The 57,671-nt window shown below is 43.6% G+C and carries 43 protein-coding genes (1 of these 43 cut by a window edge); 22 read left to right on the top strand and 21 right to left on the bottom strand.

Features of this window, described 5'->3' with window-relative positions:
- Positions 1-75: 75 nt before the first annotated feature.
- Genes FEM55_RS22120 through FEM55_RS22130 form a run of 3 tightly spaced genes read right to left on the bottom strand, consistent with a single transcriptional unit; the run spans position 76 to position 2,953 of the window.
- On the bottom strand, positions 76-1,380 hold the full coding sequence (locus FEM55_RS22120; protein WP_138283502.1) for a hypothetical protein: 1,305 nt from the start codon (positions 1,378-1,380) through the stop codon (positions 76-78).
- Positions 1,355-1,951: an RNA polymerase sigma factor gene (locus tag FEM55_RS22125; protein ID WP_138283503.1), complete on the bottom strand. Its 597-nt coding sequence runs from the start codon at positions 1,949-1,951 to the stop codon at positions 1,355-1,357. Before FEM55_RS22125 ends, FEM55_RS22120 begins: the two co-directional genes overlap by 26 nt.
- 57 nt (positions 1,952-2,008) lie before the next feature.
- On the bottom strand, positions 2,009-2,953 hold the full coding sequence (locus FEM55_RS22130) for a hypothetical protein (protein ID WP_138283504.1): 945 nt from the start codon (positions 2,951-2,953) through the stop codon (positions 2,009-2,011).
- Between the two features lie 784 nt (positions 2,954-3,737).
- On the opposite strand from FEM55_RS22130, the gene FEM55_RS22135 reads away from it, so the two are divergent.
- The gene (locus tag FEM55_RS22135) at positions 3,738-4,082 is read left to right on the top strand and encodes a winged helix-turn-helix domain-containing protein (RefSeq protein ID WP_138283505.1); all 345 of its coding nucleotides are present in this window, start codon (positions 3,738-3,740) and stop codon (positions 4,080-4,082) included.
- 200 nt (positions 4,083-4,282) lie between these two features.
- Here FEM55_RS22135 and map read toward each other — a convergent pair whose 3' ends face one another.
- Complete coding sequence (map, locus tag FEM55_RS22140) at positions 4,283-5,047, bottom strand: type I methionyl aminopeptidase (RefSeq protein WP_138283683.1); 765 nt, start codon at positions 5,045-5,047, stop codon at positions 4,283-4,285.
- Between the two features lie 288 nt (positions 5,048-5,335).
- On the bottom strand, positions 5,336-6,337 hold the full coding sequence (locus tag FEM55_RS22145) for a TolB family protein (RefSeq protein ID WP_138283506.1): 1,002 nt from the start codon (positions 6,335-6,337) through the stop codon (positions 5,336-5,338).
- 447 nt (positions 6,338-6,784) lie between these two features.
- Between FEM55_RS22145 and FEM55_RS22150 the strand changes: the two genes are divergently transcribed.
- The 4 genes from FEM55_RS22150 to FEM55_RS22165 all read left to right on the top strand — a co-directional run bounded on the left by FEM55_RS22150 (position 6,785) and on the right by FEM55_RS22165 (position 13,012).
- Positions 6,785-7,978 (top strand): CehA/McbA family metallohydrolase domain-containing protein, encoded by a 1,194-nt coding sequence (locus tag FEM55_RS22150; protein WP_138283507.1) that lies wholly within the window; start codon positions 6,785-6,787, stop codon positions 7,976-7,978.
- Positions 7,979-7,988: 10 nt separating this feature from the next.
- The gene (locus FEM55_RS22155) at positions 7,989-9,545 is read left to right on the top strand and encodes an ArnT family glycosyltransferase (RefSeq protein ID WP_138283508.1); all 1,557 of its coding nucleotides are present in this window, start codon (positions 7,989-7,991) and stop codon (positions 9,543-9,545) included.
- Between the two features lie 242 nt (positions 9,546-9,787).
- The gene (locus FEM55_RS22160; RefSeq protein WP_138283509.1) at positions 9,788-10,522 is read left to right on the top strand and encodes a class I SAM-dependent methyltransferase; all 735 of its coding nucleotides are present in this window, start codon (positions 9,788-9,790) and stop codon (positions 10,520-10,522) included.
- 258 nt (positions 10,523-10,780) lie between these two features.
- Positions 10,781-13,012 carry a CBM96 family carbohydrate-binding protein gene (locus FEM55_RS22165; RefSeq protein ID WP_138283510.1) on the top strand — a complete coding sequence of 744 codons (2,232 nt, stop codon included), beginning with the start codon at positions 10,781-10,783 and terminating at the stop codon, positions 13,010-13,012.
- Between the two features lie 164 nt (positions 13,013-13,176).
- Here the strand turns inward: FEM55_RS22165 and FEM55_RS22170 are convergent, their stop codons facing one another.
- Positions 13,177-13,560 carry a hypothetical protein gene (locus FEM55_RS22170; RefSeq protein WP_138283511.1) on the bottom strand — a complete coding sequence of 128 codons (384 nt, stop codon included), beginning with the start codon at positions 13,558-13,560 and terminating at the stop codon, positions 13,177-13,179.
- Positions 13,561-13,908: 348 nt separating this feature from the next.
- Here FEM55_RS22170 and FEM55_RS22175 point away from each other — a divergent pair, with 348 nt between their 5' ends.
- Positions 13,909-14,634, top strand: coding sequence for an NUDIX hydrolase (locus tag FEM55_RS22175; RefSeq protein ID WP_138283512.1), 726 nt, complete (start codon positions 13,909-13,911; stop codon positions 14,632-14,634).
- A 137-nt stretch (positions 14,635-14,771) separates the two neighbouring features.
- Here FEM55_RS22175 and FEM55_RS22180 read toward each other — a convergent pair whose 3' ends face one another.
- The 6 genes from FEM55_RS22180 to FEM55_RS22205 all read right to left on the bottom strand — a co-directional run bounded on the left by FEM55_RS22180 (position 14,772) and on the right by FEM55_RS22205 (position 23,709).
- A complete protein-coding gene (locus tag FEM55_RS22180) occupies positions 14,772-16,208 on the bottom strand; it encodes a TolC family protein (protein WP_138283684.1) in 1,437 nt (478 codons plus the stop codon).
- A complete protein-coding gene (locus tag FEM55_RS22185; RefSeq protein ID WP_138283513.1) occupies positions 16,198-19,404 on the bottom strand; it encodes an efflux RND transporter permease subunit in 3,207 nt (1,068 codons plus the stop codon). The genes FEM55_RS22180 and FEM55_RS22185 overlap by 11 nt, the downstream gene beginning before the upstream one ends.
- Before the next feature lie 25 nt (positions 19,405-19,429).
- On the bottom strand, positions 19,430-20,512 hold the full coding sequence (locus FEM55_RS22190; protein ID WP_138283514.1) for an efflux RND transporter periplasmic adaptor subunit: 1,083 nt from the start codon (positions 20,510-20,512) through the stop codon (positions 19,430-19,432).
- Positions 20,513-20,627: 115 nt separating this feature from the next.
- Complete coding sequence (locus FEM55_RS22195) at positions 20,628-21,005, bottom strand: hypothetical protein (protein WP_138283515.1); 378 nt, start codon at positions 21,003-21,005, stop codon at positions 20,628-20,630.
- Between the two features lie 688 nt (positions 21,006-21,693).
- On the bottom strand, positions 21,694-22,572 hold the full coding sequence (locus tag FEM55_RS22200) for a CE1 family esterase (protein ID WP_138283516.1): 879 nt from the start codon (positions 22,570-22,572) through the stop codon (positions 21,694-21,696).
- Between the two features lie 234 nt (positions 22,573-22,806).
- The gene (locus FEM55_RS22205) at positions 22,807-23,709 is read right to left on the bottom strand and encodes a manganese catalase family protein (RefSeq protein ID WP_138283517.1); all 903 of its coding nucleotides are present in this window, start codon (positions 23,707-23,709) and stop codon (positions 22,807-22,809) included.
- Positions 23,710-24,288: 579 nt separating this feature from the next.
- Here FEM55_RS22205 and FEM55_RS22210 point away from each other — a divergent pair.
- The 3 genes from FEM55_RS22210 (at position 24,289) to FEM55_RS22220 (ending at position 26,537) form a co-directional block, all read left to right on the top strand.
- Complete coding sequence (locus tag FEM55_RS22210) at positions 24,289-24,723, top strand: GNAT family N-acetyltransferase (RefSeq protein ID WP_138283518.1); 435 nt, start codon at positions 24,289-24,291, stop codon at positions 24,721-24,723.
- 367 nt (positions 24,724-25,090) lie between these two features.
- A complete protein-coding gene (locus tag FEM55_RS22215; RefSeq protein WP_138283519.1) occupies positions 25,091-25,807 on the top strand; it encodes a hypothetical protein in 717 nt (238 codons plus the stop codon).
- A 10-nt stretch (positions 25,808-25,817) separates the two neighbouring features.
- The gene (locus FEM55_RS22220; RefSeq protein ID WP_138283520.1) at positions 25,818-26,537 is read left to right on the top strand and encodes a hypothetical protein; all 720 of its coding nucleotides are present in this window, start codon (positions 25,818-25,820) and stop codon (positions 26,535-26,537) included.
- A gap of 39 nt (positions 26,538-26,576) precedes the next feature.
- Here the strand turns inward: FEM55_RS22220 and FEM55_RS22225 are convergent, their stop codons facing one another.
- Entirely contained in the window at positions 26,577-27,887 is a 1,311-nt protein-coding gene (locus FEM55_RS22225; RefSeq protein ID WP_138283521.1) for a T9SS type A sorting domain-containing protein, read from the bottom strand.
- Positions 27,888-28,323: 436 nt separating this feature from the next.
- Complete coding sequence (locus FEM55_RS22230) at positions 28,324-29,505, bottom strand: acyltransferase family protein (RefSeq protein WP_138283522.1); 1,182 nt, start codon at positions 29,503-29,505, stop codon at positions 28,324-28,326.
- Positions 29,506-30,047: 542 nt separating this feature from the next.
- Here FEM55_RS22230 and FEM55_RS25045 point away from each other — a divergent pair.
- From FEM55_RS25045 to FEM55_RS22245, 4 genes are all read left to right on the top strand, one after another.
- The gene (locus FEM55_RS25045; protein WP_171036635.1) at positions 30,048-30,191 is read left to right on the top strand and encodes a hypothetical protein; all 144 of its coding nucleotides are present in this window, start codon (positions 30,048-30,050) and stop codon (positions 30,189-30,191) included.
- A 104-nt stretch (positions 30,192-30,295) separates the two neighbouring features.
- Positions 30,296-32,698, top strand: a complete 2,403-nt coding sequence (locus FEM55_RS22235) for a TonB-dependent receptor (protein ID WP_138283523.1) — start codon at positions 30,296-30,298, stop codon at positions 32,696-32,698.
- 830 nt (positions 32,699-33,528) lie between these two features.
- Entirely contained in the window at positions 33,529-35,766 is a 2,238-nt protein-coding gene (locus FEM55_RS22240; RefSeq protein ID WP_138283524.1) for a phage head spike fiber domain-containing protein, read from the top strand.
- 11 nt (positions 35,767-35,777) lie between these two features.
- The gene (locus FEM55_RS22245) at positions 35,778-36,398 is read left to right on the top strand and encodes a T9SS type A sorting domain-containing protein (RefSeq protein WP_138283525.1); all 621 of its coding nucleotides are present in this window, start codon (positions 35,778-35,780) and stop codon (positions 36,396-36,398) included.
- Here the strand turns inward: FEM55_RS22245 and FEM55_RS25530 are convergent.
- Complete coding sequence (locus FEM55_RS25530; protein ID WP_510185827.1) at positions 36,336-37,064, bottom strand: T9SS type A sorting domain-containing protein; 729 nt, start codon at positions 37,062-37,064, stop codon at positions 36,336-36,338. The two genes, FEM55_RS22245 and FEM55_RS25530, sit on opposite strands and share 63 nt — an antisense overlap.
- Positions 37,065-37,125: 61 nt before the next feature.
- On the opposite strand from FEM55_RS25530, the gene FEM55_RS22250 reads away from it, so the two are divergent.
- The 3 genes from FEM55_RS22250 (at position 37,126) to FEM55_RS22260 (ending at position 39,298) form a co-directional block, all read left to right on the top strand.
- A complete protein-coding gene (locus tag FEM55_RS22250) occupies positions 37,126-38,037 on the top strand; it encodes a YsnF/AvaK domain-containing protein (RefSeq protein WP_138283526.1) in 912 nt (303 codons plus the stop codon).
- Between the two features lie 86 nt (positions 38,038-38,123).
- Positions 38,124-38,744 (top strand): OmpA family protein, encoded by a 621-nt coding sequence (locus FEM55_RS22255; RefSeq protein ID WP_138283527.1) that lies wholly within the window; start codon positions 38,124-38,126, stop codon positions 38,742-38,744.
- Between the two features lie 50 nt (positions 38,745-38,794).
- Positions 38,795-39,298 carry a PRC-barrel domain-containing protein gene (locus tag FEM55_RS22260; protein WP_138283528.1) on the top strand — a complete coding sequence of 168 codons (504 nt, stop codon included), beginning with the start codon at positions 38,795-38,797 and terminating at the stop codon, positions 39,296-39,298.
- A 175-nt stretch (positions 39,299-39,473) separates the two neighbouring features.
- On the opposite strand, the gene FEM55_RS22265 is transcribed toward FEM55_RS22260, so the two are convergent.
- From FEM55_RS22265 to FEM55_RS22275, 3 genes are all read right to left on the bottom strand, one after another.
- Positions 39,474-41,090, bottom strand: coding sequence for a M81 family metallopeptidase (locus FEM55_RS22265; RefSeq protein WP_138283529.1), 1,617 nt, complete (start codon positions 41,088-41,090; stop codon positions 39,474-39,476).
- Positions 41,091-41,335: 245 nt separating this feature from the next.
- Complete coding sequence (locus FEM55_RS22270) at positions 41,336-41,740, bottom strand: response regulator (protein WP_138283530.1); 405 nt, start codon at positions 41,738-41,740, stop codon at positions 41,336-41,338.
- Between the two features lie 17 nt (positions 41,741-41,757).
- Positions 41,758-44,493: a sensor histidine kinase gene (locus FEM55_RS22275; protein ID WP_171036636.1), complete on the bottom strand. Its 2,736-nt coding sequence runs from the start codon at positions 44,491-44,493 to the stop codon at positions 41,758-41,760.
- A 162-nt stretch (positions 44,494-44,655) separates the two neighbouring features.
- Here FEM55_RS22275 and FEM55_RS22280 point away from each other — a divergent pair, with 162 nt between their 5' ends.
- Positions 44,656-44,916, top strand: a complete 261-nt coding sequence (locus FEM55_RS22280; protein ID WP_138283532.1) for a DUF3072 domain-containing protein — start codon at positions 44,656-44,658, stop codon at positions 44,914-44,916.
- 152 nt (positions 44,917-45,068) lie between these two features.
- Here the strand turns inward: FEM55_RS22280 and FEM55_RS22285 are convergent, their stop codons facing one another.
- Entirely contained in the window at positions 45,069-45,461 is a 393-nt protein-coding gene (locus tag FEM55_RS22285) for a LytR/AlgR family response regulator transcription factor (protein WP_229209377.1), read from the bottom strand.
- A gap of 12 nt (positions 45,462-45,473) precedes the next feature.
- Positions 45,474-46,469, bottom strand: a complete 996-nt coding sequence (locus tag FEM55_RS22290) for a ligand-binding sensor domain-containing protein (RefSeq protein WP_138283533.1) — start codon at positions 46,467-46,469, stop codon at positions 45,474-45,476.
- Between the two features lie 607 nt (positions 46,470-47,076).
- On the opposite strand from FEM55_RS22290, the gene FEM55_RS22295 reads away from it, so the two are divergent.
- Positions 47,077-47,472, top strand: a complete 396-nt coding sequence (locus FEM55_RS22295) for a response regulator (RefSeq protein WP_138283534.1) — start codon at positions 47,077-47,079, stop codon at positions 47,470-47,472.
- Between the two features lie 23 nt (positions 47,473-47,495).
- On the opposite strand, the gene ypfJ is transcribed toward FEM55_RS22295, so the two are convergent.
- Complete coding sequence (ypfJ, locus tag FEM55_RS22300; RefSeq protein WP_138283535.1) at positions 47,496-48,344, bottom strand: KPN_02809 family neutral zinc metallopeptidase; 849 nt, start codon at positions 48,342-48,344, stop codon at positions 47,496-47,498.
- A gap of 342 nt (positions 48,345-48,686) precedes the next feature.
- On the opposite strand from ypfJ, the gene FEM55_RS22305 reads away from it, so the two are divergent.
- The 4 genes from FEM55_RS22305 to FEM55_RS22320 all read left to right on the top strand — a co-directional run.
- A complete protein-coding gene (locus FEM55_RS22305; RefSeq protein ID WP_138283536.1) occupies positions 48,687-50,579 on the top strand; it encodes a hypothetical protein in 1,893 nt (630 codons plus the stop codon).
- Between the two features lie 25 nt (positions 50,580-50,604).
- Complete coding sequence (locus tag FEM55_RS22310) at positions 50,605-51,624, top strand: T9SS type A sorting domain-containing protein (protein WP_138283537.1); 1,020 nt, start codon at positions 50,605-50,607, stop codon at positions 51,622-51,624.
- 132 nt (positions 51,625-51,756) lie between these two features.
- Positions 51,757-53,391, top strand: coding sequence for a hypothetical protein (locus tag FEM55_RS22315; protein WP_138283538.1), 1,635 nt, complete (start codon positions 51,757-51,759; stop codon positions 53,389-53,391).
- Positions 53,392-54,352: 961 nt separating this feature from the next.
- Positions 54,353-57,671: the 5' portion of a malectin domain-containing carbohydrate-binding protein gene (locus FEM55_RS22320; RefSeq protein ID WP_171036637.1), read on the top strand. The gene runs 509 nt beyond the window's last position; 3,319 of the gene's 3,828 nt are visible here — the first part of the coding sequence; it begins with the start codon at positions 54,353-54,355; the stop codon falls past the right edge of the window.

Consider the following 57,671-nt stretch of genomic DNA (forward strand, 5'->3'; position numbering starts at 1 on the left):
ACTTTATATGTCGGCTAACGAACCGTCCTTTCATCAGCAGTTTGAGAACAGGCCCTCAGGTATTCTGGTTCCGCATCATTTTATCCTCACATTAACCGAAATACCAATCTGGTATGGTCTGAACTTCCAGGTTTGTCCGGCCACTTTGCGTTCCACAAAGCTGTACTGGAAATACGGGCCAATTTCAAAACGGCTTTTGCCGGACTGACAAACCTGTTTGTAAAAGCCGAGATTACCCCATAACAGGTTCTGCTTACCGGTTATCATGCGGGCATAATCCATTCCCAGACTGACACTGTAATTTTTTAGAATATGCTGTGGAAGTACAAAACGCTGCCGAAGCCCGATACCCAGCAAGTGAGAACGGTCATCTTCCACCTGTTTTTCCCCGATCCGCAACATGCTGTACTGATGCTCACCAATACGCGTGGCAATTACCTGATTCGTCCCGATTTCATATTCATTCCAGTTTCTGAAATATTGATAACTAAGCAAAAGCTGAGTACGTTTTTTTTCAAGACCGGCTGTCAGCTTGTATGACAATGACCTGGAAGACAGTAACGGAGCAAACTGAAAATTCTGAACGCGGTCGGAAGCCGAATTATTCAGACTCACAAGCTGGAAAGTCTGAAGGACGGCGGCAGAAAAAACGCCATGCACCCCGTATAAAATTCCTGGCTTCTTACTGGCCTTCCTATTCGTATTTTCAAAAATAGGTGGAAGTGTGAAAGTCTCTGAAGTAATACCGAGTTTGACCGAATCAACAGGCGATAAAAATGTCAGATCCGTTGGCTGCTCAATTGGTCCGGTCACTGGTTTGTTGTCCATTTCAGTATTTGGCTCTTTGGTTCGGACGGCGGTAAAATCTTTCATTTTGTACCGGGAAAATACTTCCGGTTCAGAGAAAGAAGAGCTTTTTGAAGATGTCAGCAATCGGTTCCGGCTGCTTATGCGGTCAAGTGCTTTTTCAGGCCTTTGCTTTTGAAGCACCGGTTTCTTTTTCAGTTTCCCAGAAATGCCTTTTGGAACAGCCTGTATTTCAAAACTTCTCCGCTCCGTTTCTTTGCCTGCATTTTCGCCTTTTTTTAAAGCCGGATCAGGCTGGCGGTTCTGATCATGTACAGTCCTGTTCTGGCCTGAAACGGGAAAAGGGACTTTGTCATACCCCTTTTGGTTCCAATACCTGCCGCCAGCTAGAAAAGCAACGATCAGAAACAGCGCAGCTCCTGCGAATGTCCAGTAAAGCTTTTTATCCGATTTATCCAGAGCTGCAAAAACATTCGCACGCACCTGATCTTTCACCGGTGCATTGAAGTTCTCAAACTTTGCCTGTAACTTCTTTCGCAGCTCTTTATCAGCTTCTTCTTCCGGTAACTTCATAAGATTCGACTCCTAATTCCTGTAACTTCTTTATCAGTAATGTGCGTCCGCGTTGCAGCTGGGATTTGGAAGTCCCCTCCGCAACCGACAGCATCTGGGCAATTTCTCCATGCGAATACCCGTCAATCAAATGCATGTTAATAACCGTCCGGTAACCATCCGGCAGGCTGCTGATAACAGCCAGCAAGCGGTCTGTATCCAGCTGCTCAATGATCCTGAATGAATTGTTCACGTCCGTTTCCACCTCTGAAATTTCAATGGACGAATGCAGCAATTCTTTTTTGGTGGTTCTGTGATAATAGTTGATAGCCGTTCTGATCACGGCCGACTTGACCCAGCTATCGACTGATTCGGGTTGTTTGATCTGCCGAATGTTTTTGAAAATCCTGATAAATGCTTCCTGCAGAATGTCGTCGGCTTCGGCTTCTGTTTTAGCATACCTGAGACAAACCCCTTTCAAGCTGTTTTTGTACCGGTCATAGAACACTGTCTGTGCCCGCCGCTCTTCCCGCTGGCATCCTTCGACCAGCTGTGTCAGGGAGGCATAATCACGGCATGTAAAAAATCTCATCAGAAGTGCATTTAATTCCCGGTCGGCTGACTCTTCATTCGGTTATAAAATGTCCTTCTAATAGAGTACAAAATAGTCCCGGGACAGCGGGCTTCCATTTTGATCAAAGGTAATGTACCAGACCTGGTTCCTGGCAATTGATCCGTCTTGCTTCTGAATCCCGACTACATAGCTCTTCACTCCATCCAGTTCATTTCTGATTATCCCTGATAAATTGCCCAAAAAGCCAAAACCCTTGTATTCGTCCCTGCTGTCAAGATAAGTCTTTATATTTGACGGCAACTCACCCGCATTTCCCAGATCAACCGGCTGGTCCGAGCCAGCTAAAAGCTTGCAATCCTGATCAAACAGAAGCTGGAAATCAATGTTGTTTTTACGGAGGTAAAGCTGGTAAGACTTCTCAGAACGGGCACTAATCGAGATGATTGCCCGGGAAAACTGAAATTTCTTGTCCTGAACATATTGCTGTAATGCTTCCGGCAAATCGCTCAATCCGGCAGCCGGGAATCTGGCATGAACCGATGCCATTTCGAGGGTGTACGTAGTTGCTTGACCGCGGAGAGCAGTAGCCCGCCATTTCAACAGGTAGGAACTGCCTTTCCACAGATAGTCGGCCAGATACGTTTTTTCAAAGTCAGCGTTATCAAACAAATGATACTCCTGTTCCCTGAAATCAGAGAACGTGCCACCTGCAATGACGCTCGTGTTCAGAAGATTTTTCAGGCTGTCGGGTACGACTGTTCCCGCAAGCCGGTATGCGACCAGAATATGATCCGGGCTTAGCATGGAGCTGTACCTTTTTGCCCCGGATTCAAGCTCCACGTTCCAAATTTTATTGTTCAGGATTTCGGTGAAGATCATATTCCGGGGATTCTCGTATGTATTTTCAACCAGTTGCATCACCTGCGCAGGAACCTGAGGGTTGTCGGGTACGGGATCTGAAACTTGGTTACAACTACATAAAGCAGCTGCCGCTATCATTAAAAAAAATAAAGCTTTCATAGGTTAAAAGCACTTTTGATTGGATCCGGACCAACCCGGTTTTCTTATACTTTACAAGGAGCCCGCCATGCGCCATTGCTCCGGACTATGAAATACATTTTATACGGATACATGCTTTATAATTAAATAGTATAATTTCAAGATCCTGTGTGTATTCCCGGCGATACGATCATTGCAGCGCCAGCCGGCCAACGTACTGCATCCGGAACCTGCTATGCATTCATGTGCTTAGACAGGATAAATAAAACGGGGGTTGCATCTACTTTAAAAAACTTAATCTTACGCTTGAAAGAATTGGGATTCAACAATTGCACCGCTGCCCATTGATGCCGGACTGTACGGGTAAATTCATTTTATTCCAGTACATTACTTCTGCAGAACGCCTTCCGGCTGCTGATATCAACTTCTGATTGCTGACCGGAATATACCCGCATGAAAACTCCTGGCATAGACGATTGAAATTGTCTCCTGTTGCGGTAGCAAACGAAAAGTGAGTAACATCATAATCTTTTGAGTGAGTAGCTGATAACGGACGTGGATCTCTGCACGATTGAACGGATTTCACACCCGGATAGCCGTCAGTTTCTCCATCTGTTGTGCCTCAGCATACGGTGGTACCGGGAAAAGAGCAGGTCGGAAAGTTTAAACAACAGTATTCTTAGCCTGCTTCCACTGAAAACAGTTCTGACAAACGGCAGATTATTCTTTTCCCGTGTTGTCTGCATCTGAAACCTTAGCTTTGCAGATCAGGACTATGCCTGCAGTAAGATCATAAGAATAAAAAATGGATAAGAAAACTGAGATACGGATACGCCACTGGGTTTTTGTAGATGACACAAAGTTCTTCGGGCCGGGACGCTACGAACTGCTGGAACACATTGCCGAAACCGGTTCCATTTCCAAGGCTGCAGGTGCCATGAAGCTTTCCTACAAAAAAGCCTGGGCGATGGTCGATGCCATGAATGCATTAGGAAGCAGTCCTTATGTGATTACGCAAAAAGGCGGGTCGCATGGTGGCGGTGCTGTTCTGACAGAGACAGGAAAGCGGGTCATGGAAGCCTACAAAAGTTTAAATGAAAAACTGCTTGAAGTTGTCAAAGCAGAAAAAGAACTCCTGCAGGTAATCTGATTTTCCGGAAAAACAGATGAAGGGACTCTTTATGTTTGCCAGGTTTTGAAAAGCGAAGTGCTTCCTGAACTTGGCAAATGATCAGTTCAGGAAGGCAATATTTATGAAGCAGGATTACTCCTGTAAATGCCTGGACGTAAGAATGCCGATTGAAACCGCAATTGAAATTCGGAATGAATAAATCTTGCTGTGTGAGATTATTAGTTAAAAATTCCGTTCATTTCCGTCAGTATCAGCGGCGCATTGTCGGTTACCACTATTGTATGTTCGTGCTGAGCCATAAACCCGCCTTTATTTCCTACCATTGTCCATCCGTCGCTGAGCTGGGCTGCATAAGATGATGTGGTGGAAATGAAAGTCTCGATAGCAACAACGGAATTCTTTTTGAACCGTCTGTGGTCGGATTTGTTTCTGAAGTTCATCAATTCATCCGGCTGCTCATGAAGTCCTCTGCCAATACCATGGTCTGCAAGGTTTCTGATGACTTTAAAGCCATGCTTTTTAGCCTCTGATTCCATCAGATAACCGATATCGGCTATTTTAACACCTCCTTTTATTTGGCTGATAGTCTTGATCAGGATTTCCCTGGATGCATTAACAAGCTTCTGATGATGATGAATATCCTGCCCAAGGACAAACGAGCCGCCATTATCCGCCCAGAATCCGTTCAGTTCTGCTGAAACATCAATATTGACAAGATCTCCTTCCATCAATTTTCTTTTATCCGAAGGAATTCCATGGCAAAATTCATTATTCACACTGATGCAGGTCCATCCGGGAAATCCGTATGTTGAATGAGGAGCTGACTTTGCACCAAATTCGGTCAGTATTTTTGCGCCAAACTCGTCGAGTTCTTTTGTCGTCATTCCAGGCTGCGCATAGGCTGTCATTTTCTTCAATGTATATGCTACCGCCTCGCTTGCTTTTTGCATTCCTGATAAGTCGGACTCTTTGGTAATGGACATAAACCGGGTCGTAATGTTGAACAGCTGAACATCTTTAACGTCAAAGTACCTGAAAAGAACAGATACCGGACAAAAATGCTTTGATTTTGCAAAAATACACTTTTTTCTCTTTTGCCAGCTTCCGAATCCCTGGTCACCATGTGTTACAAAACAGATGGAAAGAAAGCCGAATTCAAAATAGAAATCCTGAACACGAAGCATTTTGATCCTACTGACAAATGATTGGAACAGAAATGCACAAGAATTCCTGCGATGCTATTCAGACGAAAAAAAAGGAATTCTGAATGGCTAATACCATTTTTTCATCAACCCCGTCATATAAAGGTCATAGCCTCCCTTTCCGCCGGGCCTGTCTGACGAGAAAATCATCAAATGATAATTGAAGTTATCCATTGTTGGTAAAATAGGCCGGTATTCATTGTAGGAAGTATTGATCCGCTTTCCGGCATTCACAGGCGCGCCCCATTTTCCGTTTTGAAAAGTTGCATAATAAATGTCGTGACCACCTTCGCCGCCGGGCCTGTCCGACACAAACACCATTGTTCCATCATGAAAGGAAGGGCACTTATCATCGTACGGACTTGACAACTCTTCCACTTTACGCAGTTTGTAGGATTTGGGATGAAGAAGACTTTCAGGTGTGACTTGCTCACTTTCTGCTCTTGGAATGCTGAGCTCGTAAATGTCGAAGTTGCCTTCACGGTTTGAGCTGAAATATATTTTGTCTCCGAGATAGGAAAAGCTGGGATAACCGTCATCTTTGGAAGAATTCAGAATGTCAAAATCATAAGGTCCTTCCATGCCATTGCTGCTGTTCCGCAAGTATTTGATCTGCATGTCACCTTTGGAATCATCGGCATAAAACAGAAAGAAATTCCTTTCCGTTGTAATACCCTGAATATCCCGGTCAAAAAGCAAAGTCTTGGGCCCGTATACGTTGAAATTGCCGTTTGCTCGGTTGATCATGCCTTCCAAGCCACCGTAGTCGGCAAATACGGCATCCTGCCATCCGCCGGACCTGTACATTTCTATGCCCAGTTGTTTGTCGTATTTAAACACCGCCCGGAAGTGCACAAGGTTAAAAACGTCTTTCCTGTCTCTCTTTGAGGAAAATGTCAGGTAAGTTTGGCCGGATTTGTTATCGGGCAAGTCCGAATTGTAATCATCGAACTCCGAATTGAACTCATTCAGGCTGACTACTTCTTCCAGAAAGTCACCATCTCTTCTTCTGCCTACCTCAAATGGCCAGCAGCTCTGAAGCACCAATGCCAGGAATACAAATTTCCTCATTTCAGATCTTTTTTTCAGAAGACTCCGGAATTGGTTATTTGGTTGCTACAAGAAAAACTTATTTCATTTTTAATAAGCCAATTTAAGAATTTCTTCAACTTAGCCTGCAAACAAAATATTTAAAAGCAGTTACAATTACTTCAAACTAATACATTTTCCGGAGCTGCAATCCTAACAATTTATGACTTGCATGCCATATACAATCCGTATGGTAAGTGAAAGCACCCTCAGGATAAAAGTTGACCGTTCCTTCTGGTTTAAAATCTAATTTCAAGTCGGCTTTGTAATCGTAGGCAGTTCCGAATGTGATTGAATAATTGATCTTTCTTAACTGTTTCTGCCATTATTTTTTGGCTCCTCAAAGCTGACAGGAGATGCTGCGAAATGTTTGAGATCACCTATTAAGCAACTACTTCTGCAATATTAGATAACCATCTATACCACACTATGAAACAACTTCGCATTGCACTGATGGTGCTTTGTACCTGCATTGTCGGGCTTATGGTACAACAATATTTCTTCTGCCCGCGCTATCAGTTTAATACTGCTACGCCATTCCAGGGCACTATCATTCGTAATCCTTATGAGCTAATGAATTCCAAAAACTGGATTAAATGTAATTTTCACGCACATTCCAAATCATGGGGAGGTATCACAAACGGGCATGGTACCGCCCGGGACGTACACCAGGCTTACGAGAAGCTCCATTACGGTATGCATTGCGTATCCAATTACCATGATATTGATTCTTCAAATATCGATTCGGTTAATTATTTGTCAGCCTACGAACACGGCTATAATATCCAGAAAACGCATCAACTCGTGTTGGGAAGCCGCCATGTAGTATGGCTCGACTATATTTTCCCTCAAACAACTCATAACAAACAACATTTAATACAACGTCTTCGTGAGGCAAATACGGTAACTATCCTGAATCATCCGGCTTTGCGCAAGGGCTACACGCCCGAAGACCTGACGCTGCTCACCGGTTACGACTGCATGGAAGTACTTAATCCATCGGCAACTTCTACGGCTGAATGGGATGCAGCATTATCGGCTGGCCGGACAGCCTTCATTGCAGGTGATGACGACATTCATGATGTCATTGCGAAAAAAAGGCTTGGTACCCGGTGTACGTTTGTGAATGTTACTGCCAATTCCGGAGATGCTGTCATGCAGGCATTGAAAACAGGCAACAGCTATGGTGTTATCATCAGCGAAACACAGCATTATGACTCCATACCTCAGCTCCGCAGCCTTACTGTAAATCACGATAGCATTCAAATTGAAATGAGTGCTCCTGCTCAATGCGCCAGCCTTACAGGACAAAATGGAAATGTACTACATACTATTGAAAACACGAATAGAATAAGTTATCGGATAAAACCGCAAGACCATTATGCACGTGCAACTTTTAAATACAGTAATGGTACAACAATTTTTCTCAATCCTGTTTACTACTCCTCGCCTATAGGCGCAATGATTCCGCCTTTTCACAGGAAAGTAAATGAAACTACTTTTTTCAGAATACTGGGAGTTTGTGCAATGGTGTTATGGATCATATTGTGCAAATGGTGGCTATCGCCCAAACCTCCCCGGCATAAAGGCTGGGTAAAACATACCATGATGATCACGTTCTGAAAAACAGCATATGGCTTTACTTAGCTTCTCAAAAAGACCATTGTTGCAATTAATTCTGGCGACTACAGTTATTCGTTGCCTTGTTGCTCACCTGATCAATCTTGGCAATGATGAAGTTTACTATTTTACGTACGCTGTACTTCCAGATTGGAATCATTTCGACCACCCACCTCTCATCGGCATTTTTATTCGCATTTTCACCATTAACCTGAATGCCATCAATGAACTGATGATCAGACTGCCGGGCATTGTCGGCGCTGCCATTAACACATGGCTTATCGCGCAATGTGGTCACCATATCAAAAATGTACGAACCGGCATTATTGCTGCGATCTTGTATAATACATCCATTTACACAAGCATAATAGCTGGTATTTTCATCCTTCCGGATTCTGTTCAGCTCGTCTTCTGGCTGGCGGCTTTGTATTCGATGCTGAGGTGCACAGGCACAGATAAGGCCGCGGTTTCCCAAAAACATCTTTTACTGATTGGACTTTGGACAGGACTTGCCATAATGAGCAAGGTACACGGAGCATTTCTGTGGATTGGATTCCTTGCATTTCTTGCAGCACGAAAACAGGAATCGCTCAGAAATCCGTATTTATATGCATCTCTGTTCCTGACGCTCCTTCTTATTTCACCAATTCTTTTCTGGAACATCAACAATGACTTTATTACATTGCGATTTCATAGTGAGCGGGTTGTTATTACTGATCATGGAATCAATTTTAAATCTTTCTTCCGCACAACCATCGGACAAATCCTGTACGCCAATCCCGTACATATTGTCCTCTTCGTCATGGCAGGCAAAGCAATTGCCCGCAAACAGACTTTTCTGACTGCACCTTATATGGGCCTGCTGCTATGGTCCGGCATTCCAATTATTATATGCACGATCGTGCTATCGCTTTTTCGCGATACACTTCCGCATTGGAGCGGCCCGGGCTTTATAGCCTTTATGTTAATGGCTGCCGCTTGGCTGGAAGAACGAGCTGCTATGCCCTTTTATCACCGGCTGATTAATAGCTGCATAGGTTTCATGGTTTTTGTTTTTATTGCCGGACCGTTGCTTGTTCGCTGTTATCCCGGCACGATGAGCCCTAGAAAATTTCCTCAAACCGGCTCAGGTGATGCCACACTGGATATTTACGGTTGGGATCAGCTTTTGCCTGCATTTGAAAAAATCAGGAATGATGACATTCGACGAGTAACAATGAGTCCGCAGGCTCCCTTGCTGGTCCACAAATGGTTTCCTGGTGCACATATTTACTATTATGTTGCTTATCCTCTTCAAATGCGGCTTGTAGGTGGCGGTAATATCCATGACTTGCATCAGTTTTGCTGGCTTAATCGGTCTTATGGCCATGTTGCCACTGGCACTAACGCTTGGCTTATTGTTCCTTCCAACTATTTTACAGATCCTGTCAAGCAATATGCAGGCCAATTTAAATCTATTGAAAAAGCAGGTACCATTACGCAGCGGCGAGGCGGCCGAATTGCACGCTACTGGTTTGTATACCGTCTCAAACATGCAACACAGCGCATAGGCTGTAATATAAGCATCTAGTTATGCATGAGGCATTAGCAAATAATTTTGGAAGCGAACTAATATATTCAGGATTGACAAACTATTAACTTAGAATGGAAATTTACTTTCACCACCCTTGAAATCAGTATATTTCTACCCGCAAGTTCTTACGTATTCAGGTTTTTGGCGGATATTAAATGAATAGTTCGCTGCTTAATAGCACATCTGAAAATGATTTGCTTATTTTACTGATTTTGAAACAATAATCCGTTTTGTCCTACATGCAGCTATCAGACAATATCAAAGATTCATATTCCAGTCAATATGATGAAAATTCAGTAAAATGGCGTAATACCGGAGCTCGTTACAAAGCACTCAATATTGTAGCGCTTTCCAAATCAATCCGTTTTAAAAATGTCCTTGAAGTTGGCGCGGGTGAGGGAAGTATCCTGAACTGGCTGTCGCAATGGAACTTTTGTGAAGACCTGAACTGCATTGAGATTTCTGAAAGTGGCATCGAGCTGATCAAATCCAAGAATATCAAAAATCTTAAAGACGTACTTTTATTTGACGGATACCAGATTCCATATCCGGATAATCACTTCGACCTTGTCATCTGCTCGCATGTTCTGGAGCATGTCGAACATGAAAGAATGTTGTTGAGAGAAATCAAGCGTGTGTCCAAATATCAGATTTTTGAAGTACCCATTGATTTTTCATTTTATGTGGACCGGAAACTCAATCACTTTCTGGCATATGGCCATATCAATATCTATACGCCATCGCTGTTCCGGTTCTTGCTGAAATCTGAAAACTTTGAGGTACAGAACGATATAAATTATCTGTATGATGATGAGGTTCTGGAACTCTTATACAAAAAGAAGAATTCGGCCTTTTATATGACAAAAATCAAATATGCTGTTTTGAGCATGATCCCTTATTTAAGAGGAATCAAACCCAGTTCCTATGCCGTGCTGACCCGTAAAACAGACAAAAACCTTTCTATTTTCAAGTAAATTTCCCTGACTGCCTGAGTTCTGATTTTTCAGGGTAGCGTACAAGTCCTTCATAACACACATCTTGCCTGAACATAGTAAATTCCCTGAGCCGGATTGTCCATTATAAAGCATTGCAAAGGGCTTAACGTGTAGTTTCAAGACGATTTCAGTATAATTCCGTATTTCAAAAATGTTGAATGCTGAATGTTTAATTCTTCCATATTAAATGTTCAGAAGCAGGCTATTGATTATGCTACTACTTAAACTCAATTTCATATGAAGAAAATTGCTCTACTCTTTTTTATCTGTTTCTTTGCTAAACACGCCAACGCCCAGTCTTGTCAGGCTCCTTCCTTTACCAGCCAGCAACAAATTGATGATTTTAAAATACAAAATCCGGCTTGCAAGATAATTTCAGGAAATGTATTAATTAGCGGCATTGACATTACAAATCTGAACGGCCTTTCAGAAATCACTGCTATTCACGGAAATCTTACGATTGCAAATAATGAATTTCTTGCCAATCTGATTGGATTAGGATCACTTGCAAGCGTAGAAGGCCGGTTAACTATTTCTGATAATCCTTCCTTGCGAGATGTAAATGGCCTGGAATCCCTCCGACTCTTAGAGAACGGGATTAATGTTGTAAGTAATCAGGTATTGACAAACTTTTCCGGCTTAAAGTCAATTTCCAATGTTGGGCCTTATCTCCGGATTGTTTACAATCCTTCTTTAACAAGCATTGACGCATTCAGTAAAATCACGACGGTTACCGATTTTTTGTCCGTGGGAGGAAATGACATGCTGGAAAGCTTGTCCGGACTGGAAAACATAACGGTAGCAAGAGAGGTTTCCATTTCATTGAACAATAGGCTCCGGAATCTCAACGGACTGCGATCCCTGACAAAAACCACCGGTTATTTATACATTGGCAGCAATCCCATGTTGACCGATTTACAGGGATTGAATAATCTGAAATCCGTTTCCAATTACTTTGAAATAAACAGTAATAATGGACTTACTTCTTTAAACGGATTGGATAACCTTACTACTGCTGATGCCCTGGTCATTCACGATTCGAAGAACTTGTCTGCTTGTTCCGTCAAGGCAATCTGCTCCATTCTCAGCAACAATCCAGAGGGTATCGGCGTATATTCCAATGCATCCGGCTGTAATTCAACTGAAGAAGTAGCATATTATTGCTCTACGCCGACAGCTCCGGTCCGGATCAATGCAGGCGGAGGCACTTTTACTACTGCTACAAAAAAGGTGTTCAGCGCAGATCAGTACTATGCAGGCATTGACCGCATCAGTACCGCTGTAAGCGGTGACATTCTCAACACATCCAATGACCCGCTTTACCAGACGGCACGCTGTTCGCCTGCTTTCAGCTACAACATTCCGGTTGCGAACGGCGAAGTAAGCGTATACCTGCACTTTGCCGAGACTTATTATGGCGCTCCGGGCAAGAAAGGCGGAGCAGGCAGCAGACTATTTCACGTCAACATGGAAGGTGTCCGCAAACTGACCAATTATGATATTTTTGCCAAAGCCGGCGGAGCCATGCGCGCCACGGCAGAAACTTTTACAGTTAATGTAACAGACGGTATGCTCAATATTGATTTTCTTACCGGAGCAGCGGATCTTCCAAGAGTCTCAGCCATTGAAGTGATTAAGACAGGCCTCACTTTGCAACCCAATGCGGATGCTTACATCCGTGACGGCATTTACAACAATACCAATTACGGCTCTGAAAGTAATCTGGACATCAAGAATACAGTCGGTGAACTTTCGCCAAAGCGTTCATCGTATCTCCGATTTCAGCTGCCGGCAAATACGGGTATAACTTCTGCCAAATTGCGTGTTTATGGCCATAATCATGAAAATAACAAGGACATTTCTGTACATGCGTACGGAGTAGATGACGATAGCTGGACAGAGTATGGCATTGTCAGAAGCAATGCCCCGGTGGTATCAACGCTTTCACTGGGTTATGTTGCTGTCAACAGTGTTTACAAATATTATGAAATAGATGTCAGCAGTTATGTAAAAGCACAGCAGCAGGCGGGTGATGCGCAAGTAAGTTTTCTCTTGGCCGACCCGAACAACCGCAATACAAGAGTTGTGTTTAACAGCAAGGAAAACGTCTCCTTTCCGCCTCAGCTGTTCGTTCAGACTACTCCTGTTGTGAACAGCAATACCCGGTTAAATCAGGAAATAATAACTTTACAACCGGAAATACAGGATGATCAGGAATCCACTGTTTATCCGAACCCGGTAAAGAAACAGTTTACAGTAGGAATTTCCATAAAGCACGCCGGCCGGATTTCCCTGGAACTGATTAATGAGTCCGGAAAAGGTTACGCGATTCCAGCTGCTGAAAATGCCAGAGCAGGAGAAAAAACCGATGTCGATATTTCCGGTCTTTCCCTGCATACAGGCATTTATCTTCTGAAAATAAACTCGGATGCCACTACGGAAATTATTAAAGTACTGGTTGAGGAATAAAGGGAAAAAGGAGGAAGGGGAAAAGGGAGGAAGGATCAAAAATCCATCAATAAGAAAGCCGCTTATCTTTTACAGATAGCGGCTTTCCTGTTGATTCAATGCAGACAGGTTACAGATTTTACCTCGTCCAAAACCTTCCTCCCTCCTCCCCTGATCCTTCCAAACTACTCCTTCACTCTCACTGCGCTGGCATCAAACATGCCGCTCATAACGGAGCCTTTCAGATGCGTGTCATCTACTTTTGCAAGGTCCAGGCTTACGTCGGTTCCTTGTGCGGTAAAATAAATCGTTATCTTATTTCCTTCTTCTACAATGCTTGTGATCGGTAATGCTTCCGGATTCTGGCCTGTCGGATCTTTGAGCTCGCCGGTGAGCTTGCCGTCTTTTCTGACAAGGTCCGTAACCAGTTTGGAATCTCCGTTTGGTGTTCCAACGACTGAAACTTCCCATTTTCCTGCAAAGAAATCGTTTGAGGCGGCTGTTTGGGAGTAGCTTTTGAAGACTACTGCCGTGAACAAAAAGATAAAAAGGATACTGGCTTTTTTCATTGTTATGGTTGGTTAAATTGAAATGCTTCTTTCGGACTTATTTATATGCATGAATTGTTTTGCCAGCTATCATCCGGAAAATATCTTTCTGATTGCAAACGCCTTATATTATCGGTTTTCAGCAAGCCGTCTGTTATTGGCTGAACAAAGCTATTACTAATTTTAGTATTGTCTATAATTTAGACAATAAATATTTTTATACTTTACATTCGCATTGTTCCATTGTCAGCAAAAGCGATGCAGCCGGTCAGGATGAATGCTGCAATTTTGACTTCCGGTACAGTTTTATCACCATGGCTGACGAGGAAGAAAAATATTTGAACTAAATTCATTCTTTAAATTTGTCCTATGCATCATCCCAGTGAACAGAACTACATTCAGCAGCTTTCCATTGATTGCGTCATATTCGGTTATCATGAAAAGCAACTGAAAGTGCTGGTTCCCAAACTTGATTTCAATGGAGATTTCTGGGCAGTACCGGGCGGTTTTGTTTATCAGAATGAAGATATCGACGCTGCTGCCAACAGAATCCTTCAGGAACGGACCGGTATCTCGGAAATTTACCTGGAACAGTTTTACGTTTTTGGAAAAGCCGCCAGAAACAGCCTGGAATTTATTGATAAACTGATTTCGCTCAATCCTGAAAGGCTGACCGGCAATGGCCTCAACCGGAAAGAATACGACTGGTTTACCCGGAGATTTGTTTCGGTCGGATACTATGCGCTTGTGGATATCAATAAAGTAACGCCTCAGAAAACGGATCTGGACGAGTCGATCAACTGGTATAACATAAAGGAACTTCCGGGCATGATCATGGATCATAACGCGATTGCTGCAAAAGCGCTGGATGCGCTACGGCTCAGTCTGGACGAAAAACTAATTGCTTTTAACCTGCTTCCGGAGACTTTCACCATGAAGGAAGTCCAGGAACTTTACGAAACGATTTTTGACAAGCCCTTTGCCCGGAATAATTTCCAGAAAAAAATTTTGGACCTGAACGTGCTGGAACGGCTGGACAAGAAATTTACAGGCGCAGCCAATAAAGCTCCGTTCCTGTACCGCATTAAAAAGTAATTTCTTTTAACGTCCGAAAGGGTTCTGCAACAAAAAAGGAGTGATTGAAAGAGTTTTTAAAACTCCCGCAATCACTCCTTTCAACTGTATCTAAATAATTACCTGAAAGCAGTTATTTACAAAACATGCCGGTGCCGTCAGTTCCAGCCGCCGCCCAGTGCCCGGTAAATATTGACCGTAGCATTCATTTGCTGCATTTTGGTTTCAATCAGATCGAATTTGGATTCCAGTGCTTCCCGTTGCGTCAGCAACACTTCCATATAATCCGCTCTTGCTGAGGTAAAAAGACGGTTGGCAATGGTAGTCGACTCGTTCAGTGCCTGTACTTCCCTGAATTTGGTGTCGTAGCTTTGTTCCAGGTTACTGATGTTGGAAAGCTGATTTACAACCTCGATATATGCATTCAGAACCGTTCTTTCGTAATCATAGATACTCTGGATCTGTCTTGCATTGGCGCTGTAATACGTAGCCTGAATTGCATTTTTATTGATCAATGGCCCGGCCAGATCGCCAACCAGCGTTGACATCAGTGATTTGGGTACATTGCCAAGGTAAATCGGATTGAAAGCCTGCAGACCCACAGCTGCATTCAGACCCAGTGAAGGATAAAAATTGGCCCGTGCCACCTGAATGTCCAGATTGGCAGCTGCCAGATTTTGTTCTGCCTGCCTTACGTCCGGCCGGTTTTCCAGCAATTGTGATGGAATTCCGGCACGGATCATTTGCGGCATCATGGTGTCAAAATTCTGGCTGTTTCGTGCAATAGGCTGCGGGTAACGGCCCAGCAAAAAGTTGATCCTGTTTTCTGTCTCAACAATCCGCTGACGAATGGCATACTGCCGGTTCTGCGTATTAAGCACCTGCGCTTCAAACCTGCGGACGGCCAGTTCCGTTACGCGGGTGGCTTCCTTTTGCATTTTCACGATCTGCAACGCATTGGTCTGAATCTGAATATTCTGGCTGACGATGGCCAGCTGCGTATCCATTGCCAGCAGTTCATAATAGGAATTGGCAATTTCAGAGATCAGGTTGGTTACCATAAAGTTTTTGCCCTCGACAGACGACAGGTATCTGTTCACCGCGGCTTTTCTTGCATTCCGTAGCTTGTGCCAGATATCTACTTCCCAGCGCGCATAAGCACCCAGAACGAAGTCCGGCAGCGGCTCGGGGGTTTCCCTTCCCGGCTTTATTTCCGTAGTGGCCTCACTGGAACCCACCTGCGTGTACCGGCCTGCTTTCTCGATTCCTGCTCCGGCACGTAAGCCTACAAAGGGCAGATATTCCCCTTTTCTTGCACGGATCTCCTGTTTTGAAATCTCGATTTCCTGCAATGTAATATTCAGCTCCTGGTTATTGTTCAGGGCAGTGTCGATCAAGGCAACCAGGTTTGGATCGGTAAAATATTCTTTCCACCGCAGCCTGGCCGAGTTGGCGGTGTCCTGCGAGTTGTTGTAACTCGCAGGAATTGCTGATTTGTTAGGTGTTCTCTGAACCAGTGACGGCGCATTGCACCCGCTGTAAGCCAGGGCTATAAATGCTATCCCGACCCAATTCAATATTCTGTTATTGCGCATCATTTTGAGTTTCTTGTATTTGAGGGAAAGTGTCGATCGCATGAACGAAGCCTTCGGACAATGAGCTGTCTTCTTCGTCTTTGATCATTTTTCTGCCATCGGCCAGGCTGCCAAATATATAATATAACCCGGGTATGATGATAACCCCGAAAATAGTACCGAACAGCATACCGCCCATGGCAGAAGCACCAATTGTACGGTTACCGATCGCTCCTGCGCCCGTTGCAATAATCAATGGTATCAAACCTGCAACAAAGGCAAATGAAGTCATCAGGATCGGACGGAAACGGACTTTGGCTCCTTCAATGGCTGCATTCAGGATTGTTTCTCCCTGCTGACGCTTCTGGACGGCAAACTCCACGATCAGTACGGCATTTTTACCCAGCAAACCGACAAGCATGATCAATCCGATCTGCGCATAGATGTTGTTTTCAAGGCCCATCAATTTCAGCAGCAGGAACGAACCGAATACACCGACCGGCAGCGACAACACCACTGCAAACGGAATAATGAAACTTTCATACTGAGCTGCCAGTACAAAGTATACGAATGCCAGTACGATCATGAATACAACAAGCGACTCATTTCCGCGGATTGATTCATCGTAGGAAAGACCTTCGAAAGCAATGTCATACCCTTGCGGCAATGTCTTGGCTGCAACTTCCCGAATAGCCTGAATGGCATCCGCAGTCGTATAACCTTTGGCCGGAAGCCCCTGGATCGCTGCTGAATTGTAAAGGTTGAAACGGGTAATCTCATTGGGACCCTGCCCTTTTTTCAGCGTCATAAAAGATGAGTAAGGCACCATTTCCCCTGCATCATTTTTTACAAACAGCTTTAAGAGATCGGATGGAAGTCTTCTGAAACTCGGATCAGACTGCACGTACACTTTAAAAAACTGGTTAAATCTTGTAAAACCCTGTTCATACGTACTACCGATCATGATGTTGAGGTTGTCCATTGCTTTTCCGATGGATACACCTTTCTGCATGGCCAGCTGATTGTCAATCTGCAGTTCATACTGCGGATAATTAGCGGCGAAGAACGTAAACAAGCCCGTAAGCTCCGGACGTTTGGCCAGATCATCCATGAATTTCTTGTTGATCTTGTCAAATTCGGCGTAGTCTGTATCGGATGTTTTATCCAGCAAACGCATGGAGAAACCGCCGGAAGTACCAAAACCCGGGATTGCTGGTGGTTCAAAGAATTCGACAACGGCCCCAAGACCTCTTGTTTTTGATTCCAGTTCCTCCATGATTTCCTTCACGTTTTTATCACGATCGTGCCATGGTTTCAGGTTGATCAGACAGGTACCGGCGTTGGAACCGCGTCCTTCGGTCATGATTTCGTAACCGGCCAGAGAAGATACCGATTCAATTCCGCCTACTTCTTCACAGATTCTCTGAAGACGACGGGAAACTTCGTTTGTCTTTTCAAGCGTAGAACCCGGAGGTGTCTGGATAATCGCATAGATCGTACTCTGGTCTTCATTCGGGATAAATCCGGAAGGCAGGACTTTGTTCACAAATACAATTCCGGCACAGAAAAGCAGCAATACTGCCCAGGTAACAACTCTGCGGCTGACAATTCCTTTCAACAAGCCCACGTAACGTCCGGTAAGTCTGTCAAAAACTCGGTTGAAGCTGTCCAGCGCTTTGGTAAGCACGTTTCTCTTTTTCGGATGTCCGTGATGATTTTGCAGCAGCATGGCGCAGAGCACCGGAGTAAGCGTAAGCGCGATCAAGGCCGAGATTACAATGGAACTCGCCATTGTAATGGAAAACTGACGGTAGAAAGTACCCACCGGACCCGACATGAATGAGATTGGAAGGAACACCGACACCATAACGGCTGTAATCGCAATAATAGCCCCGCTGATTTCGGCAAGTACTTTTTTCACCGCATTGTAAGGCGATATACCCGGCTCTTCTTCAAACTTCGCATGGACGGCCTCGACGACGACAATCGCATCATCGACCACGATACCAATGGCAAGTACAAGAGCAAAAAGCGTAATCAGGTTAATGGAAAGTCCGAAACCCTGGATCACAAAGAAGGCTCCAATCAACGATACCGGCACGGCAAGGATCGGGATCAAAGTAGAACGCCAGTCGCCAAGGAACACAAAAACCACAAGTGCAACCAGAATAAACGCATCGCGCAGCGTATCAATAACCTGCTCGATGGACGCATCCAGAAATTGGGAAACGTCATAGCTGATCTTGTAATCCACGCCCGGAGGAAAGGAGGCTTTCATTACATCCAGCTTCTTCTTTACTTCTTCTATTACATCACTGGCGTTACTGCCGTAGTTTTGTCTGAGTACAATGGCCGCCGAAGGATGGCCGTCCAGGTTGGAGTAAATATCAAAGAATTCACTCCCCAGCTCGACTTTGGCAATATCCCTTAAATGGATGCTTTCACCCGCCGGATTTGCCCGGATAATGATATTTTCATACTCTTCCGGTTTGTCATATCTTCCTTTATAAGTAAGCACGTATTCCAGCGACTGGGCCGCGATACCCGAGCTTTGCCCGATCCGGCCGGGACGGCCCACGATACTTTGCTCACCCACTGCCTTCATGACTTCTTCCGTAGAGACATTATACGCACGCATACGTTCAGGATTCAGCCAAAGACGCATGGCATATCTGCGGCTACCCAATATCTGCGCTCTGGCAATCCCTTTGGTCCGCTGGATTTCCGGGATCATTTTAACCGTAGCGTAATTGAACAGGAATTTTTCGTCAATGCTCTTTTCCTTGGAATAAAGGTTGACGTACATCAGCATACTCGGCTGAACCGGCGAAATAATAACCCCTTCCCGCTGTACCAGTTCCGGCAAAAGTGGCATTACCTGGTCCACCCTTGTTTTCACACGGATAACGGCAACGTTGGGGTCGGTCCCGGGCTCAAAGATGATCCTGAGCGTTGCCTCCCCCGCACTGGTTGCATCGGTAGCGATATACCGCATGTCCTGAACACCGTTGATCGCCTGTTCCAGCGTAATGAGCGTGGATTTTACCAGTACGTCGGCACTGGCTCCGGGATAAGCTATAAAAATATTAACGGTTGTCGGGGCAATGTCCGGGAACTGGGAAATGGGTAATTTCTCAATTGCCAGGATGCCTATAAAGACGATCATGATCGAAATCACAATAGCGAATACAGGTCTTCTTATGAATTGATTGAACATGTCTTTGTGTTTTTAGAATACCCGGTTATTCGGCATAAAGATTTAAATGGGAGATTACAGAATCAGGCTGCACGAATTTGGAGTGTATTTTTTCGTTTTCGCGTACCTGGCGTAAGCCTTCCAGAAGAATTTTGTCATTTTTATCCAAACCGGATTTGACAACAAAAATGTGTGGCAGCTCGGCTGCTATGGTGATTTCCCTGGATCTGATCACATTGTTTTTGTCCAGTACATAAACGTATTTCTTTTCCAGAACCTCGAATGTCGCTTTTTGCGGAATGATCAGCGCATCCTTGAATGGCATTTTCACTACGATATTGCCCGTTTCGCCGTGTCTTAAAAGTCCCTGCGGATTCGGGAATGTGGCCCTGAAAGCGATGTTACCCGTTTCATTGTTAAAGTCGGCTTCGATGGTTTCAACCACGCCGGTATGGTCAAACATTTTGTTGTTGGCCATCAGCAATCCTACTTTCAGCGCACCGTCTTTAATGATCTGCGTTTTGTAATCCAGGTATTCTGCTTCGGGAACATTATAGTAAACCCACATTTTACTGTTGTCCGATAAAGTTGTCAGCAGATCGCCTTCGTCCACAAGACTTCCGAGCCTTGCCTGAAAATGGTCCATAATACCATTGAACGGTGCCTTGATCTGCGTAAAGCCCAAGTGTGCCTGTGCCAGTCCAAGCTCTGCTTTTGCCTTGTCAAATTTGGCTTTGCCCAGCGCAAGTTCATTTTTTGAAACCACATTGCTGTCTGCAAGTGATTTCGTGTTCTGGTACTCGATTTCGGCAAAGTTTGCTTCTGCCTGCGCCCTTTTTGTTTCAGCTTCATAAATCATCGGCATGATCTGAAACATCAGCTGGCCTTTCTTTACCGACTGACCTTCGTCCACATAAATCTTTTCGAGATACCCTTTTTCCAGAGCCCTCAGCTCAATGTGGCTGATGGCGTGAATTTGAGCGACATATTCTTTGGTAACCAGCGTATCTTTCTGCAAAGGACTTGTTACCGAATATTCCACTTCCTCTTCCTTCTCCTCTTTTTTTGATTCACAGCTTGTGCCGAACAGCAACGCACACAAGCTCATGGCCATGAGAATCCTCTTCATTATTTTGTTAGTTAATACAATATGATTTTCTTGATAATTCTTATTGAGCATATATGCCGGATACAGCATGCCGGGGTACGGAAAAACAGCCGGTTGCGTCTGTTCAGGATTCAGATCAGATGCGGAATACTTTCAGCCTGAGATACAGAAACCGGCAGGATGGAAAATAGGTAAAATGCCGGTCTTGAAAGATGCTTTTCCGGATGCCATGGAAAAATTGTCCGGCCGTATGCGTATAAAAAGCAGTATAGAAACCCTTGCTTAACGCTATATACCTTTTGGAAGAAACCGATTCATCTTCCTTTTCTTCCACATTCACAGCAGCACTGATGGCACTTTTTCTTTCCCTGTCGGAGCGGACCGGCTTAAAGTTCAGATGCAGGTTGCCGGTTGAAATAGCATTACCGGTAAATGCCGAAACGTTGAAATTTTGCAATGAAGAAAGGTAAACCGATTCCTCTGCACCTCCATGACGTTGAACAAAGGCGGTCAACAGAAGAATACAAATTGAAAAGTAGAATCTGAGTAACTTTATCATTGGCGGCAAAACCGTATAAAGACGAGGTATAAAATATTGAGCTCCGGTCTAAACTTGGTTACAAATAGCGCCTGTGTTGGTTAGCATGGCATTAAATCCAAATTAAAATAACATTAAATATTCCTATTGCCTTTTATGAATAGGAATGAAGGGAGATAATTTATAAACATATATATACTGCAAATGCACAAAACCCAATTACTTTCTTTGTATTTTATGCATTTTCTTTACATCGGAAGCAATCCGTTGCTTCTACAAAAAATTATATTTTTACTAATTCAAAACTATGATTTAAGAGCAAATAATTTCATCCCATGTAGGATCTGAAAAGGAATCTCATCTTTTCATTTCACAGTATTTCTTAATCAAGAAATTCAAAAATTTTGCCTTGTTACGGTGAGGATCAGCGAAAGCTCCCTAAGTGCTTTTATGAACGTTTGGACACCTAAGACAAGGTACTGGGCTTTCCGCAGAGCAGGGAATGGGAAAACCCGCCTACATTCGGAGGCGTAAACTGGGACCACGTAAGAATATTTTTCTGCAAAGAAGCACAGGGCAGCCCCGGTACATGGATTTACATAGACGTGGAAAATGTAGCATCGCTGACAATGCCTTTATCTTTTTACTTGCTGTTGACAGACATCTATTTCTTTGCAGTAATCTGCCTTTTGAAAAAAGCCCAGGATTCTTCAAAAACATCAAAGTCCGTAGGAAATTCGTGTTTGCCGTTGATTACTTTCAGCAGCGTAACTTCTGGCTTTCCTTTTTGTTGATAGGTATATTTTTCAACTGTTACATTATTGTTCTTATCTGCATCGGGCAGCATCGTTTTGACCGGATTTCCTTCATAGCCATCCAGCTTTGCCCAGTATTGAAACGATTGTTCCGTTGCGCGTACGGTGCCCAGCGTTACGCCCGGCGTATTGACTTCGCCGCCATTGTAAGGATTTGTCTGGTCGGCTGTGCCATTGGTAATCATTACCGGAATGGGTACGTTCATTGGCGTACAATCCATGTTTTCCTGCGTCGGCAAATTGGCCACAATGGCGGAAATGGCTTTGATCTTTCCAGGCATTGTCAATCCCAGCTTATAAGCCATGTGTCCGCCGCCGGAAAAACCGCTGGCAAAGACATGCGCTTCGTTAATATGGAATTTGCTTTTAAAATAGGCAATCATACCTTCAAAAAAGGCTTCTTCATTCAGATTTTCAACATTCGTCAAAGCTGTGGAAGCTTTGCGGCATTCGTTCCAGTATCTTTTGTAACCCGCAGGATAAACAATGATCAGATTTTCAGCTTCCGACATGGCTTCCAGTTTCGTGGCATGCCTCACAATACTCTGCGGATCGCCGCCGGAGCCATGCATAATGAATACAAGACTTGCGCCGGGTTTGACGGTCTTTGGCTTATTGTATAAAAAGCTGCGCTGCCTCCCTTCAATCAGCAGCGAATCCGAAACAAGCTGTGCTTTCGCTGTTATACAAAACAATAATAAAAGTGCTGAGAGTATCTTTCTGGACATGTTAAAAACCAAATGACTGAGTGTTTCAGGCAAGTTACATTTAACTTCTGTTTTCCATTTCAAAAACCAGGATGATTTTCACCCGGCTTATAAAAACGGGCCGTTATTTGGATAGAATAAGTTGGCTTTGATTTTGCAAGTACGAATTTAAGGTTGTTTTCAGAATCTGTTAAAAAAATACAGCGGGCAGGATTCTGATTCCTGCCCGCTGTAAATCCATTTGCTAACCGGAAATCAGAATTTGATCCCCAGCTTCATGGCAATGTCACGGAACATTTCAGGATCAATGCCGTCTGCGCCCGGTGAGTTCAGTTGCGGTTCTTCTTCCAGATCCGGCATCGGCACGCCTTCGGGTGACCCGAACACTACTTCCAGAGGCAATCCGTCTTCAGGGTGCGGACCATTGAAAACCAGACCGGCCTGCTGATAATCATCTTTACTGAATGTATACAACTTTCTGTGAACGCCGTTTTCTTCGTACTTGCGTGTTTCCGGGAAAGCTTTGTTGCTCAGTTCCGGAACCGGAACCAGCTTGGTAACTGCAACACCGGTAAGAATTTCCAGCGCCCGGGCATAAGCAACAACATGTAATCCGCCGCGAACGAGCAGGAACCCCACCATTTCACGTGCAGTAGGATCTGTAACCATTTCATAAACACGCATTTTGTTCGCTCTTGCTCCGCACTCCAGAAAGAAATTATGCAGTAAATCCAGCTTCAGGTTACCGCTGCTGAACACGTTCTGGCCTGTCCACCAGTCGCCCATGGAATCCATTGGCAAAGAAGCTTGTCCACTCGCAATGAAGTGACGGGAAAGACGGGCATTCACGCTTTCTTTCAGCGGGCCTGGTTCCGGATCAAACCCACGTTTTGTTGTTCCGGTCAATAAAAGATTAATGGCGTAGGATACAACTTCAATATGGCTGTACTCCTCGCCTGCTATACTTGCTGTAAGGTCATAAAAAGGTCTCAGTCGGTTGCGTCCCCGAAAATTGAATGACTGGAACGTGTAATTCATCAAGGTCGACATTTCTCCAAATTTTCCTCCCAGCAACTCCTGTATTGCTGCTGCATCGTTGGGCGATGGATTTTTAGGTGTTGGCAGCTCAATCGGCAGCCGGTCCATTCTAAGAATCATAATTTGACGTGAGTTTGAATTGTTATTACTATTACTAATACCAAGGGTCAGTACTCAACAAATGTCATTCCCGTTTATTTACCAGAATTTCACAAGTATTTTGAATTTAAGCTGAATTACTTCCACAATTTTGTCACCATAATGGCATTAATCATGCACATGGCTGCTATTGGTACCTGATAATGAATGCAGGAACGGTTTTTGTGAATGTCGGCCCCGCTTATAATCCATTTCCAAAGGAATGATGCTGATCAGGCCGGATAATTGCCGGCATTTTCAAATCTTCGTTACAGAGCGAGCATGTTTTATTTATACTCTGACTACAAATGTTTTCCATAACTTCTTTTTAAATGCCCCACACCGTAGCTTATATACGCAATATCATAAATCAAATGGCCTGAGGAATAGCATCATACCGTCGGCGTTTTCATCCATAATGAACAGAAGTATGCAACTTTGGCTGATTTATAATGCCCGCCCAAAAGGCACATTTGCGCACTGGATCATTCTGCTGAAATTATACCTGAGTAAATTCAGATTTATATTTATCTTGGTCATTTCCAAAAATCTTATACATACATGAAAAATCCATGCTGGGCTATTTCGGAATATGCCCCTCAGCATACACAGGAATTGCGGCAGGTTTATATGCAGGCACGCCGGTTCGCTTTTCCCTGGATTAATCCTGACACTTTTTATCTGCACGACTTTGATGCCGTGACCGAAGATGAGACTTTACTTGTGGCCATCAGTCAGAACGTACCCGTTGGATTCATTGCATGGTGGCCGCCCGATAATTTCATTCATTCTCTTTTCGTTAGTCCCGCTTTCACCGGAAAAGGTATTGGCAAGTCGCTCCTGAATGCATGTCTGGAAAAAATTTCAAGGCCGGCCACACTCAAATGCCTTCAGAAAAACGAAAGAGCTTTAAACTTTTACCGTTCGCAAGGCTGGATTATTACAGCCGAAGGTGAATCGGAAGACGGCTTTTACTTTTTACTTTCTTTTGAATAGTTTTTTTGGACTCGCCTCATTTCTTTAAGCAATCAAGTAACAGGGGCTGAAAAGCGGTTTGCAACTTACCTTGCAAAGATTTGGAATACCAATTATTTGAATGGGATTCAAAGAATAAATGCAGCTTGATCCATGCATTTGCATGCAACTGGTTTTAGCTGCTTCATTTTCATTTCATTGATAAATGAACCGATGTTTAAGATTTCAGAATTAAACTCTAAGATGTATGTAAAATCACAGATTACTGCATGCGGTTTGCAGAAATCACACTTGCAAATCCAATTATTTTTATAATATTGAATACCATATTCCATGCCGTAAAAAACAGTTTGCAAACTTTTAATAATCGTCCTTATTCACGTTCATAATGAAAAAAACATTCCTGTTCTGCTCGTTCTTTTTGACGGTACTTGCCTTTTCCGAAACTGTATTTGCACAACTGAAAATCGGAAATAATATAACGAAGGTTGATCCGAATGCAAGTCTGGAAGTGGAAGGCGTAACCAACGGGCGCAGATTCAGGATAGATAAATCCACGGGACAAATTACGATCAGGGACGGATCGCAGCAAAACGGCAGGGTACTTACAAGCGATGCGCAGGGAAGAGCAAGCTGGAAGCAGGTTTATTCAAGCAGCCTTGCCCCTTTTTCAAGAGCTGTTTACTTTGGTGCATACACCGATGTACTGGAAAATGGCGTTGCACAAACGATCATATACCCGAATATTTCATCTTTGATTGGCGAATGGAGCGTTGATCCGATTGGATTGATAGTCGGTACGCCAGGAAATTATCATTTTACAACAAGGCTTGAAATGGTAAACAGCAGCGGCTGTACGGGAACTTCACTAATGAGCCTGTCGGTAAATCTGATCCGAAACGGGGTAGTAATTGAGAATTCCGGTACGGACGACAGGCTGGCACCGGTATATGCTGAAAATTTCGTTTACAATGTTTCCATCCTGGGCGGCGCTTCGGGTGGCGACCGGATCGGGTTTTCGATTAAAGCCGATATAAAGAATCCGCAGCCGGGCTGCACAACCAAAGTCGTTGCAGGAGGTTTTCAGATGATTTATCAAAATTAATGGCCCTCTGATGAAAAAAACTTTTCTGTTCTGCTCGTTCTTTTTGGCAACGCTTGCTTTTTCCGAAGCTGCATTTGCACAATTGAAAATCGGGAACAACATTACGAAAGTCGATCCCAATGCAAGCCTGGAAGTGGAAGGCGTAACCAATGGCCGCAGGTTCAGGATAGACAAATCCACCGGACAAGTTACAATCAGGGACGGATCGCAGGGAAATGGCAGGGTACTTACAAGCGATGTGCAGGGAAGAGCAAGCTGGCAGCTGATAAATTCCAACAGCCTGAGCCCGTCTGCAAGAGGAGTTTGTGACGGGGCATATACAAGTGAATTAAAGGATGATAGTGTACAAATTATTCCATACCCAAATTTCAGACAATTTAGCGGCGGATTCTGGATTCTCGATGAAAAAGGATTTATTGTCGGCCAACCGGGAAACTATAATGTAAGAACCCGACTTGAAATGGTGAACAGCAGTGGCTGTACGGGCACTTCTTTAATGAGTTTGTCTGTAGATCTGGTACGGAATGGCGTTGTGATTGAAAATTCCGGAACGCGCGACAGACTGTCGCCGGTATATGCCGAAAACTTCGTTTACAATGTCTCCATCCTGGCTGGAATTTCATCTTATGACCGGATCGGTTTTTCCATCAAGGCAGATATCAAAAATCCTCAGCCGGGCTGCACAACCAAAGTTACTTCGGGATACATTAGCCTGACTTATCAGAATTGATTGTTTAAAAATCAACTTTGGCAAACTGACAATCCGACTTTATCTGGCAACAACAAATTGGGTATGTGAAACTTTGCCTGATTGTTCGGTTACTGAAATAATGTAAGTTCCGTTGACCAGCCCGTCCAGGTTAAGTTCTTCATCCTGTACCTTAACCAGATTTGTAAGATCCTGGCCTTTGACATTGCTTACTTTAAAGCTCTCGATCTGGCTCCATCTGGCCTTATTTTTCAGACTTACTTTCAATCGGTCTGAAGCAGGATTGGGAAAGACGGATATTTCGTCGAGCCCCTTTTCGATTATTACACTTTTTACCGGGCTGTATGTAAAAGTGCCGTTGCGGTTTACAGTTCGGAGTCTGTAAAGATTTTCTCCGTTTACCGTTTTATCGTCAATAAAAGAATAACCGTTTTCTGCAGAATTCAGGTCCGGAGCTTCAAACCTGCCTATTTTTTCCCAGTCTGTCCCTTTTACGCTGCGCTCTATCTCAATCAAATCAGTGCTGGCTTTTTCCCTATCATCCAGTTTCAGAACGGCCGTATTGTCTTTTGGCTCCGCCGAGAACCGGATTACAGATCCCGGATAGTTTTCGGTACGCGCAGCAAATGTGTAAGCTTTATACTGATTGGGGACGATGGCCATTATGGACGTAATAGAGCCTTTGGACAAATTACTGGCAATTCCCAGAACAGAAGTAAAATCCACAGCCGACGGAATTGCAACCCATCTTTCTCCATTCCAGCCAGCAATGGTCAGAAGATTCAGCTTTGAGCCCGTCAATGCTGCCAGGTTACTGCCCGGGTCCCACGTCAGTGTTACGGGAGTTGTACTAGTTCCGTCAATATCCCAGTATTCCACTGTGCTCACTGCATGAAGAGAATCGGCTTTTGCTTCTACCGGAAACGGTGCGCCGGCCGGTAATGCAGGATAATTGCCTCCGGTTATATTGCTTGTAACTGCTATGGAAGGATCGGCATGATAATAAGCGCCTGTGGTGCCGTTGCCGGAAGCAGCAAAAGGACCATAAAATCCGTTATCACCAACCGGGAAAATGAACGGCGTATGACCATATTTCCGGACATAGCCATCAACATGCGTATTTTCTCCTGCACCGGCATGAGATGTATTTTCGGCAAAGTTAAGAATGCTTATCGGTGCCTGCCGGTCTGTGATGATAACACCCGGAAACATTCCTTTTTTGCTGTTCTTAAAAGTATGGAAACCGGTTAGCGTCATTTGCGAGCCGCCAAAAATATACAAGTTGCCGCGGCTTGCCTGCTGACCGTATGCCGGTAAAAACAGTGCCGCGAAAATGATTATTCCGGCGCTAAAAAGACGTGTTGAATGCATGGATTTTCTGAATCAGGAACTGGGTTTATAGCCAAGCCAATTTATTAAATTAAATCAACTTTCAAGTACGGATTGAACAATAATATCATAGAAAATGAAGGATGCTGATTTCTGCAGATAAGGTTATTACAAAAAACAATTTGATGTCTGAAACACATGCTGCAAAGGAACCAACATAGAACAAAGCTGTCCTCTTTCCACACGGGATTGTATAAACTGGATCACATAAAACAGCATGATGCAGAATCGTGAAATTCACCGGTGAATTTCTTGAAGTAACCGGGCAATACAATTTGATGAATTAAATCAAGTATGCAAACGATTGCATTGATATACCGGTAACGTATATAACCATAAGTTACATTTTTGAGATACAAATTGGTATAAACCGGTTTTCGGAAGAAAGCCGGCTACGGAAGAAATGAAAATGAAGAAGTTAATTGAAAGAAAGCTTTTTTCTGTAGTTCATGAATGGCAACTCTACCAGATTATACATCAGCAGGGATACCAGGTATATAATGGCATATGCACCTGTAAAGATCGCCCATTTTGGAGCGAAAGCGTCTGTGAAATTGCTTTGGTAATAGTTTACAGCCAGTTCAAGTATTAATACATGGATCAGATAAAAGGAATAGGATGTGAGGCTGATGGTTGTAATCAGCTTTGCTGCCCACTTTCCCGGACGCGGGCAAGTTACAGCATACGGCAGCATCAGTGCGAAAGAGCAGCAACAAAGCGGAAGCAGAAAAACATCCGTGAAAAAGTTGGCTTTCCCCTGCGCAATGGTATGTTTGATAATCGGAAAACAGCATATAATGCCCATTATTCCTATTCCCAGCAGCCAAATTCTGGTCTTTTGCGACAAGCTGTATTTTTCCAGCATGTAGGCAGCCAGACATCCGTATGCTATGGAATCAATCCGGAACGGAACCATTTTCCGCATATTGTCCCAGTTGCCGGCGGGCGTATCAAAAACCCTCCAGCCCGGAAGAAGCAGCTTATGTTCAAGCAGATAGGAAAGAAAATTTTGTGAATACAACAAATGATATCCAAGCTTTGCCAGCAACCCGAGCAGGATAATAAATCCAATACCTGTGAAATAAATGCGATGGCGGTTCTGATCATTTTTCAGCACATACGCTATGGCCAGAAGCAAACATGGAAAAAGCAGATAAAACCATTCTTCAACGGCCAGGCTCCATGAATGCGGGAAAAAACCGGGCGGCGGGGTAATTATATTCTGTGCAAAAACCAAATAAAACAATCTGTTTGGTGCAGGATCGGAAACGTAATAATGAATTGCGAAGGTCAGCAGATAGGCCGGAAAGGTACGCAGCCATCGATTAACCCAGAAAACCCGTACAGACTGCCAGCTGATCCGGGGCCTGAACAGCGTATTCAGGATAATCCGGCCGATCAGCAATCCGCTGAGCACAAAAAATGCTTCCACGCCAATAAACAGATAATCAAAAGGAAAAAGGGTATCAAGAGGGTTAATGGGTACCGAATGCGCAAGGAATACCATTATGATAGAACAAGCCCGCATCAGGTCCAATCCAAAAATCCGTTGGACTTTATGCGAAATCTCTGTTCGGGGCCGGGTAGCGTTTTCAATCATCAGCAGAAGACTAAGTATTTATTTTTTCTAATCAGACGTGTGTTTTTCAGCCATTTATAAATAAAATGCTGAACAGGTTCCTTGATTCCTGAGTGGGTCGCCAATAGTTGTATCAGTGAAGCAGATTCCTTTTCGCCGCAATCTTACAATATGTCCTTGATGGCTTTGGCTGTTTATATCACAGCAAAACTCCTAGTAAGCAATACTTCTAACTGCAATACTATTTAGTTCTGTCTTGCTTTCCAAAGACAATGATTAAACAGGGATACTCATTTATCAGCTGGTGACCTTCGGTTTTTAACCGGCAAATTGCAAGTTGGTCAAAAAAGAGAAATCCATAGTATCCGGAGCAGAATTATTCATTGTCGCCTCTTCAAAATGATTGGATCAGCAGGTGCAAACCAATTAGATAACCGCTATCCTTTTGAAAGAAAATACTTGGAATTGTATGGAAACCGGGCTTGTAATCTTTCATAATCAAACTTTTATGCATTCCCTAAGTATTTCGAACGGAACAAATACACTAAATCGGCGTAAAAAGTATGGATAGTTTCAGCATCAAAAGTGGTTGTATTTTTGATGATCAAAAACAGATTTTCTGCACGAATCAGGTCAGAATGCCTGTTTTCGGAACTTCCGGAATGTGCAAGCCCGGCTTTCCGCTGCTGGCCGGCTCCTGCAATTAAATTCAAGGTTAAATAATTGTGGCACAGATTTTTGCCAGTTGGATTAAACCATCAGTTGCTGTTTGCGTCAATCATGTACAACGGCTGTTCAAATCAATCCTGCTATGAAAATCTTGTCGTTAATACTGGCTTTTACAGCTTTCCTGCTCTCACCGTGTCTTGCGCAGGATGAGGCCTCCGATGAATATGTAATCGGCGGACAGCTTGAAGACGGAAACAAACAGCCTGTTCTTTTTGCCAACGTAGCGCTTTATACATCCAAAGATTCGGTTCTTTCCGGCGGTCTTGCATCGGATGAAAACGGCAAATTTGCAATTCCGGCAAAACCTGGAAATTATTTCCTCAAAATCACTTACTTGACACTGGATGAGAAGATTGTTCCCGATGTTAACGTTGCTGGCCAGAACATTGACCTCGGAATCATTTCTCTGAAATCCAATGCAAAAGTATTGCAAGAACTGGTGGTAAAAGGCGAAAAAAGCCAGATGGACCTGCAACTTGACAAGCGGGTTTTCAATGTAGGAAAGGATTTGAGCAATATCGGCAGCAATGCTTCGGACATTCTTAATAACATGCCTTCGGTTACAGTGGATGTGGAAGGCAACGTGGCACTGCGCGGAAGCCAGAATGTACGGATTCTGATTGATGGAAAACAATCCGGAATGATCGGCATGAACCCGGCCGATGCCCTGCGCCAGATACCCGGCGACCTGATCGAAAGCATTGAAATCATCACCAATCCTTCGTCCCGATATGATGCAGAAGGTGAAGTCGGCATTCTCAATATCATTATGAAGAAAAACATCCGATATGGCCTTAACGGCTCATTTACAGCTACGGGCGGCTATCCCTACAACTTCGGCGGCTCTTTCAATATCAATTACAGAAAAAGAAAAGTAAACCTGATTGCCAGTTACGGAAACATGTACCGCGAAGGGCCGGGAAGAGGCAATTCGCGTCAGGAATACAACAGTGCAGATACAAGCTTTGTGTACGAGCAGACCAGCAAACGAAACCGAAGCAGTATTTCGAACAATTTTACGGTCGGAATGGATTATTTCATCAATAATTTCAATACACTTACCGGAAGCGTATCTTACAGAAAATCAAGCAATACCAATCATTCATTACTGGAATACAGGGATTTTGACTTTAACAACAATCTTACCAGAACCGTAACACGGACGGAAAGGGAAACCGAGCCAAGGAATAATTTTGAAGCCGCGCTTAATTACAGCAAAACCTTTGCAAGGAAAGATCAGAATCTGACCATCGTTGCAAAATACATTCTGAGCGATGAAACGGAAGCTTCCCGATTCAATGAAAGTACAGCCGGAGAAACGGCAAGCATTTACCAGCGTTCTTTCAACACAGAAGATGAGAAAAACATGCTTTTTCAGCTGGATTACATTCATCCTTTCGGCAAGAGCGGGAAATTTGAAACCGGCCTGAAAAGCTCTATACGCTTGCTGGACAATGATTTTTCAGTACACCAGCAGAACGAAAACATGAACTGGATCATCCTTCCTGACTTTGATAACCGGCTGGGATATAATGAAAAGATCCATGCAGCTTACCTGATGGCCAGCAACCAGTTCGGCAAATTTTTTATTCAGGGAGGTTTACGCGTCGAGTATTCCGATATCCTGACGGAATTGAAAAAAACCGGCCTGACAAGCCACAGAAAGTATTTTAATCTGTTTCCAAGCCTTCATCTTTCGTACAAACTGGAAGATTCCCAAACTTTGCAGCTCAGTTACAGTTCCAGACTCAGCCGGCCGGGATTCCGGGATCTTCTTCCGTTTTCCAATTTCAGCGATTCACGCGTTTTCAGGGCTGGAAATCCCTTGCTGAATCCTGAATATACACATTCCTTTGAAGCCGGACATTTGCTGAACATGGAAAAAGGAACCTTGTTATCAAGTGTTTATTATCGGCACAGACTAGGCGTTGTAGAACATATCACTACGGTGGATTCTACTGGATTTACGAGAATCACACCCGTTAATTTGTCAACAGGCGATTCCTACGGTTTTGAATTTAACCTTACTTACGATCCTTTCAACTGGTGGAAATGGACGGCCAATGCCAATATTTTCAGAGTAGTCAATGAAGGCATTTACAATGACAAGATCCTGAAAAGCGACACATATACCTGGACAAGCCGGGTTTCATCAAGAGTAACTTTATTCAAAAATGTTGATTTTCAGTCTTCACTGAATTACCGGGCACCAAGAAAAACCACACAGGGAAAAGATCTGGCGCAATATTCCATTGACCTCGGTCTGGCACGGGATGTGCTGAAAGGAAAGGCCACCGTCACAGCAAGTGTACGCGACTTGCTCAACAGCAGAAAGCAACGCAGCATCATTGAAAATGCCGGCTATTATTCAAGATCCGAATCGCTGTGGCGCACGCGGCAGTTTCTGGTTACATTTTCTTACCGGCTTAACCGCGCCAAGGAAAAAGAAAGAAACAATGGCTCGGATGAAGGCGAAGAGGGCTAAAACAGCGAATTTGCTCTACAAACTAGGTTTACGGGAATATAAAACTTTATTTCCTTCTACAACGAAATTTGACAACAAACTACATCGAAAAACGTCCAGATTCTAGAATTTTTTTAAATTATTTAAAAAAATTTTTGTCTTTCTATACTTGCATATATAATACATGAACTCGATAGACTAACCATAGATAAACAATCTTTTGTTTACGAAGTCAACATGCTTATTTACAAGCTTTTACAAATCAGATGTTACCAAAGATGCCAAAAGATAAACTTGTATTATATGAACAAAAAATTGCATTTTCAGTTCTGAAAACTTGCTTCATTTTCGGAGTTTTCTGAAATTTTATTTGTCATGGCAACCTATTTATTAAAAATTTTTAATAGGTTTGTACCATAAGTCTACTCCTCTATATAGATAACCTGTTGGATTATCTAACTATCAGCATCGGTTAAACCAGTTATGGTGATGCACCTGAAAAAATAAAAAGTTTGAATTATCTGTCATCAACAAAGTACATTAAATAATTTTTCACAGTAAGTTTCCGGATTTGCTGTCAGGCTGTTACCGCGTTTTTTAACACGGCGATGACCTGAATGAGAATACTGTGACAGCTACGAGAACGTCGTTTTCTGTTTGCAGTGACCCCTTACAATGTTAAAAAATTTAGTAGTTTTTTTATATCGGGACACAAAGTAACCTTGACTGGAAACTTTTGTGTAACAGAAACTTTGTGCCTATTCAAAAGCTATACAAGTCGATTAAAAATTTATTCCATATCAACGTACCCCAGTATAGTTGTTTATCAAATAAAATAATGTTCCACAATTATGGCAGAAATATTATCCCCACTAAAAGAATTTGATTTCAGACAAGGTGCAACACTAAACAGTGCCCTGACTTTTTCAAGAAAGGGTGAAGCATCCTTCTACGGAGCCGATGGTTACCTTCATTTTGATCAGCAAGGCAGTAACATGCTGACCCACAGCGAAGATTTTACAACAAGTGACTGGATGCGTGTAGGTGCCACAGCAGCCATCCCAGGCACTATCACAACCATTGACGGCTCTAAAACCGCAAACAGAATCAGAGAAAAGAGTGGTTCCGGAGAACACCGCATCTCTCGTTCCTTAACTGTGGCAAAAGGCGTGCCACTTACGATAAGCATCTATGTAAAAGCAGGCACATGTGATAAAGTTCAGTTCAGTTTCCTGAACGGGTCTGCTTTCAAAGGCGGCAATCCGGGTGTGAAATTCAATCTGTCGTCCGGTAAATTTTATTCTACAAGTTCAAATGTACTTAGTTATCAGGCAAGTAATAGCGGTGACGGCTGGTGGAGACTGAAGATAACCGGCTTACCGGATCTCGGAACATCATCCGGATTGCATATTTATATGCTAAATGATAATTATTCTATCAATTACAGTGGGAATGAAGACAAATACCTGCTTGCCTGGGGAGCGCAATTTGAACAAGGTTCGAATGCGACTACATATATACCTAATACGGTAGTTACCAATCTTGGTCTGCGATATAATTATAACCTGGACGGCACACCTACTTTGATCGGTGCGCTTATTGAAGCAGCAGCAACAAATCTGATCCGGTATTCACAATTGCTTGATCATTCTTCATGGCGAAAGCAGTATTCGGTGATTACCACTTCCGGTACCCGCTCTCCGGACGGAACCTTAAACGCGTTTAAGCTAAAAGAGGACAGAAATAGTTCGTCACATTATATAGCACCCGCCAACTCAGTCTCTACATCTTCAGGAAGCATATATACTTTCAGTGCGTTCATGAAAGCCTCCGAACGCAAATGGGCATATTTCAACATCGACGGTTCCACAGCTCACTTTGACCTTGCCAATGGAAAAGCGGGAACTTTCAATCCCAGTTACCTTGGTGTTTTTGTAGAAAGTGCAGGAAATGGCTGGTACCGCTGCTCTGCTACATTCAAAGCCAGCAGTTCTACTTCTGCCAAAATTGGTCCTGAGCCTTCCAATTCAACCCCATCTTACCGCGGCGATGGTAACAGCGGAATCCTAGTCTGGGGAATTCAGCTCGAGAAAGGTGAAAAGATGACCAGCTACATCCGTACCAAGGAAAGTCCGGCCACTAGATCAGCGGATGAGGTTGTTTTGCCTAAACCGGCCAGTGCAGATACCAATGACATTTTTGTACAGCGTAAAGACGGCGGAACATGGCTTGTCAACCAATCTGACAATTTTGAAATATCGGCTTCCGAAAATGCGGTACAGATGGTTAATTTTTACAAGCCGAACCAGCCTCTGGAACTGAAAGACCAAACGGCCCAGCAGCTTTTTCCAGCGGAATACACCAGTGTCGGCGAGACCAACACGCGGGTTATGATTCTGGGAACCGAATTCAATTCCCAGACACCTAACAAATCATGGTCTCTGCAGCAGGCTTTAAACAAAACTTCACCGATATTCCGCGTACAGGTTAACTCAGGCGACAGATGGGCCGGAGATGCAAACAGCACAAAACCAAAAGAGCGCTCGGAATTCTATCAAAAGAATGCAAACCTTCCGCACAATCAGGACATCTGGGTTTCTTACTCCATTCGCATTCTACCCGGCAAAGCGCTTGATTATGATTCAGGAGAGGTTTGTTTCATCGGACAATTCCATGCCAGCGAGGACGACAGGGATGTGAGTTCCAGCCCTGTGCTCGGACTCCGGTTGAAAGACTTAGATACAATGACTATTTATACTTGCGCAACTACAGACAATCCGCACAGAGAAAACCCGAAAGCTGTACTACGGGGCACTACGCAGCTTCCGAGAGGGGAATGGCACAGAATAGTCATGCGGGTAAGGTTCTCACCGACAAAAGGCCAGCTTCAGTTCTGGCAAAACGGGAAGGAACTGATTAACCTTTCAGGTATCGGAATCGGCTATCCGGACGAAATAGGTCCTTACTGGAAATTCGGTATTTACCGCAATGCGCATCCGGCAAGTCTTGCCATTGAATTTGCCAATATGGAAATTACTAAATCATCATCTCTTTATTCCAGGGTTTCTAAACCTTTACCAATCGCCTAAGTAAATCAAAAATGACATTGGAACGCAGAAAATTTATTCAGATGACAGCCATGGGATTGGCTACTGTCATGTCGGGAATCTCTTTGCCAACGCTTGCAAAGCAGAAACAGATTCAGCCGCTTGGTCCGGGCACAAGGCCTCTGAGCATAACCATGCCTACTCCAGATGGAAAGTATCAATTTCTGGTAGATGGGAAAAAGCAGGTGATCAGTATTACCGGCGAAAAAGGAAATTTACAGATTCCGGATCATTCATGCATTATTGAGTATACAGGTGAAGATGGAACCACAGAATTGTCGGTTTACATTGATCATGAAACAACCGGCTCCTATTTACATCCGGGAATGCCAACCAAAGATGTGGAAGCGGAACTGGAATGGGATGCAGTACTTCTTGGAAATCCGATACGTGGCGGAAAGGTCGTTGCAAGTATTACAGGACCGGCAAACACCACTCCTGAAGTAGAGATTTTTGACATCCGCGGAAATACGCTCATTAAAGAAAAAGTAACCAAATCGAACACTACGGATCAGTTTACATTTGATGTACAGCCGTATGCAAAAGGAATGTTACTCGTTAAAGTAAGCTGCGAGGAATTTACAAAAACGTTGAAGGTGATGCACGGCAACTAAGCATAGAGGCATCTTACGCATAGATGGAGAGAACCTGAATGTATTTTCAGGTTCTCTTTTGTTTTTGATACCTGTATATGATAGTAACGTTGAAGAAATCTTTCCGAAGATGTCCGGAAAGGAAGATGCAAAATCAATGCGAACCAGTACAGTGCAATTGCAGGTCGATTGAATATACTTGCAAACCGAATTGCCTTTTCCGGATACTTTTACACGGCAGATGCCTGCTGCCGGATTTTTAATGTCCGTTGTATTCGAAGACTTTAACCTGGATTGATAAACCTGCTTTTCATCTGCATTATAAATCTGGACAGCAGAGACATTTTCCCGATCTGCTGATTCAGTATCCATCCAATCAGATACGGGATCCGGATAAATATTTACTTCCGATGATGTAAGTAAAACAAGTCGCAAAATGGGAGTATCATTCCTCAACTTCAAACAGAAGAGCCAGCAACCTGAACAGTCTGCAGTATTCCGGTATTCAGTACAATACACGGCATAAAGCTTCTGAATTACGGTTCTGCCGGAAAGAACATAAAAGGCTTCCAAATGCTTTATACTGCTGAAAAAAGCGATGATATTATCCAATAATTCCTGCAGATTCAGGCACTTGCAAATGATTTCTGAAAAGAAGCAGCCGATACGATAAACCCCGGCTGGCATAAAAATTTTATAAGCACTCCGTATTACAATTAATCATTCCACAACCTAAAATACCAAGATCATGTCAAGTACCGTAGTAGGAATATTCGAATATACAAGTGAGGCGCAGGAAGCGCAGAAGTATTTGCTTGCAAATGGATTTACAAGCGATAATGTTGATATAAAAACATCTTCAACAACAACAGGAACAGATTATACAGTGGATACGCACAGAAAAGATGAGTCATCGGATGGAATCGGAAACTTTTTCAGAAACCTTTTCGGCGATGATGACGACGATCTGGACCGGTATACCGAAGCGGGCCGCAGAGGGACAATCCTGACGGTACATGCAAGAACAGCCGATGAAGCTGAAAAGGCTGCGAGAATTCTGGATAATTACGGAGCCGTTGATGTGGACGAGGATACTTCAAGATCATCTTATGATGACGCTACACTGGCAACGGGTTCCACACTGACAACCGATACAGCTTACATCGATCCGACGTTAGCCGGCGTAACAGGCAGCACTCCACTTTCAACCGATCTGACCGATTCTACGTATTCAACAGAAACAAATGTTGGCGATAATATAACCGGTACCGGTGCCATACCTGTTATCAAAGAAGAACTGCATGTTGGAAAACGTGAAGTACAAACCGGCGGAGTAAGATTGAAAAGCCGTATCATACACCGCCCTGTTGAAGAAAGCATCCGGTTAAGAGAAGAATTTGTATCTGTAGAAAGAACATCTGTTGACCGTCTTGCCACAGAAGCAGATTTTACTGCTTTCAAAGAAGGTACCATCGAAGTTGTTGAGCATGCAGAAGTGCCGGTTGTATCCAAAGAAGCACGCGTGGTTGAAGAAGTTAGCCTTGTGAAAGATGTGGACGAAAGAGAAGAAGTAATCAGCGATACCGTACGCAGTACACAAGTTGAAGTTGAAGATCTTACAGACGAAGAAAGACTGAGAAAATCAGGACTGGATCTGTAATTCAATTTCATTTTGGAAGTCAGTAAAAGGCTTCAGCAGAAGCTGAAGCCTTTATTTTTAATTCATAATAACAGTTTGAAACAATTATGGCAGAACTCGACGTACAACCCAAAAAGAAATCGCCATGGTGGATATGGCTTATTCTGGCACTTGTTATTCTTGCACTTGTTTTCCTTTTCAGAAGTTGCGGCAAAGACGAAGTAGCCGATACCGAAGTAGTCACTGAAGACAGTACTTTAAAGATTGAAGCAGTAACCGTTCCAAACTGGGACAATATAGATTTCAACTCTCCGAATGCATCGTATGAAGAAATTACAGACACCAGCATTACGGTAAGAGGAAACGATAATTATACGATTTACGGTTTGGGTGAAAATGTATTGTTTGCAACAGACGAGTCCAATATTCAGTCCGGTGCTGAAAAGCAGCTTCAGCAAATAGCCGCTTCTCTCAAAAAACGATTTACCGGAGGCGCAGTAGCGGTTTACGGAAATACGGATTCGACAGGATCAGCAGGCCATAATGCCGAACTTGGCAAACAACGGGCGGAGTCGGTAAAAGACTGGCTGGTAAAAAATGCCGGTGTTTCCAATGACAAGATTTCGGTTGAATCAAAAGGGCAGAATGACCCGGTTGCGACCAATTCTACTGCAGAAGGAAGACAAATGAACCGCAGGGTTGAAATTGTGGTGATGAAACAAAAATAAAACCGCATTTCGGCTTACGAAAAACGGTTAAAACCTTAAATAAAACGACAATGGCCATCCATGAAAATTCAGCAGAAAACAGCAGCCTGGAAGAACTGGGCGGAAGTGATTTCGAGATAGCAGACGGACAGCCTGACATTAAAGGCTGGAAAGTCAAAGATGTATCGGGAAGTAAAATCGGTGACGTGGAGGAACTGATCTTTGATAAAGTATCACGCAAAGTATTATATATTGTTGTAGATCTGGATGCAAGTGATTTGAATCCATCTTCAAAAAATGTCCTTTTACCAATCGGGCTGGCAACACTGCATGAAAGTGATGACGAAGTAATTATCGCGGAGCTGGCTTCCAAACAGGTTTACAGACTGCCGGAATACGAAAAAGGCAATATAACACCGGCAACAGAATCTGCAATCCGGAATACTTTTTCAGGACTGGCAGCAGCGGTGGCAGCAGGTGCCACGTCTTACGAAAGCCATCCGGAAGGATTTTACGAGCATGAACATTTTAACCAGAAACGCTTTTACGGCAATCGCTGGAATAAAGGTATGTAAGTCATAGTAAATATAAAGCAGCAGACCAGCTGTAAACACAAGTTGTGAAACCTGTATTTACAGCTGGTCATTTTCTTATGCCATGTGTTCAATTCAAGTTGAACAAGTTAAAACTATAAAACTAACAGCCAGTAGCTGACAGCCAAAAGCCAGTAATTACTTACATTTACCAAACTTAGATTTCATCTGATGAAGGAACGATTTTGGCTGAAAGATCCGGATCGGCCATGTTTTTGCTGAACGGAAACATCGGCATTTTGATCCTTTTGTACGGCAGCCTTTCCAGATTCTGATCTACGCCGCCGGGCGTAAGCGCCAGTATCCAGTCTGCCCGCATGGCATAAAGTTCGGGTTCGAGGTATCCGATTTTTACTACCACAATGTCTGATTTCCGTGGATTGAGGCCCAGTTTTGTGAAGTCGTTTTCTTTATGATAAGGCTTGCGTTTTTGCGTAACGATCACATGCACGCTTCCGACTTTCACGACAACTTCCGTTTCTGCATTTTTGTCGCCATGCTCAATGGATTCTACAATACCCGCAAGTCGGATCGGCGGTGCAAACCGGGCATCTACTTTCGCGCCTGCATAAGCATCCACCTTGCCACCTACCCCGGCAGCAATGGCGCTTTTTACGAATTCCGGACCGGAAATGGAAGCATATATCAAAGAAGGCCCGTTCTCCGACTTGAATTCAGGACGCGCAAGGATTTCCTTTAATGTCCAGGTTACATCGCCTGCGCCTCCGGCAGTCGGGTTATCGCCTGAGTCGCTGATAAAAAACGGGTGTTTCTGGCTGGCAATTGCTTTGTCAAGACTTTCCTGCAAAGTGCCCGTAGGCGCTACAAACCCGAATTCCGAACGTACTTTCCAGAAACTTGCTGCAAGCTGTTCAGCCGTGCCGGTTACTTTTTCCTTGTCATCACCGGTAACCATTACGACGGCATGATTGCGGGGTTCATCGGCCCATGCATAACCGATCCAGATTGCCGCATCCACAATGCCGGGCTGTACCGATGCGGGCGCAACTTTCGCGTAAAGGCTTTTTCCCGGCTCTATCCTTGTACTTGTTTTCTCACCCGGCAGCAATATCGGAACCGGAATCCAGGCTTTGTATGCAGGCTTGCCTTTTCCGCTTTCCATTCGGGCCAACAGATTTTCAACAGCACGTTTCTTCGACTGCATGGCATCCTCGTGCGGTGCCATACGGTAACAGGTAATCAGATCCGTATTTTGTGCCAGTCGCCAGGAAACGTTTCCATGCAAATCCATGGAAGTTGAAATGATCGTCTTTTTACCGACTACCTCCCGGATTCTTACGATCAGGTCACCTTCCGGATCATCGAGGCCCACTACGCTCATGGCTCCGTGAATATCAAAGAAAAGCCCGTCGTAAGGAGCATTCTTTTTAAGCAGATCGAGCGTCTGCCTGACAAGCGATTCATATGCTTCCCTTGTAACTGCACCGCCCGGCAACGATTTCCCAACCAGCGCAGGGAGCCAGTTGGCCCGCTTCCGGTCCAGTGAATCGGCCGTTAAAAAAGGATAAGATGAAAAAATTTCAGCTCCGTTTTTCGCATGAAAAGCCTCTTCATTGGTGAGCGCAGGTGAAAATGTGCTGGATTCTATGCCAAGGCCTGCAATGGCGATTCTTGGAAGTTCCTTTGTTTTCGGTTGTTTATCCGCCTGTCTGTTTGTCTGTACGGGAAGAGCAGCTTTTTTGTTATATTCAGGAAAAAGCGCCTGAACAGTCATCAGGTAAAAAGAAACAATCAGGGAAAATGCAAGTTTCATATTTTGAGTTTTAGGAAATAAACAGTAGATTATTTTAAATATAATCAACTTTCCAGCATTGATGTAAATCTGAAACAAAACTTTCCGAGGATGTTTGCTAACTGCTATTTATTAGCCGATAAATTAAATTTTAAAAAAACGATCATGATACCAACCTGTTACAAGCCGGCATTTACGATTTTGACAAAATGAAATTTCCGGTTTGTATCAGGCAAGGTATTTATTTTCGATAACGTGAAGTAAGGTTATTCCGCTTTTGGCAGCAGTATATCCAGAAGTTTTGTAAGATCAGGCAAATGCAAAGGTTTTACCAGGTGTGCATTAAACCCCGATTCCTTGCTTTTCTGAATATCTTCCTGTTGTCCGTACCCGGTCAGTGCGATAATAGCGATTGATTTTCCCCATTCTTTTTCCCGGATTATCCGGCAGGTCTCGTATCCGTTAACCTCTGGCATTCCGATGTCTAACATAATGGCAACCGGCTGAAAACTTTCGGCAGCCGCTATGCCATCCAGTCCGCTGTAACAAGTCTTTACATCATTTCCTGTCAGCCGAAGCATCATAGCCAAGGTATCTGCAGCGTCATGATTATCATCAATAACCAGTATGCGCCGGCCCTCGCTTTTCTCTTTTATCTGTGGAGTTAACATGTGTATGTTGGTTAATTTTAATCAATTACAGGAAATTTCACTATGAATTCACTTCCTGTACCAAGTCCGGCACTAATTACTTTTACAGAGCCGTCATGCAGCCCGACCAGCTGCTTGACCATAGAAAGCCCAAGTCCGAGGCCGCCCATGGAGCGGTCAATCGTTGCATTGATCTGAACAAAGGTCTCAAAAACCTCATATTGATGTTCTCTGGCAATGCCTACGCCATTGTCCTTTACACTCAGGACGGCTTCGTTTTCTATCTGCTTCAAGGTAAGTATTACCTTGCCTTCTGCCAAAGTATATTTGACACCATTGCTCAGCAAATTATTAATAATCTGTATAATACGTGTAATATCCCCGTCAATGTAAATAGATTCTTCAGGCAGATGAACTGCCAGTACCCTGTTCCCGTTCTGGAACATTGGCCTAGCCATCTCTACGGCTCGTCTTGTAACAGAAACCAGATCGGTCCGTTCGGGACGGAAATTTATCTTTCCATTGTTGATACGGCTCATATCCAGCAGGTCATTGACAAGATAAACGATATGATCCACCTGCCGCATCATCATATCTACTGAAGAATTTAGTGATTCATCATTCTGATAGGTCAGCTTGAGGATCTGAAGTATATTCCGGATCGGCGCCAGCGGATTGCGCAATTCGTGTCCGAGCATTGCCATAAACTCGTCTTTCCGGCGGTCTGCATCTCTCAGGGCCTGTTCCATTTTTTTACGCTCCGTCAGGTCACGTGCGACTTTAACATATCCCACCAGCTTGCCGTCCTTATTGTAAAGCGGCGACATGATGCCGGAAACATACAGCTTTGACTGGTCTTTACGCACATGATAACGCTCGTCAACGGCACGCCCTTCTTGTCGGGCGGCAAAAATTTCCTTTTCCGGAATGCCTGCTTTTTTATCCTCAGCTGTGTAAATAATACCGGCATACTGTCCGATTGCTTCTTCGGGCGTAAAGCCAAACATGATCTGCGCGCCAGGGTTCCAGTCCGTAATGTAATTGCCGGTATCGTAAATAATGATGGCGTACTCCGATATGCTTTTGACCACACTCCTGAATTGTTCAATAGACTGCTTCGGTGATTCGTGCACTTGCCTGCGCTCTGCAATACTGCGGGCTATTTTGTTGAAACCGGTCAGCTTGCCGCTGATGTTATAAACAGCTGTCACCACCTCACTGGCCAGAAACCTCTCTCCGCTTTTACGCACCCGTGTTCCTTCCGTTTCAGCATGTCCTTCGGCCATAGCCTTCACCAGTTCTCTTTCAGGCTGGCCGTCTGCTATATCTTCGGGTGTATAAAACATGGAAAAATGTTTCCCGATAGCTTCCTCGTCCGTATATCCTTTGATCTTTTCTGCACCTGCCGACCATTCCGTAATGATACCATCTGCGCTGATCATGAACAAAGCATAATCGTGGACATCATTGATAAGCTTCCGCAGTCTTTCTTCGCTATTGCGCAGCGTTGTTTCAGTTTGTTTACGCTCGGTAATATCCAGCATTACGCCGCTCATATGCGTTGTAACTCCGTTTTTCTGCTGCGTAACCCGGCCGTATCCGCTCATCCACCGGATGATATTATCATCGCGGACAATACGGAACTCTGCGCTGAAAGGCACATTTTCATGAACCGACTTTGCAAGCTCTGCGGTAATAAATTCCTTGTCATCAGGATAAATATGGTTCAGAAAAGCTTCTGATTTAACCCGTCCTTCCTGCGGTTTCATACCGAAAAGCTGAAAATGCTGCTTGTTCCAGCTTACTTCATCTATGATCAGGTTCCATTCCCATGTAGCAAGTTCTGTGGTATCAACTATGATTTGCGTAAGTGCTTCCTTTTCTTTCATCGCGGATTTTTCCAGCGCACGTTCGAAATGCGGAAAAATTCGGACAGACAATTCTTCCACCAATTTTATTTCAAAAGGCTGCCAGTTACGCAGAGCCGGATTTCCTACAACCAGAATAAAGGTCAGTGTATGATTGCGGTGAAATGGAACAGCTATATAGGATAACTTCGTTCCGGTCGTATCTGCATTTCCGATCTTTTCCGGCTCGTTATCCGGTTTTGGAAAGACAATATTTTTGCCGGCACGTGCCGCATGTCTGAATGCTTCGTCACGCCAGTAAGGTATGGATATAATTTCGTGATTTACTTGTCCGTCTTTTGTATACCACTGATAAAGAAGCTCCCACTCAGCAAGAGTATAATCTATATGTATGAACTGGCAAAACGCAATATCCAGAAACGTGCCGATTTTCTCGCCTGCCACATGCGCGATTTTCTCTGCTGTATCCTGTCCTGCCATGCTGTCCTGCATTTCCAGCAGAAAAGCAACGCTGGCTTCCTTCTGCTTTTGCCGGGTTATATTTCTGAAAATGACAGAGATATGATCTTTATCTGTACTTCCTGTAAAAAGAAAGTAAACGTCAAACCACTGTTGTAAGGCACCGGCATAATATTCTTCATGCGTCTGCTGTTTTGTGCGACTTGCATAACCCGCTCTCTCAATCCAGTAGGACGCACTTCGGGGGGCAAGTTCACGGACTGTCTTTCCGACTATTTCCGGTCTTTTGTCAGCATTTTCACGTTTGGGCAGCACATTGAATTCCAGAAAAAAGAGATCCGAAGGATGTTCATTCTGGTCGTACAGGATTTTACACAGCATATAGCCCTGATCGACAGATGGCAGCATGCGATCAAAAATACCCGTTTTATCAACGTCCTTACTCACGGCTGTTATGGTTGTTCGGCTTCCATTCTCAATATACATTTATTTTGAACTTTTAAGCGAATTTATACCTAATCCAAGACAAGTTATTTTATTCCGCAGATTCTTACAATATTTAGGCCAGACCAACAGGAACAATCGTCCTGTTACTGGTGTTTATACTGAATGAGTAATAAAAATGAAGAATTGTTTGATGAGAAGGGAGATTCTGCAAACAAAAACCAGGATATACAAGGTTCAAACACGGTTAAAGATCCGGATGAATGGACGACCGGCGACGAGCCTATGACAGGTGCACAAAAGTCGTATCTTAAAACACTTTCGGATGAAGCGGGTGTTGAATTTGACGAGAACCTCAGCAAAGCCGATGCCTCCAAGCGCATTGATGAACTTCAGCACAAAACAGGAAGAGGGCTGAACAATTAATTCTCCGGACAATCATTTTAACTTACTTTCAGAAAGTAGATTTCATCAGCAGCAAACGTATTTTAGCCCAAAGAATTTTTGGGCTAAAAAATAACCAGAAACGAAATAATTGTTTCTGGTTATTTTTTTAATTCGGTCCGGAGTAACCAAGGCTATCCTACGGCCAGGTACCCGATGGAAATCCGTTCCTGAACTTCTCTGATTCTTCTTCTTGCAATAGGAACTTTATGTCCGCAGCTCATCAGCAGCATATCTGCATCCAGGCGTGCTGCGATATATTCCGGGTTGACCACGTATGACTTATGCACCCTTAGGAGATCTGCACATAATATCTCCTGAACATTTTTCAGTGTTTTGGAAACGATATACCTCTTGCCTTGCCGCGTATAGATGTAAGTATAGTTTCCCTCACCCTGAAGATGTGTTATTTCGTGAGCCGCCAGCCAGAGCACTTTGCCCGGGGTATATACGGGTACAAGATTGGTGGCATTGCTGCCTGCAAGTGTAATAACTTTGGAAAATGGATTCATTATTGTTGTTTTCATGGCTGTTATAATTTATTGTTTTAATGATGTCTGATAAACTGCGATTCCTTCGAAAACGGTACCGAGCCATTTTCTGCCTTTACTGTCAAGTGCCATTGCACTGATACTGGAACCTGATTCGGGTACGGTCAGGCATTCGGCATCGGCATTGCCGAACAGTGCAAGCGTGTTTCCTCCAACCCAGATTTTATCCCCTTCCAGCAGAATGGTTTTCAAACCGGTTGCTTTTACCGGCCGCAGGACTTCCTGCCAGTAACCGTCACTGATGCGGACCACACTTTTTACAGAAGTTCCGCCCAACACGGCCAGCACGGCATTCTGATTATCAACCGCAAGAGCAAACGGGAAAGTGGAAGGATAACCTTTAAGGTCAAGCCGGGAAACAGTCCATTTTCCCTGATCGTACTTGCTGATTCCTCCGATAAAGGCAAAGTGATTGAAAGTGCCCGCCCAAAGCGCCCCGTTTTTGTCAACGGCCAGAGAAATGATCAGGTTATCAGCAAGATCAAGGCTTTCCCACTTGCTGCCATCGAATTTTGCCAGGTTTTTTTCCGTTCCGATCCAGGTTATCTTCCGTTGGCTGTCATGCACAATGCTTGTAATGGCATTATCTTCCAGCATGCTGTTATCTGTTGTGTAAACTGCCCAGTTCGTACCATCAAATCTGGCAAGTCCCTTGTCGGTCCCCGCCCAGACGGCGCCGTTTTCCTCAACGGCAAGTGCCTGTATAGTGGCTGATGGCAAGCCGGAATTTCCGGGATTGTACAATGTCCAGTCTGTGCCTTCCAACCGGGCAAGCCCGTTGGCTGTTCCGATCCATTTAACATCACTTTTATCAATGACAACGGCATTAACCTGATTATCGGGAAGCCTGGAATTGGCAGCGTTATAAACAACCCATTCCGGTTCCCGAGGCTCATCAATCATTTTATCCGGATCATTTTTACATCCTCCAAGCATTCCGGCAAACAGTAAAAACACAATCAGCAAACGTTTCATTGACAGCATATAAAATTTGGTTGTAATTACGATCAGCTGACGGAAGCGGTTATACGTGCATGCCGGTCACTACCCTCGCCTGTTTTCATTTTCAGGATTTCATACTGCTGTTTTCAGCGCAGGAACATGCATTTTCTCTCAGCATAAAAGCCGAAATTATCCGGAGTAGAATTATGTTTCATGGCTAACAGATTTAGTTTATCCTGCTGTGAGTGAGGTATCCCGTCTTCCAGCGTGATACAAATTTGATGTTTGCGCCAGGCATTGTAAAACACAAGTTGTCCCGAATGTAATTTTTGACATCCCAAGTCTACTTTTTGGCATGTGACCGGTATCCGGAAGATTTTTCCGACATTAAAAATCCGGTATGGAGTTGAGGCATAACGAATTAAAAAATTCTGTTCAGCAGAATAACTTTTCTATTCTGAATACTGTAAAAAAGGCCGATTCAGATGTAAATCCGGCCATTTAAACAAGCCTTTGTTTTCCGCAGCGCATTGCAGCATCGGCCAATTGATCCTTTTGAAAAGTTTGTTACTGAAAATGGTTATAAAAGGCTTTCGAGGCATAAAAATTGTGGAGCTAATGCATATTAATAGCTTAACAGCATAATGCCATGGAAGGAAATGTAACTTGTCTTTTAATTGATGACGATACGGATGATCAGGAACTGTTTCAATATGCACTAAAACAGGTCTTTCCGGATGTGAACTGTACTTTTGCTTCCAGCGGTCCGGAAGCAGTCAGTATTTTAAAAGACGATCATTTTACAGTTCCTGATTACATTTTTATGGACTGGCATATGCCTTACATGGACGCGAACGAATGCATTCCGCTTCTGAGGAATGCTGCGGAACTGGAAGAAACCAGCATATTTATTTTGTCCGGAATAGAACCTTTGATTACGCAGGAAACAATAAGTAATCTGGGAATCAAAAGAATTTTAAGAAAACAAGCCTCTGTCGAATCACTTTCAGACGAGCTTTTCAAGGCCATAAAAGAAGCCGGGTAATCATTACCCGGCTTTGATTTTCATTACCTTATGTCCTCGTATTTTCCCTGGTTCAGGTCGCCTGTTTCGAAACCTTTTTTAAACCAGTACATTCTTTGCTGTGAAGTACCATGCGTAAAAGCATCCGGAACCACATATCCCTGTGACTCCTTCTGCAACTTGTCGTCGCCGATTGCATTGGCGGCAGTAAGCGCAGCTTCAATATCGCCCGGTTCGAGAATGTTGCTCATCTGCTGTGCATGGTTTGCCCATACTCCGGCAAGAAAATCAGCCTGAAGTTCCAGTTTGACAGAAAGTTTGTTGTACTCAGCTTCGCTGATGCGTCCGCGCTGTGCCTGAAGCTGCTCGGAAATTCCCATTGTATTCTGTACATGATGCCCCACTTCATGCGCTACAACATAAGCGACAGCAAAATCTCCCGGTGCCTTAAACCTGTTTCTGAGTTCATTACAAAAATCAAGATCGATATATACTTTGTGGTCAGCCGGACAATAAAACGGCCCCATGGCTGAAGAGGCTCCTCCGCAGCCGCTCTGCGTGGCATCTTCAAATATCTGCAAAGTCGGCTTTTCATACTGAGCGTCATTGGCTGCATAAATCTCGGTCCAGACATCCTCCGTACTACCCAGAACCGCAGATACAAAATCAGCCGTTCTGTCATCCGGGCGCGGCCCCGGCGGACGGGTTTGCGCCTGTTCTGTTGTCTGGTTTCCTTGTATGTTCGATAATATCTCACCGGGATCCTGACCGGTCAGCAGACCGATTGCCAGCATGATAATTGCCCCGATTCCACCAATTGCAAATTTGCCGCCGCCGGACATTCCGCGACGGTCTTCAACATTTCCACTTCTTCGTAAATCCTGCCAACGCATACATTAAACAGTTTAATTGTTACTGTATATTTTTATGTAAATAACGTGCCATTGTTTAAGCCTCCGTACACAAAAGATTCGCGGAGCAATAAATTTATTCTGCTTTTACAAAGATTTGCTGTGCATGGACGTATATCCGATGATCCCGGCAGCTTCTGCTGTATCCTATCTGCCTCAGCTTACCCGATATAATCCCCAGATACGTCATAAGAATAACCACTTGGTAACCAGAATATGCCTGTTGGTAAGTACGTAAATATCATAAAATTATAGATCATATCATTGCAGGAAATTGGATCTAGCTGATCACACTTCAGCTTTTAAAAACTAAATTAAAATGATATGAAACAAAAAATTACACTAATCTTAACCATGCTGATTTTCAGTTATGGTCTTCTGTTCGCCCAGCCAAAGATTGCGCCTACGAATCAAGGAAGCTATGGCTTGAATAAACTGCCAGATGGCTGGATATCTGAGGCTGCCGAAACAGCTGTATCTAGCTCAACTCACGTGGGAGGGAATGCATACCAATGGTATCGTAATGGATCATCAACTAAGATTGACGGCGCAAATAAGTTTTTAACTATTTTCAGTAAGCCCAATTATCCAATTTTGCCCAAGGTTAAAATGCCAATTACAGGATTGCTTACAGGGCATCCATATAAAATTGGATATCGACATATGACTAGTGAGTATGTTATAAACAAAGTGCCGCAAGAGGTTATTGGAAAATACAAAAGTGGCATGTCTATACGCATTGAAGGACAACCTAATGTGCAAAATACACAAATAGTAAATGAAGATACTTGGGATCAGTCATATTTTCATTTTGAAGCAACTAAAACGGATGAGTTACTAGTAATTTCGCCTATGCCAAATTTAGTTGAAAATGCAGCTTTAAACATTATCATTGAAAGCATCACTGATCTATGCAAGTCGGGCACTAATGAAGTAGTTTTAAATTCAACGAAAATTACACCAGTTTGCCCTGTAAAAACAGGAGACCTTACGAGCACTTTTACAGGCACTATTCCGCAAGGTGCTGAATTGGTATGGTATACAACTCCAACGCACGATCCCGGAACCTGGGTTGCAGATCCTACCAAAGCGCCAGCAGGAAGTTATTATGCCTTCTTTTATGACGGAGGAAATGATTGCTACAATACCAACAATTCCACTGCGGTCGTTACCGTTGACAAAATCATATGTATTCCGCCACAAGTTTGTAAAGCAGGCACTGCACAGGCAACTTTAAGCCAGACATCTGCATCAGCCAGTTGCCCGGATTTGAAATTTGATCTTTCTACGGTTACAGTAAGCAATCAACCGGCAGGAACTGAGCTGGTCTGGTTCGATAATGCAACGCACACCAACCCAAAGCAAATCAGTGGCGCAGACCTGAAATCGGTAGGTCCGGGTACCTATTATGCTTTTTATTATGATGCGGCTATGAACTGCTACAATACGGCTCAATCGGAGGCCAGTGTATGGGTAAAAGATGACTGCTTCTGCGCGGCTTCCATTGATGGTACCAGAGAGGTTCAGATTACTACTAAAAACCTTACCAATGTATGTAATTCAAATACAGTCAATCTGAATGACGCTCTTGAGTCATTAGACCCATTGCCTAACACTGTAATTGTCTGGTTTGATAATCCTACGCATACGGATCCGACCAAAGTTGCAAATCCGGAGGCAGTAGGCGCAGGCGTGTACTATCCATTTTACTGGGATCCGGTTATGAACTGTTACAATACAGACTTATCAGAAAATGGAGTTACGGTAACGATTAATGCTTGTACAGATTTGACGCCAAGCATGCAAATGGATGATCGCAGCTTTACTACAGGTACAGAACGTGACTTTATTGTTAAAGTTTCCGAAATCAATGGAGGCGCTACTTCGGGACAGATTCAATTTACGATCACAAAATTAAGCGGCTTTGATATTAATTATCCGATTTTCAGCGGCAATTCAAACGTATCGGGAATCACACCTAACGAAAATGGCAATTGGGAATTTTCTGAAAACGATAATCTGATTTTTGTTAAATCCAAGCCAGGCGTAATCATTCCGGCCAATGGTCAGGCATTAATCGGCTTTCATATTAAAAGGAAGGATGGTGTGCCTGTTCATACAACCCAGAACATTACACCAACGATTGTAGCCGGTTCAGGTGGAGATCTTAACGACCTGAACAACAATACTGTTACATCCGTAGAAGCTAATAACTAGTTAATAACATATTAAATTTAACGAGATGAAATTTTCATTTGTCAATATAGCTTTGCTTGCCAGCATAATTTTCTGCCAGCAACTTAGCGCACAGGATGTGAGTATCAATATACTTGGCCAGCCTAATAAACTTATAAAGAATCAGGAAGGATATATCGCAGTAAAGCTGTTGAATGAGTCATTTGGCGGACTTAGCGCACCAGCCAATAAACTGCGGCCAACCATTTCAGTTCCGGAATACTTGGATATTGTGGACGTTAAAAATGATGATAATACACCTCTTACAGGATTATCAATCGTTTCAAAAAACCTGCATAGTGTAAAGCTTTTGTATAACATCGATCTTGCAGCCGGGCAGGCAAAAACATTTCACGTTATTGTTAAAGGAACAATTTTGGCACCTGTGTCTTCCACAATTACTGCATCGCTCTCTTTCAATGGCCCGCAAACAGTAGGCAACCATCCCGATAATGATAACAGTACAACCGGCATGGAAGTCATTGAAGAACCTCAGCCAGTAACACTTACAGATTTCAGGGTTCAAAAAGAAGAAGCGTCTGCCTTACTTGAATGGGAAACGACTGAAGAAACAAACAGTGACCGGTTTGAAGTGCAAAAAAGTGCGGATGGAAAAAAATGGGAGACTTTCCAGATCGTTACTGCACAAGGTGAAAGCAAATCACTGATTTCGTATTCGGCTGTGGACAAGGCTCCTTTTGCCGGCGAGAACTTCTATCGCTTGCACATGATTGATAAAGACGGAACCAGTGCGTATAGCCGTATACGTAAATTACACTTTGATACTTCTGCGTCAGTAGCACTTTATCCTAACCCGGTATCGGATCTGTTAAGCATTGATATGGCTGACTGGTCAAAAGCATCTGAAATCAGCGTGTCCAATACAGCTGGAAACTCAGTGTACAAGTCGCAGGGAAACCTTGACAAAAACATCAATGTAAAAGGTTGGCCGGCAGGAATATACATTGTACATATCACTTCCACCGGAGGGGCAATTAACAGCTATAAAATAATTGTTGCAAAGTAAACAAGCGATCCAGGGACTCATCCGGGACTGGTTGGATTACACTCACCAGTCCCCTTCATGTCCTATTCTTACTTAGAAGCAACTTCAACACACTTAGTATCATTATTTCTTGAATGATTTAATTTAACAAAAATGAAAAAGATATTTTTTCTATTATTCATACTGCTGGCGAGCTTTGAGTTTGCAATGGCTCAACATATGTATAAGACTGATGATCAACCAGGTCTGGGTAAGACTTCTTTCGGTTTCTTTGCTTTGAACAATGACCCAAGCCGGATCCATGTTTCAACGCAGTCCCATCTGGGAGGAGCCTCGGACTATCCCTGGCAGACAGCCATACCTGCCCTGCCGTCAGGAGCTAGTAACTTTCTTTCCATCAACACTCATTACCAATATGCTTCTGACAAGGGAGTAACCACGAATATTGATGGTTTGGTACCAGGTCATCAATATAAACTGACCTACTTCATACTGACCACCCGGTATTCAAGTCCGCAAGAACCAATGGGTGACTATGCAGGTTCATTCAAAGCTGCAATAGACCCTACTGAGGCGACTTCCGCGCAGCAAAATATTACATTTACCGCTGCCAATCGAGATAAATGGATTAAAATGGAGATGCCTTTCACTGCTCTAAGTAATTCGGCCACGATTACTTTTACAGCACATTTTATTCAAGGCTCCACTCTTCATGGAGCTGCCAGCTTGGATATCGGGGAAAATGCTGTTATAGATTTATGTGTAGCAGGTTCTAAAGCTCCTGAAATTTTGCCGGATCCAAAGCAAGCATATAAGACTTTAGAAAATACTTGCCCTGCAATGACCGTGGATCTTAATTCTGTACTGACTAATGGAACCAATGCACCAGCAGGCAGCAAGGTAGTTTGGTATGATAATCCAAATCATACCGGCGGCACCGTTCTTAACCCATCTGCTATTGCAACCTCTAAAAGCTATTATGCTTTTTTCGAGTCTGATAATGCTGCATGCTGGAGTAATCCATCTTTTGAGGTTAAAGTTGCTATCAAGGCCTGCGCTCCGCCATGCTGGGCAGGAAATGCGCAGATAACCGTTCCGGTAAAAACGTTAAGCATAGGGTGTAACATCAATACCGCAAACCTAAGCGACGCCTTTAACGGCAATCCGCCCGTTAAACAAGGTGCTTCGCTCGTGTGGTTTGACAATGCTGCACATACGGGTACGGCGATCACTAATCCATCTGTTGTTACTGCGGGTACTTATTATGCCTTCTTTTATGACGCACTAAATCAATGCTATAATACCGCCAGTTCAACGGCCAAAGTAACCGTGGCTGTCAACACTGCACTTTGCGAACCCGATCTGACACCAACCATTGATATGGATGAGCAAAACTTCAACGTTGCGCAGCTCAGGGATTTTATTGTTACGATATGGGAAGTTAAAGGCAAACCTACTTACAAATCTGTCAGGTTTGCAATTACCAAACCAGCCGGCTTTGATATTACGTGGAAAACAAACAATACAATATCCCAAGTATTGGGTGGAAAGGCCAACCAAAATAGTAACTGGGATATTATCGAGGACTCACAGCATATCTTTATAACTTCAAAACCCGGAGTTACCATTGGGGCAGCAGGCAATGCAGTAATAGGCTTTACACTGCATAGGCAGACAACCTTGGCTAGTGGTGAAACCCGGAAAGTCACTGCAACGCTTCTTAAAATTGGCGGTGGTGAAAGCAATATCAGTAACAATACCGTTGTCACCGCTATTAGCGCGAACTAAGTTCCCTAATGTGATTATCAATTAAGTTTGTCGAAGAAAAAGGCTGTTCCGAATAAATCGGAACAGCCTTTTTCTTTGTGGTTTGTAAGAGGTCTTTAAGTTTTCGGCACCTTGATCAGAGATTTGCCACTATGCTGGCTTGTACAGCTTGAAAAGAATCTTCACACAACATTATTATATATTTTAAGCGGCATATCCATATAAATCAGAGCAGCATCTGAATTTTTTACTCAAACCTCACTTTGAAAATGTACAATATTGCATGTGAGTAATTTTAATAATTTTCTAATAAGTTTCACACAATTAAAATGAGGGCGAAAAGGAATTTAATTTAAAAGATGCTATTGTCCGTCTTACATTTTATTTTGTCCATTCCGGCAAATATTTTCGATCCGTAAAATTATTTTTGAGCATTTTTGTTATCATTTGAATTCGATTAAGTTTAACGGGTTTATATTTGTAAAGTGATAAACAGTAAAAAGTTCATTGATCATTTACTGCATTGCCAGCCATTCTTTCAAGCACTACAAAGAGTTAATAATCAGCTGCAATTTTCTTCATCAAGTATTTATCCTCTTTGATCTGGTTATAACATACTTCAAATTATTAAATCAAATTTCCATTGCAAATCAGAAAACCAATATGGATTACATTTAGAAAAGATGTTTCAGAATGATAAAAATAAATAGTTTGACAAAGCAACCCGCGTATATAAAATGTCGTTTAAGTATTAGAAACGGCCAGTTTACAAGATTGGTATTCTAATATTTTCAGGCCTTTTTCAGGAATAATGAAATCGGAATAAAGTTTCATCTTTAATTAATTTCTAAAATATTCAATCCATTTTTTAACCTCACACTTAGCCTTTTTGAATTGAATTTGCCTTACTAAAAATTGCCCGGAATTACATTTAATGAATTATTACTCATCAAAATCAAAATAACAAATTATGACAAAATGTATGTACATTAAACCCTTTTATTTACTTGCCCGACGCGGAAAAATGCATCTGATGACCATTCTGTCCTTTGTGCTTTTTTCTGCCGTGCAAAGCAAGTCTGCCACGGAAAACAACAAACTTCTTGCAGACGGCTGCTCGCCGGTAAGTACATTGGCCTGCACTGCAGTTGGCGTTAATCTTCCGTTTTCATTGTCCTTTAACTCGGCCGTTTCCGGAACCATTGCAGACAAAAATGGACAGGGAACCGGTTTTACAACCGTGAACGCTTACTCGGGGAACCGCCTTGCCGTAGACGGCACGCCGTCCAATGCATCGGTACCGGGCTACGAACCTTCTAAAATCACGCTTGCAAGCGGCCGCCTGCAGATCGTTGCAGGTAAGGGAATTGACTACCTGACCAACAACAATCAACTGAATGTACTGGGCGCAAAGATCAGCCCGACTTCAAAAATCCAGCTTCAGGTAAAACTTGTCAATCCATACAATGGTACGCAGTCGCAGCAGGCCGGACTTTGGTACGGGCTTAACGACAAGACTTTTATCAAACTGGGAATTACCGGAAACAAGGTCGAGCTCAGAAAGGAAACCAATGATGTTTCCAGCACCGTTTCAGGTACGGCCAACCCCGACCAGCGCAGAACGGAAACCATCAGTGGCCTGAACTCCCAAACTGTAACGCTGCGAATGGTGGTTGATACGCAGGCTGAAACCGTAGAAGGCTTCTACTCTACGGACGGAATCAATTTTGCGAGCACCGGAACCCAGTATGCATCCTCTTCACTAAGCATCAGCGGAATGAACCTGACAAGCGGAGATTTATACGCAGGGATATTTGCAACTTACCGCAATGGCTCTTCGGCAATAACCTATACGTTTGATGATTTTGCTGCGGTTTCACTTGCAGCAGCAGCACAAACTGCAAGCATAAACTTTCGTCCGCAGGGCACCGCTGCTCCTTCCGGTTACAAGGCTGATAACGGCTTGCCATTTGATGCAGGTCGCGGTTATGGCTGGTTTTCAGCGGTTAGCGGACAGCCTGCTGATTATACCACCAACACGCGGTTAAGAACCGGAACCGTTACTGCAAGCCAGCTTTCGTTGCTGATCATGAACGGAACGGCCAATAATACAGATCCGGGTTACTGGGAATATGTGATTGCCAATGGCACTTACCGCGTAACGGTAAGTGTAGGGGACAACAATTATTATGACAGCAATCATCAGATCAATATTGAAGGATTGCCTGCAATCACTGATTTCACGCCTTCTTCCTCCAACAAGTTCCGGGTTTCAACGGCTGTTGTACAAGTTAGCGACGGCCGGCTGACCATTGATGCAAAAGGAGCTTTAAACAGTAAAATAAACTATGTTACCATTGTACCGGCCACTACGGTTACAGATGCAACAAATCCGACAGCAAGTGCGAGATTAACGGGAACGCTGAGATCTGCCGGTGTGTACGACAAAGAAGCAAAAATATTCCTGACTGCTGCGGATGCGGGCGGATCGGGCCTGAAAACTTTCCAATATTCAATCAATGGCGGCGCTTATACCAATTACGCAGCTCCATTCACAGTTAATACACCCGGAAATTACAGCCTGACAGTTAGAGCAACGGATGGCAACAATAACCAGACTATTTCCAAGGCTTACACTTTCAGCATCTATTCACCACCTGCTCCTTCGGGCAATGGCTATATGGTGCTGAAAAACCTGGATAACTTCCCGGCCAACGACCAGCTTACTTTTTCACTGATCCAGACACCATGGAGAAGAACAAGCCCGGACACAACAGCTTACAACGCCAATCATGACAAGGTAAAACTGAGAATAAACAGCAAAGGAACAGGACAGCTTTCTATAAGCAGCCTGAATTTGTCCAATACTTCCGCCTGGAAAATCGCTGCTGTCAATACGAGCACTTCGCCGTCCTACCCGGTGAATATCAGCAGCGGCAATTATGTGGATGTTACGGTTCAGTTTATTGCCAAAGATGCTTCAACAAGGGTTAAAGTATTTCATGATACACTGACAATCAACAGCAACGACAAGGATGCACCGGTGAAGAAAGTAGTATTGCATGGCTTGTACCAGAAAGCGGGCGAAGGCAAAAACGAGCCTTATGCACAGGAAATCATCAATGCATTCGGATTTACATCCAAAACAGGTTACGGAGCCAATGACGGATCCATCAAAGGAACTTCAGTGGTACCAAGTTCACATGAAGTTCCTGCTTCCTACTTTGTAAGAGCGGATCAGAGCAAGCCTGTTACCGTGTATCAGATGGCGGCATATCATGGCTGCTGCGCCTCGGTTGAATCTTTCAAGTACCATGCCAAAGGAAGCGGCACATTGACGACTTTGTTTACGCACAGCGAACTTGACGGACAGTCTTTGTCTCCAAGGCTTAGAAATTCCGCTACCAAACTGGCTCAGGCTTCCTTTACGCCGTCCGGTTCTTTTGGTATCAAAATCGGATCGACATCCTGGTCTGACAGAGCAAAAAATACAGGCAATCTGATTGGTATCCGGTTTTTGAAAGTAATTGACCGCAACGGAAATGTTGTCCCGAATGCCTATTTTGTGAATGTGGACTACATCAACAACTCGGCGACCAATTACGATTATCAGGATCTTATCTATTACATCGAGAACGTAAAACCGGAATCGGGAACAGTTAATTACTCTGATCTGGCCAGTTCAACTTCTGCAGTCAACTTTAATCCGACCTTAACGGGCGCAAGTGCATCTGTAAACGTTACGCTTAAAAACACAGGAACAACGTACTCCAACGGTTCAACGGATCCTGTGGTCAATATCAAAAGCGTACGAATTTCAGGGCCGAACGCCAGTGAATTCACCGTCGGAGCGCCGGGCACAACAACACTTTCCGCACAAGGTACAACGCCTGTAAGCGTGAAGTTCAGCCCGAGCAGCGTCGGAATTAAAAATGCAGAATTGCTGATTAACTACAACAATGCAAATACGCCGCTCCGCATTCCGCTTTACGGAATCGCAAACAACAGCACTTCTACGGTAAGCGTTGTGAAAAGGATTAAAGGCGGCTCGGACAGCAACGTGACCATTGGCGGAAATGTTTATGAAAATGACATTAACTACCGTACGGGATCTGTAAGACTTGACAAGCAGGTAACGCTTAGCGATGTAAAAGGAACAGACATTGATGTGCTTTATCAGACTTACTTGTCGGCTGCGACAGACTTGGCTTCAACCGGATATAATATTCCGCTTGCAAATGGAAATTATATGGTCCGTATGCACTTTGTGGAAAATTACTGGTCGGAACAAGGCGCGCGCG

Source organism: Dyadobacter sediminis (assembly GCF_005860765.1).
GTDB lineage: Bacteria > Bacteroidota > Bacteroidia > Cytophagales > Spirosomataceae > Dyadobacter > Dyadobacter sediminis.

Coding starts and splice junctions, on each gene's coding strand:
- FEM55_RS22120 (WP_138283502.1), bottom strand. CDS start 1,380: ATGAAGTTACCGGAAGAAGAAGCTGATAAAGAGCTGCGAAAGAAGTTA.
- FEM55_RS22125 (WP_138283503.1), bottom strand. CDS start 1,951: ATGAGATTTTTTACATGCCGTGATTATGCCTCCCTGACACAGCTGGTC.
- FEM55_RS22130 (WP_138283504.1), bottom strand. CDS start 2,953: ATGAAAGCTTTATTTTTTTTAATGATAGCGGCAGCTGCTTTATGTAGT.
- FEM55_RS22135 (WP_138283505.1), top strand. CDS start 3,738: ATGGATAAGAAAACTGAGATACGGATACGCCACTGGGTTTTTGTAGAT.
- map (WP_138283683.1), bottom strand. CDS start 5,047: ATGTCCATTACCAAAGAGTCCGACTTATCAGGAATGCAAAAAGCAAGC.
- FEM55_RS22145 (WP_138283506.1), bottom strand. CDS start 6,337: ATGAGGAAATTTGTATTCCTGGCATTGGTGCTTCAGAGCTGCTGGCCA.
- FEM55_RS22150 (WP_138283507.1), top strand. CDS start 6,785: ATGAAACAACTTCGCATTGCACTGATGGTGCTTTGTACCTGCATTGTC.
- FEM55_RS22155 (WP_138283508.1), top strand. CDS start 7,989: ATGGCTTTACTTAGCTTCTCAAAAAGACCATTGTTGCAATTAATTCTG.
- FEM55_RS22160 (WP_138283509.1), top strand. CDS start 9,788: ATGCAGCTATCAGACAATATCAAAGATTCATATTCCAGTCAATATGAT.
- FEM55_RS22165 (WP_138283510.1), top strand. CDS start 10,781: ATGAAGAAAATTGCTCTACTCTTTTTTATCTGTTTCTTTGCTAAACAC.
- FEM55_RS22170 (WP_138283511.1), bottom strand. CDS start 13,560: ATGAAAAAAGCCAGTATCCTTTTTATCTTTTTGTTCACGGCAGTAGTC.
- FEM55_RS22175 (WP_138283512.1), top strand. CDS start 13,909: ATGCATCATCCCAGTGAACAGAACTACATTCAGCAGCTTTCCATTGAT.
- FEM55_RS22180 (WP_138283684.1), bottom strand. CDS start 16,208: ATGCGCAATAACAGAATATTGAATTGGGTCGGGATAGCATTTATAGCC.
- FEM55_RS22185 (WP_138283513.1), bottom strand. CDS start 19,404: ATGTTCAATCAATTCATAAGAAGACCTGTATTCGCTATTGTGATTTCG.
- FEM55_RS22190 (WP_138283514.1), bottom strand. CDS start 20,512: ATGAAGAGGATTCTCATGGCCATGAGCTTGTGTGCGTTGCTGTTCGGC.
- FEM55_RS22200 (WP_138283516.1), bottom strand. CDS start 22,572: ATGTCCAGAAAGATACTCTCAGCACTTTTATTATTGTTTTGTATAACA.
- FEM55_RS22205 (WP_138283517.1), bottom strand. CDS start 23,709: ATGATTCTTAGAATGGACCGGCTGCCGATTGAGCTGCCAACACCTAAA.
- FEM55_RS22210 (WP_138283518.1), top strand. CDS start 24,289: ATGAAAAATCCATGCTGGGCTATTTCGGAATATGCCCCTCAGCATACA.
- FEM55_RS22215 (WP_138283519.1), top strand. CDS start 25,091: ATGAAAAAAACATTCCTGTTCTGCTCGTTCTTTTTGACGGTACTTGCC.
- FEM55_RS22220 (WP_138283520.1), top strand. CDS start 25,818: ATGAAAAAAACTTTTCTGTTCTGCTCGTTCTTTTTGGCAACGCTTGCT.
- FEM55_RS22225 (WP_138283521.1), bottom strand. CDS start 27,887: ATGCATTCAACACGTCTTTTTAGCGCCGGAATAATCATTTTCGCGGCA.
- FEM55_RS22230 (WP_138283522.1), bottom strand. CDS start 29,505: ATGATTGAAAACGCTACCCGGCCCCGAACAGAGATTTCGCATAAAGTC.
- FEM55_RS25045 (WP_171036635.1), top strand. CDS start 30,048: ATGGATAGTTTCAGCATCAAAAGTGGTTGTATTTTTGATGATCAAAAA.
- FEM55_RS22235 (WP_138283523.1), top strand. CDS start 30,296: ATGAAAATCTTGTCGTTAATACTGGCTTTTACAGCTTTCCTGCTCTCA.
- FEM55_RS22240 (WP_138283524.1), top strand. CDS start 33,529: ATGGCAGAAATATTATCCCCACTAAAAGAATTTGATTTCAGACAAGGT.
- FEM55_RS22245 (WP_138283525.1), top strand. CDS start 35,778: ATGACATTGGAACGCAGAAAATTTATTCAGATGACAGCCATGGGATTG.
- FEM55_RS25530 (WP_510185827.1), bottom strand. CDS start 37,064: ATGCCAGCCGGGGTTTATCGTATCGGCTGCTTCTTTTCAGAAATCATT.
- FEM55_RS22250 (WP_138283526.1), top strand. CDS start 37,126: ATGTCAAGTACCGTAGTAGGAATATTCGAATATACAAGTGAGGCGCAG.
- FEM55_RS22255 (WP_138283527.1), top strand. CDS start 38,124: ATGGCAGAACTCGACGTACAACCCAAAAAGAAATCGCCATGGTGGATA.
- FEM55_RS22260 (WP_138283528.1), top strand. CDS start 38,795: ATGGCCATCCATGAAAATTCAGCAGAAAACAGCAGCCTGGAAGAACTG.
- FEM55_RS22265 (WP_138283529.1), bottom strand. CDS start 41,090: ATGAAACTTGCATTTTCCCTGATTGTTTCTTTTTACCTGATGACTGTT.
- FEM55_RS22270 (WP_138283530.1), bottom strand. CDS start 41,740: ATGTTAACTCCACAGATAAAAGAGAAAAGCGAGGGCCGGCGCATACTG.
- FEM55_RS22280 (WP_138283532.1), top strand. CDS start 44,656: ATGAGTAATAAAAATGAAGAATTGTTTGATGAGAAGGGAGATTCTGCA.
- FEM55_RS22285 (WP_229209377.1), bottom strand. CDS start 45,461: ATGAAAACAACAATAATGAATCCATTTTCCAAAGTTATTACACTTGCA.
- FEM55_RS22290 (WP_138283533.1), bottom strand. CDS start 46,469: ATGCTGTCAATGAAACGTTTGCTGATTGTGTTTTTACTGTTTGCCGGA.
- FEM55_RS22295 (WP_138283534.1), top strand. CDS start 47,077: ATGGAAGGAAATGTAACTTGTCTTTTAATTGATGACGATACGGATGAT.
- ypfJ (WP_138283535.1), bottom strand. CDS start 48,344: ATGCGTTGGCAGGATTTACGAAGAAGTGGAAATGTTGAAGACCGTCGC.
- FEM55_RS22305 (WP_138283536.1), top strand. CDS start 48,687: ATGAAACAAAAAATTACACTAATCTTAACCATGCTGATTTTCAGTTAT.
- FEM55_RS22310 (WP_138283537.1), top strand. CDS start 50,605: ATGAAATTTTCATTTGTCAATATAGCTTTGCTTGCCAGCATAATTTTC.
- FEM55_RS22315 (WP_138283538.1), top strand. CDS start 51,757: ATGAAAAAGATATTTTTTCTATTATTCATACTGCTGGCGAGCTTTGAG.